Source organism: Paenibacillus sp. p3-SID1389, from assembly GCF_025151705.1.
GTDB lineage: Bacteria > Bacillota > Bacilli > Paenibacillales > Paenibacillaceae > Fontibacillus > Fontibacillus phoenicis.
In genome coordinates, this window is record NZ_JALXVO010000007.1 from 57,672 (window position 1) to 115,342 (window position 57,671).

Consider the following 57,671-nt stretch of genomic DNA (forward strand, 5'->3'; position numbering starts at 1 on the left):
GAGCGGACGAAATCCAAGGCGGTTCAGCCAGGAGGAAAAGCAACGCGAGATACCAAAGCTTTACTGGCTAATTTGCTGGACAAGCTGCCGAAACAATTCAACCCCGCGAAAGCAGTGGGGGTACGGTTGTTCCTGATCTTCTTTGTCGCAATCATGTTTTTCGTCCTGACGATCGGGATTATGTCCTCCCAAATGGCGAAGGGAACCATTCAGGACAATGCGGAACAAGCCAACCTGCAGACCATCGTTCAAACCTCGCAGAAGCTAGATATTGTCATGCAGAAGTATGAGGAGAACCTTCAGCAAATGTTCTTGGACGATGAGATGCAAAATGCAATCATGGATGCTTCGTTGGCGAACATTTCGGATTATGACAAGTTTACGGCAACCAACAAAATGAGAACACGTCTGAATACGTTGACCTTCTCCACGAAGGGGGTTTCCGCCGTTTACATGTTGTCGGCTGACAACATTGTGGACGACGTCACTTCGGGCAGTGCCGATGTCACGTTCTTGGATACCGTGCGCGAAGAAGCCTGGTTTAAAGATCTGACCAGCGCCACTAAAACTTTATGGATGCAAGTGCCATCGAAAGGTAAGGGCACGGAAGTCTTCCGTTTAGCTCGCTCGGTACAGAGCGTTAACAGCATGAAACGCTTTATTCTGATTGCTGATATCAACCTGGAAATCCTAGACGGCTATTTGAAAGAGGTTAAGCTGGGGAATAACTCCAAGCTGCAAATGGTGACTCAAGATAACATCGTTGTAGGTTCTTCCGTTGAAAGAGATCAAGGAAATCCGTCCGAATTTGATATGGGACAAGCCACCGAGGCTTCGGGTACTTTCCGGACGAAGGATGCCAACGGCAACGCTGTCCTTGCTTCCTATAGCACCCAGTCGTCCGGCTGGAAGTTAATCGGTACCGTCGATACGGCTGAACTGACGAAGAGCGCAAATCGCATTCTGATGTTTACGATCTTCTCGCTGATCGTGGTTGCGATCATTGCCATTCTGATCGGGGTATGGATGGTTCGGATGATCGCTTATCCGCTTGGCAAGCTGAGAAACCTGATGGAGGAAGGCTCCAAAGGGAATCTGAACGTTCGGATGAACACGAAATCGAAAGATGAAATTGGTCAATTGGCAGTAAGCTTTAATGTGATGATGGAAAATATCACAGCCCTCGTTAAGCAAACCAATAACTCCGCACAGGATGTATTGGATACGGCTGCTGAATTGACACAAGCGTCGAACAAAACGGCGTTGTCTGCGAAAGAAATCGCCGTGGCGACTGAAGAAATCGCTAACGGGGCAACCAGCCTGGCTAACGAAGCGGAACGCGGTAATGAGCTGACCGAGAATATTTCCCGGCAAATGGAACGCGTTGTCCAATCGAACAAAGAGATGGAGATTTCGGCTCGTCAGGTGGAGAAGTCCAGTCAGCAAGGGACTCAGTATTTGAACGGATTGATGGAGAAAACCAATATGACGGTCGAAATGATCAACGCTTTGACCGCCAAGGTCGACTCGCTCAAAGCAAGCACTGGCTCCGTCTTGAAAGTGCTTGATGTCATGCAGAACATTACGCAGCAAACGAATATCCTGTCGCTTAATGCTACGATTGAAGCAGCCCGCGCAGGTGCTGCAGGCCGCGGATTTATGGTCGTTGCCGATGAAATTCGCCAACTGGCCGATCAGTCGCGTCAGTCGATCACCATGGTCGGCGAAATCACAGATACGATTCAGAAAGAGATGAATGAAACGGTGAAGACCTTGTCCGAGGCGAGCCCAATCTTCCAAGAGCAAATCGCATCGGTGCAGGAAACCAACCAAATTTTCGTATCTGTGCAGCAACAAATGGAAGGCTTCGTGCGTCACCTGGATTCCGTAACGGCTTCCATCGACCAGCTAAACGAATCGCAAGCGGTCTTGTCGGAAGCGATGAGCAACGTCAGTGCCGTCGCACAGCAATCGTCCGCCACGTCCGAAGAGGTTGCATCGCTCTCCAGCGAACAGCAAACGGTCGGCGATCAACTGGTACAGCTGTCAAACAAACTGGAGAATGTGTCGGCTGGCTTGAAAGAGTCGTTGTCGAAATTCACCGTATAGATAGCAGGCTTAAGCGACGGAAATCAAAGCTTGGCCCATCCCCGAGGGTTCCGGGGGCGGGGAGAAGCCCGGCTCATCTGCGATGCAGGTGCAGCCGGGCTTTTACTTTGCAGGGGATCAAGATAGCTTGGTGTTTGTTTAGCCCGACTTTTCCCAGGAAATAATGGGAACAGAATGGAGGGCGAACGATGTCGTTATTGCGCAAAAAACGGATATTTTATCTGTTACTTTCCTTTGCGGCGGTGCTGGGACTATTTGCGCTGCGGATCGCTTGGATTCAGATGGCTTCAGCGTTTAAGGCGGTGACCGTAAGCGGCAAGACAATCAATGAACTCGCCGTCCGGCAACGGGAAGAGAGTATTGAGTTGGATCCGGGGCGAGGTCAACTTGTTGATCGCAACGGAAAGGCGCTGACGGGCGAAGTCGGATGGACACCAATTCTGTTCCCTGTCCGCAAGTTGCCCGCAGCAGATCAGCTTACCGGATTGGCGGCCGTATTGGGGACAACGATTCCCGAACTCCAAAGGAAGTGGGAACAGTTGGAGCGCCCTTACGTCTGGCCCAAGCCTGGCGGGGAGCCGGGGGAACCGCTTCGGCTCAGCGAAGAGATAGCCCGTTCTTTGCCTCATTTGGAAGGGCTGGAGGTGCTGCCGTATATGACGCGTTACGGGCCGGGCGAACGGGGGAATCAATGGCTTGGCTTCGTGACGCAACGGCCGGACATCATCCGTAAGTTGCGAGAAGATAAGCACCAACCGGACTTCGCGTTAACGCTGCAGGTTGGAGCTTCGGGGTTGGAGAAAACGCTGGATAACTTGCTCCGTGGAATCGGCAGCGTCAGAGCGGCCTACACGGTTGATGGCCGCAAGGATCCGCTAGTTGGGATGGGGACGCGGGTGAATGCGGAGGCTAGCCGATACTATCCGTTGCAAATCCAAACGACAGTTGATGACACCCTCCAACAAAAAATCGAGCGGTTAGCGGATGAGATGAAAGTGACGGATGGAGCAGTGGTCGTGCTGGACGCCAAAACCGCCGATATCGTCTCGATGGTATCGCTGCCTTTCTACGATCCGCATCACGTTGATCCGGCAGCAGAGAACTGGAGTAATAAGGCGGTTAAGGCCAGTGTGCCGGGTTCGATTTTTAAGACGGTGATTGCGGCGGCTGCACTGGAGGAGCAGGTGACATTTCCCGGGGAGATGTTCCACTGCAGCGGGCATTACGGAAAATACGGCTTGTCATGCTGGAAGGAAGGCGGACATGGAAACCTTACGCTGGAGGAAGGCTTTGCGAGGTCGTGTAACGTGGTATTCGCCACACTGGGAGAACGGCTGAGTGCGGAGGCGATTGCCCGGACAGCCGCCAAGCTGGGGCTGGGGCGCACCGTGGGCTGGCACGATCCGTCCTTCCTTGGAGGGGATTCCTTGCGGCCGCTGGATCAGGAAGAAGCCGGGGCGGTCTTTAGCAATCTGGCGGCGGCGGACGGCGGGGTGCGGGCACAGACAGCGATTGGTCAGCGGGACGTGCTTGTCTCTCCACTGCAAGCGGCCAATCTGGTTGTTACTTTGCTCCACGGCGGACAGGTTATGGCGCCCCGCTTAGTCAGCGAGATCCGTTATAAGGAAGGTTCGCTGCTCTCCGCATTGCCGGTTCAAGCTTCGCCCTCCTCCGCTGGACAAATTACTCCGCAAACAGCACAACGGCTGTTGTCCATGATGAGGCTGGTTGTCACAGACGGCACCGGGCGAACTTTGCAGAAAGCCAAATGGCCGTTGGCTGGAAAATCGGGAACAGCTGAGGTTGTAAAGAATCATAAGCAGCTGAATCATCAATGGTTTATCGGTTACGGACCGACCCATCACCCCAAGTATGCTGTCGCCGTCCTCGTTCAAAACCAGCCGGAAGGATCCAAGCATCTGGCCGCCGAATTGTTCCGGCGAACAATGGATTTACTGGCTGCGGAAAGTTGACCGATTTCCTATGCCTTCCCCAAAAAAATGCGCCTAAACTGAAGATGTCTGTGATAAAATAGTGTAGATGCTATGCTTTTCACGGAGCATGCCAAAGTCATTGATCATAGAAAAGTGGGGAAAGCATATGGAGACTTTGCTGCTATGGTTATTTTATATCTCTACGCTGTACGCTTTTATACCCGGATTGATCACTCGGATTTTCGGTTTTCGCGTATTTAAGCGCGGGATCAGCGAGAAGGCGTTTGCGCTAACGTTCGACGATGGTCCCGATCCGAAATATACTCCACAATTGCTTGATCTGCTCAAGCGCCACGGAGCGAAAGCAACGTTTTTCCTCGTTGGTTCCAATGCGGAGAGACACCCCGAATTGATTAAACGGATTCATGAGGAAGGCCATTTGATAGGGTCGCACAACTATGTGCACAAAACCAATTGGCTCATGGGGCCGGCGGCCGTCAAGAAGCAGATTCAGAAGACGAATCAGATCATCCATGACGTGACGGGCTTCAATTCTCATTACTATCGTCCGCCGTGGGGGATTGTCAACTTGTTTGATTTTGCGAACCGCGGAAATACACAGATCGTGCTGTGGTCGGCTATGTTCGGCGATTGGCGGGTCAAGGTCGGCGCTGACCGGTTAACGGAGCGTATGCTGAAGAAGCTGCGGGGCGGTGAGGTCTTTCTCCTGCACGACTGTGGTGCCACACTAGGTGCGAACACCGGAGCGCCGGCGGAAATGTTGATAGCGCTCGAGCGCGTGCTGACGGAAGCGGATCGCCGCGGATTGCGAAGCATCCGCATTGATGAATTGATTCAGGCGACGGAAGAGGCCAAGCTTCAAGGCATACATGTTGAAACTGCAACGCCGAAGGGGAGAACGCCAGTGAAGATTACCTGGTTTAAGCGATGTATCGTAGCCTTATGGCTCGTTTGGGAGAAGATCTTCCACATCCTTTTTCAATTGAAAGCTCCCGAACCGGAGGATCCTTTCCTTCATTTCCGAGTCCGATCCTATCATGGAGAGCCGGTGGCGATGAACAATGGGAAGACATTGGAATCTGGAGATCAAGTGATGGAGCTTCATTTTGACAACAAAAAATTGTTTGAGTATGGGGCTCGCTCCAGAACAAGCGTGCATTTGGCGATTCAAATGATCCGCAAAATGGAGAAGACGCTACCCCTTTTTGCCAAATATGTGATCGAGCATCCTGAGTTAAAAGACGTTAAGGCGCTGTATGGCGTCAGCATGATTAACCGGGGTCCGGAGCAATTTGGGTTTATAATTAAGGATTTACCGAAGGGCTGGTTTGCCAGCTCGACGAAAATCTATTTGAAATTATTAATGAGTGTTATTCACCCTGCCGGTACCTCAAGATTAAAAGAGCAACCTCAGGAGCTGGTACCGAAGATGATCGTGATGCCGATGGATGTGCTGTTGGAGCGGTTCGCCGAGAACGGCTCGCATCGCAGCAGCCATACGGTGGATGAGAAGCCGGAGGCCGTGGAAGAGGAGTCTTTGCTTAGCGTATCCTTGCCTACGCGTTAATCGCTCTTATCCATTATTTTTGTTAACTCTAAAAGAAAAGGCCGTACCCGAATCTAAAATGATCCGGGTACGGCCTTTTGAGTTAAGCTAAATTAAATTTTCATCACGCCGCCGGAGCTGGCGTTGGTGACCAGTTTGGAATAACGGGCCAGATAACCGGTTTTGACCTTCGGCTCAAAGCCTTTCCAATTGGCTTTGCGGCGCGCGAGCTCTTCATCGCTGACATGCAGCTCGATTTTGCGGTTATTCAAGTCCAGCTCGATGATGTCGCCGTCTTCAACGAAAGCGATTGGGCCGCCTTCAGCAGCCTCAGGAGAGATATGACCGATGCTGATTCCGCGGGAAGCGCCGGAGAAGCGTCCGTCGGTGATCAGACCGACCTTCGCGCCCAGACCCATGCCGACGATCTGCGACGTTGGAGCCAGCATTTCAGGCATGCCTGGACCGCCCTTTGGTCCTTCATAGCGGATGACAACAACGCAACCCTCTTTGACTTTACCGTTCGCGATCCCTTCGAGCGCTTCTTCCTGCGAGTCGAAGCAGATCGCCGGGCCTTTATGATATCCGCCAACCGAAGGGTCAACAGCTCCCACCTTGATGACGGAGCCTTCCGGCGCCAGGTTACCATACAGGATAGCAAGTCCGCCTTTCTCGGAATGCGGATTGTCGATCGGACGGATGACGTTGTGGTCGAGGATTTCGCATCCGGCAACGTTCTCGGCGAGCGTTTTGCCGGTAACGGTGATTTGATCGCCGTAGATGGCTCCCGGCTTCTTCAGCAGCTCGTTGAGCACGGCGCTGACGCCGCCAGCCCGATGCACGTCTTCGATAAAGATATCGGACGCCGGAGCCAGCTTTGCAATATGCGGCACGCGGTTGGCCACTTCATTGATCCGTTCCAGCGGGTAATCGATTCCTGCTTCTTGGGCCAAAGCCAGCGTATGCAGGACGGTGTTCGTGGAGCCGCCCATAGCCATATCCAGCGCAAAAGCGTTGTCGATCGATTCCTTCGTCACGATGTCGCGCGGTTTCAGATCAAGCTCGATCAGCTTCATCAGCTGCTGCGCAGACTTCCGGACGAATTCGCGGCGCTCTTCGGCGACAGCGAGGATGGTGCCGTTCCCCGGCAGCGCCAAGCCCAGCGCTTCAGCGAGGCAGTTCATCGAGTTGGCCGTGAACATACCGGAACACGAACCGCAGGTCGGACAGCCGTATTGTTCCAGTTCGAGCAAGTCCTTGTCGCTGATTTGTCCGGCTTGGTGGGCGCCAACGCCTTCAAAGACGGAGGTCAAGGACAATCTGCGTCCTTTGCTGTCGACGCCGGCTTTCATTGGACCGCCGCTGACAAAGACGGTTGGGATATTGACGCGCAAGGCGCCCATCATCATCCCTGGCGTGATTTTGTCGCAGTTCGGAATGCAAACCATCCCGTCGAACCAGTGCGCGGAAACTACAGTCTCGAGCGAGTCGGCGATGATTTCCCGGCTTGGCAGGGAATAACGCATCCCAATGTGTCCCATCGCGATCCCGTCGTCTACACCAATGGTATTGAATTCAAACGGAACGCCGCCCGCTTCGCGGATCGCTTCCTTAACGATTTTACCGAACTCTTGTAAGTGCACATGTCCAGGCACGATATCGATATAAGAGTTGCAGACCGCGATAAACGGTTTGCCGAAATCTTCTTCCTTCACGCCTGCAGCACGCAGCAAGCTGCGGTGCGGCGCGCGGTCGAAGCCTTTTTTGATCATATCAGAACGCATTTTCTTGGCTGGCATGATCTCCGATCCTCCCATGATTCATTATAGTTTTGGAGCTTTACACCGCTAAAGGTTTTCTCTAAAGTCTATCATAAGTGGTTATGATTTTCTACCTATCGATCACAGGAAAAAGCATGGGGAATGGTGTGGATCGGGTCTATAAAAACAAAGAAAATCTCCGGGGGTTCCGGAGATTTCTTAAGACTTACGCTTCGATTCCGGGTTTACTGCGGGCGATCCCGCCTTTACGGCCGATTTCCCGGTAAAAGCCTTTATCATGCTTCTGGGATGTCGCCTCGCCGCCCTTCTGGCCGATTTCCTGATAAAATTCGCGGTTGTGGGTTTTCGAGGTCGCTTCGCCGCCTTTTTGCCCGATTTGCTTATAAAAGGATTTGCCGTGGTTTTTGGCCGTGGCCAGTCCTCCCAGACGTCCTGCTTCTTCCCGGGTCATCTTGCTTTGGCTTCGTGCCATCGAATCCCTCCTTGGATTTTATTTTGGAGTACGTATGTTTTATTTACCACGGATTTCCATGTTGAAACGGATTTATCTAAAATTTTAAGGATTCGCCAAAAGATATCTATTAAATAATTAGGAAGTAATGAGATGACTTAGGAGCCGCCGCAGCCCACACCTGTGAAAATGGTATAATAAGGACAATGTAGGGAAGGGGGAGCGAGGATGGCCACGATCGAAGTGCGCGGGCAGAAAGCAGCTTGCAAGGCCATTTTGTTTGATAAAGATGGAACGCTGTTGAATTTTATGGGGCTATGGGGCAGCTGGGCCGCGGTCTTAACCGATCTGATGGAGCGGAAGCTGGCTGAGTTGGGCTCGCCTGGCGGGTTCAACAAATCCGCGCTGCTAGGCCTTCAAACGGATGAGCGAAACCGGGTGATCGGTTACGACAAAACCGGTCCGATTGCGATGGGGACGGAAGAAGAGATCATTGCGCTACTGGCATCGACGTTATATGCCGCAGGGCTGCCTTGGAACGAAGCGACAACCGTTGTTCGCGAATTAAATGCAACGGCGATGGCGGAGCTCAAGCGGCGGCGGGAAGCGGTGCCTTTGCCCGGGCTGCGCGATTTTGTCCAGAGTTGCCGTGAGGCGGGTGTGAAGCTGGCGGTCGTCACCTCCGACTCAACCTCGGAGGCGCTGGAGCATCTGGAATGGCTTGGCATCCGGGATGCGTTCGCCAGCGTGGTTGGCCGGGATCGCGTTGCCCGGGGCAAGCCGGGGCCGGACATGGCGCTGCTCGCCTGCCGTGAACTGGGGCTATCGCCAAGCGAAGCGGTGGTCATTGGCGACAGCAACGCCGATATGCAAATGGGAAAGCGTGCAGGCGTCGTGATGACCATTGGCGTGTCGGAGGAGTACGGTGAAGAGGCCCAGGAAGCAGTTTATTTGCGGGCCGCGGACGTTATTATATCTAATTATCGCGAGTTGACGATACATCCATAGGAGGTTCGAGCGGATGAGCAAAGAGATCGACACGTTGGCAGCATGGATTGAGGAGAGTTCAAACATTGTATTTTTTGGAGGGGCCGGGGTATCTACCGAAAGCGGAATCCCTGACTTCCGTTCGGCGGCGGGCATCTATCAGATGGAGAACGCGTCGCCTTATGCGCCGGAGGAGATTTTGAGCCGGAGGTTCTTCGATCGGCATCCGGACGTATTTTTCGATTTCTATAAGACGAAAATGCTCCATCCGGAGGCGCAGCCCAACGCCGCGCACCGCTGTTTGGCTGAGTTGGAGCGAGCAGGGAAGCTAAGCGTTGTGGTGACGCAAAATATCGACGGGCTCCATCAACAGGCGGGCAGCCGCCGCGTGCTGGAGCTGCACGGATCGGTGCACCGCAACACCTGCATGGAATGCGGCCGTACCTATACGTTAAAGGACGTCATGGACAGCGAAGACGTCGTGCCGCGCTGCAGCTGCGGCGGCATCATCAAGCCGGATGTGGTGCTGTATGGGGAGAACCTGAATGAGCAGGTGATGCAGGACACGGTAACGGCGATCGCCGGCGCTGACCTGCTGGTGATTGGCGGAACCTCGCTGACGGTGCAGCCCGCAGCTCATCTGGTCACCTATTTCCGCGGCGAACGGACGGTGCTGATCAACGCCTCGTCCACCGCGTATGATAACCGGGCTGACCTCTTGATCACCGAGCCGATTGGCGAGGTGCTGGGGGCCGTTTCCCGGAAGCTGGACTTGGCGGAGTGAGACGAGGCTCGCGAATTTTGCGTAGACTCACTCCTTCGCGGGATTCCGGGTGACCGCCCGGCGATATTCGCTTGGTGATTCGTTGTGAAACCGGCGGAACTGCCGTGAGAAGTAGAGCGGATCGGTAAGGCCGACAGAAGCGGCGATTTGCTCGATCGACAGCTCGGGACGTTCGCGCAGCAGTTGGCGGGACTTATCGATTCTCAACTTCAGCAGGTAGGTGACGGGGGTGAAGCCCGTTTCTTTTTTGAAAATCCGCGAAAGATAAGCTCGATTATAGCCCAAGGATGCGCACATCTGCTCGATGGAGACCGGATGCGCGTATTGGCTGGCCATATAATGAATCATTTGCTTCACGATCCGCTGAACGCCCGATTCGCCCGACGGCAGCGCGGAGGCCATGCCAAGCGTCTCTTGAGCTTCGGCCATAATTTGATGAAGCAGCCCCAGCGACAGCAGATGGGAGCTGTTTTTTTTCGTTTGGAATGCTTGTAACACGCTGCTGAGCATGGCAGGGATCGGGCTGTTCCCGCCTTGCCGGAACACCGGCTGCTGCGGGGTGAAGCCGGCTCGCTTCACGAGCTCCGCCGCCTTAACTCCGGTGAAGGCGATCCAACGATAACGCCAAGGCTCGGCCACATCGGAAGCATAACTGACGAGCTGATCGGGGAGAATCAGGAAGCCATCCCCTTCGCTCAGCTCATAGGAGGCGGATTCGGTCCGGAACGTGCCCTTGCCTTGCTCTACGAAATGCAGAAGGAAATAATCATAAATTTTCGGGCCCAGCCGGTGATCGGGAAGGGTCTGACTTTCGCCGGCGAACAGAACATGCAGCTCATCTGTCTCGATCAAATCCGGGTTGGCGGCCGCGCTATAGGTTTCTTTGAACATGGGATAGTCTCCTTTGACCAGGGGGACGGATAATGCCCCATAAGTCTTCGCTCCCATTTTACTCCGAAAAGTCACATTTATCTATATTGTTCTCGCAAAGTTGCATTATCAAAGCAAAGCGATTTCATTATACTGGGTACAAGAATCAAAGATTTCATGACGATGGGGTGTACGTTGATGAAAAAGCAGGAAATGGAACAATTGTTTATATTCAAATATGGGGAAAGCGCTGAGCCGATTCGCGTATTTAACGCCCCAGGACGGGTGAACTTGATCGGTGAGCATATCGACTACAACGGGGGGTATGTGTTCCCGGCGGCGTTGGAATTTGGGACGACGCTGGCGATCCGCAAGCGCGCTGACGGCAAAGTCGCCTTTGCTTCCAGCAACCTGCCTTACACGGCAGAGCTGGCACTGGAAGAGCTCGGCACAAGCAAAACCGGTGAATGGATCGACTATCCGATCGGCGTTTACGTGGAGCTGAAGAAGCTGGGCATCTCGCTTACGAGCGGGTATGACCTGCTGTTCCATGGCGAAATTCCGAACGGTGCGGGCTTGTCCTCCTCCGCATCGATTGAAGTGGTAACGGCCTTGGCGTTCGTGAGCATGGAAGGGAAGGAGCTCGACAAGGTGGAAATCGCCCGGTTGTCTCAGCGGGCTGAGAATCAATATGTCGGCGTAAACAGCGGCATTATGGACCAGTTCGCGGTGGCGAACGGGGCCAAGGACCATGCGATCCTGCTGATGTGCGACACCTTGGAATACAAGCTGGTCCCGTTCCGGACAGGCGCGTATAAGCTGGTCATTGGCAATACGAAGAAACGCCGCGGGCTGGTCGATTCCAAATACAACGAACGGCGTTCGGAATGTGATGCTGCGCTGGAGATTTTGCAAAAACGCGAGCCGGGCTTGGAGTTCTTGGCCCACCTGAAGCCGGAGCAGTTGGAGCAGTGGCGGGGAGATTTTACGAACGAAGTGCTGTATAAACGGGCCAAACACGTGGTGGAAGAGAACGCGCGCGTGCTGAAATCGGTGGATGCGCTGAGCGCCAACGATTTGAAGGCTTTTGGCGAGCTGATGAACGCCTCCCATGATTCGCTGCGTGACTTGTACGAGGTGAGCTGCCTGGAGCTGGACGTGATGGTTGAGGAAGCACGGAAGATCGAAGGCACATTGGGCGCCCGGATGACCGGGGCCGGATTTGGCGGCTGTACAGTATCGCTGGTGCATGAGGATTCGGTAGAGCGGTTCGTGTCCGAGGTTGGTCGGTCTTATAAGGAACGGACAGGGCTGGAAGGCGAATTTTACGTGTGCGGCGTAGGCGACGGCGTACATGAGATGAAAGGGGAGTAATCATCATGGCGATACTGGTTACGGGGGGAGCCGGTTATATCGGCTCGCATACAGTAGCGGCGCTGCTGGAGCAAGGAAGAGAGGTCGTCGTGATCGACAACCTGCAGACCGGACATCGCGAGGCGTTGCTCGGCGGTAAGCTGTATGAAGGAGATCTGCGCGATAAGGCGCTGTTGGCCAAGTTGTTTGCCGAGAACGAGATCGAAGCGGTCATCCATTTTGCCGCGAACTCTCTGGTTGGGGAGAGCATGAAGGATCCGGTCAAATATTTTGACAATAACGTGTACGGGACGCTTTGCTTGTTGGATGCGATGGATCAGGCGAATGTGCGCAAGATCGTGTTCTCCTCCACGGCGGCAACCTACGGCGAACCGGAAAAAGTGCCGATTGAAGAGAGTGATCCGACCCGGCCAACGAACGTGTATGGCGAAACGAAGCTGACGATGGAACGGATGATGGCTTGGTTCGATCAGGTGTTGGGGATCAAATACGTGTCTCTGCGTTACTTCAACGCGGCTGGTGCCCATGAGAGCGGCAAAATCGGCGAGGACCATCGCCCGGAAAGCCATTTGATCCCGTTGATCATTCAAGCGGCCTTGGGACAACGTCCGTCCATCCAGGTGTTCGGCGATGACTACAACACGGCGGACGGTACTTGTGTCCGCGACTATATCCACGTGAGTGATTTGGCCGATGCCCATCTGCGCGCGGTGGATCATTTGCTGGGCGGCGGAGAGAGCGACGTATTTAACCTTGGCAACGGGCAAGGTTTCTCGGTCAAGGAAGTGATCGAAACCGTGAAGCAGGTCACCGGCCGCGACTTCCCGGTCGCGATCAGCCCGCGCCGCGCCGGCGATCCGGCGGTGCTCATCGCTTCCTCGGACAAAGCCCGCCGCGTGCTGGGCTGGAATCCGACTCGCAACAAGCTGCCCGGCATCATTGAAAGCGCATGGCAATGGCATAACAGCCATCCGAACGGTTATAACGACTAAGGGAGTGTTATGGGATGGGAGTAGAAGAGAGAAGTCGTCAAGACGCGCTTCATGCGATTGAACGGCTAGTGAATTATGCGCTCGAGCAGGGCCTGATCGATTGGTGGGACGTGGACTATTCGCGCAATCGTCTCCTGGAGCTGTTCTCCTTTGATGAGCCGTACACCGGCGAAGTGGCGAAGGAGGCGCTGACCGGACCGCAGGAGCCGCTTGAGATCTTGATCGATTACGGGCTTACGATCGGCTTGATTCCGGAAGATACCGCTACGTACCGCGATTTGCTGGATGCGAAAATCATGGGCTTGCTCATGCCGCGCCCGTCGGAAACAATCGCCGCCTTCCGCAAAACGGAAAGCGAGCAGGGAATTGCCGCCGCGACCGACGCCTTCTATAAGTTGTCGGTAGCCAGCAATTACATCCGGATGGACCGGGTGCGTCAGAACATCTATTGGGAGCAGCCGACGCCGTTTGGAGACATGGAAATCACGATTAACCTGTCCAAACCGGAGAAGAATCCGAAGGAAATCGCGATGGCGAAGCTGCTGCCGCCTCCGGTGTACCCTAAATGTCAGTTGTGCCGCGAGAACGTTGGTTATGCCGGACGACTGAATCATCCAGCCCGCCAGAATTTGCGAGTTATTCCACTGACGCTGAACGGGGAGCCGTGGTTTTTCCAATACTCGCCTTACGTCTATTACAACGAGCATTGTATCGTGTTCCACCACGATCACATTCCGATGAAGCTGACCCGCGATACGTTTAAGCGGCTGTTGGAATTCACGACGTTGTTCCCGCATTACTTCATCGGCTCCAACGCGGATCTGCCGATCGTCGGCGGGTCGATTCTGACGCACGACCATTTCCAGGGGGGACGCCACACGTTTCCATTGGAAAAAGCACCAGTCGAAGCTGTCTACGTCCATCCGGACTTCGCCGGCGTCACCGTCGGCAGGGTGAAGTGGCCGATGTCTGTGCTGCGGGCGAACGGCCAAGAGCGGGAAGCCGTGTTGGAAGCGGTAGATCATCTGTACGAAAAATGGAAGCAATACAGCGACCCATCTGTTGGCGTCCTGGCCTTCTCCGAGCAGGAGGGGGAATCCGTGCCGCATAACACGGTAACGCCGATCGTTCGCCGCAGCGCGGACGGCGGGTATGAAGCGGACATCGTCCTGCGCAATAACCGGACGGACGAACAGCATCCCGAAGGGATTTTCCATCCGCACCGCGAGATGCATCACATCAAGAAGGAGAACATCGGCCTGATTGAAGTCATGGGCGTAGCCATCCTTCCGGGCCGGCTGAAGGAAGAACTGGCGGGGGTTGCTGACATTCTGAGCGGCGATAAGGCGCTCTATGAGCAAACTGTATCCGATCCGAATGCCCGCTTGGCCGTGCATGCGGACTGGGTGAAGGAACTGGTTGCACGCGTTGGCATGTCGTTGGGTCGTGAAGAGGCCGAAGCGCTGCTGCGTGATGAGGTTGGCCGCAAGTTCGCGGAGATCCTTGGACATGCCGGCGTATTTAAAGCGACGCCCGAAGGCTGTGAGGCTTTCGAACGCTTTGTTGAATCGATTGGTTACCGCAGACGGTAAGGCATAACCGAATTAGAAGTAAAGGGGCGTTCCAAATCGATAAAGGTTTGGGATGATCCCTTTTTCTGTTTGTTATTTTGTTACAGTTAGAAGTATAATAGTTTGGGAGTTCGAAGAGGCTAGAAATAGCACCAGCGCATTGTAGAAACGCTCCATTTACATAACCAAATTTTAGGAGGAGTTACGGCATGGACAATTTCGTATTTCATAATCCAACCAAGCTGATCTTCGGCAAAGGCCAGCTGGAGGCGCTTCGCAACGAGGTGCCGGCTTACGGCAAAAAAGTGCTGCTAGTCTACGGCGGCGGCAGCATTAAACGCAGCGGGCTGTACGATCAAGTGACTGCCATTCTGCGGGAAATCGGCGCCGAAGTGACGGAGCTTGCGGGCGTTGAGCCGAACCCGCGTCTTTCGACGGTGCACCGCGGGGTCGAGCTGTGCAAATCCAACGGCATCGAGCTGGTTCTTGCCGTCGGCGGCGGCAGCGTGCTGGACTGCTCGAAGGCGATTGCCGTCGGGGCTAAATACGACGGGGATATGTGGGATTTCGCAGAGCGCAAAGCCGTACCGAAAGCCGCCCTGCCGCTCGGAACGGTACTTACGATGGCCGCAACTGGCTCCGAAATGAACGGAAACTCCGTCATTTCCAACGAAGAAACTAAGGAGAAGCTGGGTTGGAGCAGCAAGCTGGCTTATCCTGCATTCTCCATCCTTGATCCGCAGTTCACGGTTTCCTTGCCGAAAGACCAAACGGTGTACGGCATGGTGGATATCATGTCTCATGTATTCGAGCATTATTTCCATCCAACGCCAAACACTCCGCTGCAGGATGAGTTCTGCGAAGGGCTGCTGCGGACGGTGATCGAAACGGCACCGAAGCTGGTACAGGATTTGGAAAACTACGACCTCCGGGAAACGATTCTGCTGTGCGGCACATTGGCGCTGAACGGCGTGCTGAACATGGGCTTGTCCGGGGACTGGGCTACTCACAACATCGAACATGCTGTGTCGGCGGTTTACGATATTCCGCATGGCGGCGGCCTGGCCATCCTGTTCCCGAACTGGATGAAATATAACCTGAAGCAGGATGTCGCCCGCTTTAAGCGTCTGGCGATCAACGTCTTCCATGTCGATCCTGCCGGCAAGAGCGATGAGGCAGTGGCGCTTGAGGGCATCGAAGCGTTGCGGTCATTCTGGAACTCGATTGGCGCACCAAGCCGCTTGGCGGATTACGGCATTGACGACAGTCAACTGGAAGTTATGGCCGATAAAGCGGTCCGCTTTGGTTCGTTTGGCAATTTTGCCGTGTTGGATAAACAGGACGTGCTCGAAATTTATCGGATGTCGCTGTAAATCCCCGCTTCATAGATCCCTACTTAAAATAACCGGTCTCACGACTTGGCGTCGTAGGCCGGTTTTTCTTTTTTTGAAACATATTTCACCAATTTACGTATTTAATTGTAGAGTCCAACAATATTTTGGGTAGAGGGAGGAACGGGATGGAAGCGCTGTTTTGGGGTTGTTTCGTCGGCGGTGCTTTGTTTGCCGTCATCAGCGCCGTGCTTGGTGACTTGATCGGAAGCTGGCTGGATGGCGTGTTTGATTTCCTGTCCGCGGATTTTCTCAAGCCGATCATCACGGCATCGGCGATCACGTCCTTTGGCGGAGCCGGTATTTTGCTGGACCGATACACCGGGCTTGGCACGGCTGTTGTAGTGGTTTTAGCGATAGTTGCAGCCGTCCTGCTGTCTGCTACCGTGTATTTCGCCTATGTGAAACCGATGGAGAACAGTGAAAATTCCACGGGATTCTCTGAATCGGAGCTGCCCGGTAAAATCGGCGAAGTCACCGTGCCCATTCCGGCGCAAGGGTATGGCGAAGTGATGGTGAAGCAGGTAGGCGGCAATTCGCTGCATATCGCCTCCAGCTGGGATCGGAAGGAGATTCCCGCCGGAACAGCCGTCGTTGTGATCGGGACGGCGAAGGACGGGACCGTCCAGGTTTCCGAGCTTTACCCCCACCCGATGTAATGCCAATTAAAGAAGAGGGAGCTGATGTCATTGTTCGAAAGTTTTCCGGATTTCCTACTGATCCCCGTGATCGTGATTGCAGTCATTGTCGTGCTTGGGCTGGCGTTTTGGGCAAGATACAAAACGGTGGGCCCCGATGAGGCGATGATTGTGACGGGGTCTTTTCTAGGCAGCAAAAACATTTCCGACGACCAATCCGGCCGCAAAATCAAAATCGTGCGCGGCGGCGGGGCATTTATCTGGCCGATCTTTCAGAAAGCCGAGTTTATGTCGCTGCTATCCCATAAGCTTGACGTGATGACGCCCGAGGTCTACACCGAGCAAGGGGTGCCGGTATCTGCAGACGGCGTGGCCATCATTAAAGTGGGCAGCTCGATCGAAGACGTCGCAACAGCCGCCGAACAATTTATGGGCAAACCCATCGAATCGCTGAAGGGCGAGGCACAGGAAGTGCTGGAAGGCCATCTGCGTTCCATCCTGGGCTCGATGACCGTTGAGGAAGTCTATCGCAACCGCGACAAGTTTGCTCAGGAAGTGCAAAGCGTCGCAGCCCGGGATCTGAAGAAAATGGGACTGCAGATCGTTTCGTTCACGATCAAGGACGTTCGGGATAAGCACGGTTATTTGGAGGCGCTTGGGAAGCCGCGGATCGCTGCGGTTAAGCGGGACGCCGACATCGCTGAGGCCGAAGCCCAGCGGGATGCACGGATCCAGAAAGCGCTGGCCGAGGAAGCTGGGCAGAAGGCCGAGCTGGTGCGCGATACGAACATCGCCGAGGCTGAGAAAGAGAAGGAACTGAAGGTAGCGTCCTTCAAGAAGGAGCAGGACACTGCCAGAGCCGAAGCCGACCAAGCTTATCACATTCAGGAAGCTCGGGCTAAGCAAGTGATGGTCGAAGAGCAGATGAAGGTCGAGCTGGTGCGGAAGGAACGGGAAATCGATCTGCAGGACAAAGAAATTATCGTCCGTCAGAAGCAATATGATGCTGAAGTGAAGAAAAAGGCCGATGCGGACCGTTATGCCGTCGAGCAGGCCGCCGAAGCGGAAAAAGCCCGGAAGATGCGGGAAGCCGATGCGCTGCAATACTCGATCGAAACGCAGGCCAAAGCTTCCGCTGAACAGAAGCGGCTAGAAGGCCTGGCGATTGCGGATGCCGAACGGGCCAAAGGGACGGCGGATGCTGAAATCATCCGTCTGCGCGGCTTGGCCGAGGCCGAAGCGAAGGAGAAGCTGGCCGAAGCGTTCCAGAAATTCGGCGAGGCGGCGATCCTCGATATCGTAATGAAGATGCTGCCGGAGCTGGCAAGCAAGATCGCTGCACCGCTGTCCTCCATCGACAAGCTGACCGTCGTCGATACCGGCAAAGGCGAGGGAGCCGCTCGCGTCAGCAACTACGTGACCGAGCTGATGGCCACAGCGCCTGACATGCTCAAGAGCGTCTCCGGGATCGAACTCGATCGGTTGATCCAAAGCCTGACCAAAGGCAAAGTTGTCGCCGCAACACCGGAGCTTGAGACGGCTTCCGTCAAGTCTGCAGCAGGCGGAAAGGTGCCAGATCCGGTTGTGCTGGAAACCGCGGCTTCGAAGGCAGCCGACCCAGACCAAAAGTAGGGCCTAAGGTGGCTTGACAACCGCCCTCCATCCGTGTATCTTGTCCTAGGATAAAAAGAAACCGGCGTCCCGCTCATCATCAGAGTGAGGACGCCTTTGAAATGCCTGGGAATCGGCTGACGGCGCCCAAAAAATCCATTATAATGGGCTTAACCGTTTTCGGAATATAGGAAAAGAGGTGCTACTGTGTTGTGAACAGCCTGCGCGTGGCCAAAGTGTTGAATAACAATGTCATCATCGCAAATCATCCGGAGCATGGCGAGGTCGTTGTCATCGGCAAAGGCATCGGATTTAACCGAAAAACGGGAGATTCCATTTCGCTGGAAGCCGTCGAGAAGATGTTTATCCTTACGAACCAGCAGGAGCAGGAGCAATACAAGCAACTCGTGCACCAGGTGGATGAACAGCTGATCGAGATCATCGGCGAAATTATTATGTATATTTCCGGGAAAACTCAAACCGAGCTTAATGAGCATATTCACATCGCGTTAACTGATCACTTGGCGTTTGCGATAAAACGGGCGGAGCAGGACATCGCGTTTCATAATCCATTTTTGTTCGAGACGAAGGAAATTTATCCGCTGGAATATGAATTGGCGGAATATGCCATTCGTTTGATCAAGGAGAGGCTGGGTATTGATCTTGGTGAAGACGAAATTGGCTTCGTTGCGCTTCACATCAACAGCGCCATCACCAACCGTCACATCAGCGAGGTCCGCGGACATGCCCAGTTGATCGCCGATTTGGTAGGCATCATCGAGAAGGAGCTTCGCTTCTCGATCCTCCGCAATTCGCTGGACTATTCGCGTCTGCTCACCCATTTGCGGTTCGCGATCGAGCGGATTCGGCGGGGAGAGCAAGTCGGCGAAGTCGACAAGCTGGAACAGCTGCTCAAGCAGGAGTATCCTGTGTTGTATTCGCTTGCCTATAAATTGACAAAAGTTATGGAGCAACGGCTCAAGCTGCCGGTTTATAAGGCAGAGGTTAGTTATTTAACCATGCATTTACACCGTGTGGCTCCGGCAAATCTTCAATAGCTTGCTTGCGCGAAAAAAGAAGGTCTGCTATAATTCCTAATGCATTAACAACAACTTCATAATCACAATGTGTGACTGATTCGATCAGGCATGAGTTGATAAAGGTTTTTTTGGATTGTATTGGACGGTTACGGGGTATTATATCCGTAAGCGATCACGGTACAGCACAAATGACCTATATTGGCTCATGCCTGTTTTTGTTAGTCCACTATGTAATTACAGGAGGGTATTTATGTTTAAGCGTTTGTTTGGGGTTTTACAGCGGGTAGGTAAAGCGCTGATGCTTCCGGTAGCTCTTCTTCCGGCGGCAGGCCTGCTGCTCGGGATCGGTAATATGCTGGTCAGCCCTGAGTTCCTAAATTTGGTTCCCGCATTGGATAACCACGCTGTTCATGCTGTAGCTACAGTCATGATGAACGCCGGCCAAATCGTCTTTACGAACCTGGCCTTGCTGTTTGCAGTTGGCGTCGCCGTTGGTTTGGCAGGCGGTGAAGGGGTTGCCGGTCTGGCTGCCATTATCGGGTACCTCGTCATGAACGTGACGATGGGGACGGTCATTGGCGTCGTGCCGTCGATGATCGGAACCGATCCGGCATATGCCAACGTACTTGGTATTCCAACGCTGGCCACAGGGGTATTCGGCGGTATTATCGTGGGTATCCTGGCTGCGGCCATGTATAACCGGTTCTTCCGGATCGAGCTTCCGTCTTACCTCGGCTTCTTCGCCGGGAAACGGTTCGTTCCGATTATGACCGCCGCTACCTCGGTTCTGCTTGGTTTGCTGATGGTTGTCATTTGGCCGCCGATCCAAACCGGACTGAACTCCGCTTCCCACTTTATGCTGGAGCAAAATCGGACGTTGTCCGCGTTTATTTTCGGGGTGGTCGAACGGGCGTTAATTCCGTTTGGTTTGCACCATATCTTCTACTCGCCGTTCTGGTTCGAATTCGGCGAATACATCAATAGCGCAGGTCAGCTGGTGCGCGGGGACCAATCGATCTTCATGGCTCAGCTGCGCGATGGCGTGCCGTTTACTGCCGGTACGTTTATGACCGGTAAGTTCCCGTTCATGATGTTTGGTTTGCCTGCCGCTGCGCTGGCCATTTATCACGAAGCTCGTCCAGAGCATAAGAAATATGTGGCCGGGATTATGGGCTCGGCAGCATTAACTTCCTTCTTGACGGGGATTACGGAACCGCTGGAGTTCTCGTTCCTGTTCGTTGCACCGGCGCTGTTTGCCGTTCATACGATCTTCGCAGGCTTGTCTTTTATGACGATGCATCTGCTTGGTACGAAGATCGGGATGACTTTCTCCGGCGGTTTGATCGACTTCCTGATTTTCGGTGTGATTCCAAACCGGACACCTTGGTGGAACGTTATCATCGTAGGTCTGATCCTGGCGGTCATCTACTATTTCGGGTTCCGTTACGTCATTCGCAAGTTTAACTTGAAAACACCGGGCCGCGAAGATGAAGTTGCCGATGAGGATGGGGCAGGAGCTGGAGGAGCAACGTCTCAGGACGATTTGCCGCATAACATCCTGTCTGCGCTGGGCGGCCAAGAGAATATCGTTCACCTGGATGCCTGCATCACCCGGCTGCGTGTTGAAGTGAAGGATAAAGCAAACGTCAGCAAGGATCAGCTCAAGAAGCTGGGCGCTTCCGGCGTGCTTGAAGTAGGGAACAACATCCAAGCGATCTTCGGAACACGCTCGGACACGATTAAATCGCAAATTGCCGATATTATTAGCGGCAAGACGCCGCGGGCTGCGGTGAAGACGGAAGCAGCAGTGAAGACCGAAGAGGTTAAACCGGCTGAAGTCGAACAACAAGCGGCTCAAGACGGCGATGCGATTATCAATGAAGATATCGTCATGCCGGTAAACGGTGAGTTGATGGATATTTCCAATGTACCTGACCCTGTGTTCTCGGAAAGAATGACCGGCGACGGATTTGCAGTGCTTCCGCATGACGGTGTGATTGGTTCCCCGGTTTACGGGAAAGTATTTAACGTCTTCCCAAGCAAGCATGCCATCGGCATTATGTCGGACGGCGGGAAAGAAGTGCTAGTACACATCGGTGTAAATACCGTTAAGCTGAAAGGCCAAGGCTTTAATGTGCTGGTGAAGGAAGGGGATCTGGTGGCCGCCGGACAACCGATCCTGGAAGTGGATCTGGATTATGTGAAAGAGCATGCACCATCCATCATTTCGCCAATCGTCTTCTCGAACTTGCCTGAAGGCGCGTCCGTGAAGCTGAACAAAACCGGCAAGCTGTCCAAAGGCGAAGCCGACATCGTCACCATCAAGTAAAGCTCCAAGGCGCCGTCGTTCGATCACGGTGATGCATTTGGCATTGCTTCTCACGTTCCCTTACAATAGGGTAAGGAGCGTATCACATATCATTTTCTAAAATTATAGTTCAGAAAGCGAGAGGAATACTCATGGAAAGAATGTTCAAAATTACGGATGAAGACGGAATTCATGCACGCCCGGCTACGGCTCTGGTGAACACTGCCAACAAATTTAAGGGGGCCGAATCCTTCGCAGAAGCCGGCGGCAAGAAAGTAACGCTGAAATCGATTCTCGGCGTACTGTCCTTGGGACTGGAACAAGGCGATTCGCTGAAGCTGATCGTTGAAGGCGAAGAGGCCGAGGCAGCACTTCAAGCGCTCACCGAAGTGATGGTTAACGAAGGGCTTGGAGAAGTGAATGCTTAAGATCGAAGGCATTGCCGCTTCGGCCGGCGTGGCTATCGCCAAAGCTTTCAAACTGGAGCATCCCGACTATACGATTCATCATCGGGATGCTTCCGATTCCGCTGCGGAATTGGCACGCCTGGATGAAGCTTTGGCCAAATCTCAGCAGGAGCTCGAAGCGATCAAAGAGCGCACGCTTCAAGAGCTTGGTGAGAAGAAAGCGGAGATTTTCGAATCCCATTTGTTGATTTTGAACGATCCGGAGCTGTTGACGCCGGTTCGCGATAAAATTACCGCTGAGAGCGTGACAGCGGAATACGCTCTGAATGAAACCGCCAATGAATTCATCTCGATGTTTGAAAATATGAAAAGCGCCTACCTCAAGGAACGCGCAGCAGATATGCGGGATGTCACCAAGCGTGTGCTTACGCATTTGCTCGGACTGAATTACGTCAATCCGGCTGACATCGATGAGGAAGTCGTCGTGATTGCGGAAGACTTGACGCCGTCGGATACGGCACAGTTGAATCGCAAGTACGTCAAGGGCTTTACAACGAATATCGGCGGCCGCACGTCGCACTCGGCGATTATGGCCCGCTCGCTGGAAATCCCGGCGGTTGTCGGCACCAAAGAGGTGCTGGACAAGGTAAACAGCGGCGATCTTGTGATCGTGGATGGATTGGACGGCAGCGTCATCATCAATCCGACCGAGGATGTCCTGAGCGAATACAAAGCGAAACGTGATAAGTACCTGGTGCAGATCGAAGAATGGAAGAAGCTGCGCGAGGTGCAGACGATGTCCAAAGACGGCGTTCACGTGGAATTGGCCGCGAACATCGGCACGCCAAACGACGTGGCTGGCGTACTGGAGAACGGCGGTGAAGGGGTAGGCCTGTACCGGACGGAATTCCTGTACATGGGCCGCACAGAGCTGCCTTCAGAGGATGTTCAATTTAATGCTTACAAGACCGTGCTGGAAAAAATGGAAGGCAAGCCGGTTGTTGTCCGCACGTTGGATATCGGCGGCGACAAAGAGCTGCCGTATTTGAATCTGCCGAAGGAACTGAACCCGTTCCTGGGCTTCCGAGCGATTCGCCTGTGCCTGGAGCAGAAGGACTTGTTCCGCACGCAGCTGCGCGCCTTGCTTCGCGCCAGCGTATACGGCACATTGCGTATCATGTTCCCAATGATCGCAACATTGGATGAATTCCGTGCGGCGAAGGCGCTGCTCCTGGAAGAGAAGGAGAAGCTGCAAGCCGAAGGCGTTCAAGTCTCCGACGAGATCCAACTCGGCATTATGGTGGAGATTCCTTCGACTGCGGTCCTGGCCGATCAGTTCGCCAAAGAAGTGGACTTCTTCAGTATTGGTACCAACGACCTTATTCAATATACAATGGCAGCCGATCGCATGAACGAACGCGTATCTTATTTGTACCAGCCATATAACCCATCGATTTTACGCTTGGTGAAAATGGTCATCGATGCAGCGCACAAAGAAGGCAAGTGGGCCGGCATGTGCGGCGAAATGGCTGGCGATGCAACGGCGATTCCGTTGCTGCTCGGACTTGGGCTGGACGAATTCAGCATGAGCGCGACTTCGATCCTGCCGGCTCGTTCGCAAATCTCCAAGCTGTCCAAAGCGGAAATGGAGCAGCTGGCGGCGAAGGCGCTGCAAATGCAGACGGCTGAACAAGTCGTCGAGCTGGTTCGCTCTATCGAAGCATAAGAATTGTTAGATTCGTAAGAATTTAAGATCTTTTCCAACTGGAAATACGGGTTTCCTCTTGAACCGGTGCCGTTAGGGCGCCGGTTTTTTTCTTGGTTGCGGCTTTATAGAGGTGTCTGGCTCTCTTTTTAACGATTATCCCGTTGCATCAGGGGGTGGGGAACACAGAATGGCTTGGATAAATAGGATCTATCTTGATCCCCTATTTCTGAAGGAAAGGGATAATGGTGTAAAAGAGGCCTGAAGAGGCATAAATCGTTGATGAGTACGAACCATCACACTTTTTCGTTGGGAAGGTCCTGCGAGGTTCTCGGTTCAACTTGACGAATCTTGCTTTTGTAACTAGAATGGTTGCAGGATAAAACGTATTTTGAAATTGAACTATTAAATAGAAAGAAGGGATCGCATGCCGCCGAAAACAACAAAGAACGCTTTGGCCAAGCGCAAAGCCGAACAACAAAAGCTGCAGCAGCAATTAAAGAGGAGACGACTGATCTGGTTTTCGACCGTGGGGTTGCTTCTGATTCTGATCATCGTCGTGTTGACGATTCAGCCGAAACCGAAGCCTGTCGAATTTGATTATGCTGCGCTGCCTGTGTTAGGACAAGCTGATGCCCCGGTAAAGATTGTAGAGTTCGGGGATTATCAATGTCCGTCGTGTAAACATGTAAATGAACTGATTAAGCCGGAATTGGTGAAGGATTATATAGATCAAGGTAAAGTCGCTTTTTATTTCATGAATCTGCCGTTTATCGGCTCCGATTCCTTTACGGCCGCGCTGGCCGCTCAATCGGTGTATCATCAAAGCAATGATGCGTTCTGGAAGTATTTCGATGCGATTTTTGAACGCCAGGGGGAGGAGAACAACGGTTGGGCTTCGCCTGAATTTTTGGTCAATCTGGCCAAAGAACTGGAGCTGCCCATCGATTACGACCTGCTGCAGAAAGATATCGCCGAAGCAACGTACCAGGACGAGGTGCAAGCGCAGTTGGCTCGAGGAGACAAGCTGGGCGTAGACAGCACGCCGACGTTCTTCATCAACGGTATTGAATATGCCGGCAACCTAGGCGATTATGAGACGCTGAAGAAGACCATCGATAACGAATTGGCCGGAGAATAAGAATATGAGGGAGGAATGGGGATGATGCGGGGGTTTTTGAAGGACTATGGCATCTACCTCGCCTGGCTGGTTGCGATGGTCGCGACGGCGGGCAGCTTATATCTAAGCGAAGTGCTGCATTATGAGCCGTGCCGGCTGTGCTGGTTCCAGCGGATCTTCATGTACCCGCAGGTCATCTTGCTGGGGATTGCCGCGTATAAGAACGACCGTCAGATCATTCCATACGTGCTTCCGCTCAGCATCATCGGCGGCATGATCTCCATCTATCATTACAGCGAGCAAAAAATCCCGGCGTTAGCCAAGCTGCTTCCCTGCAAAATTGGCGTACCTTGCAACGTCGATTACTTAGGCCAAGGCTGGCTCGGATTTATTACGATTCCGTTTATGGCGCTGGTCGCTTTCGTGCTGATCGTCCTGTTCTTGTTGGCCGCTCGCGAGGGCAAAGAAACTGCTGAGGAACAATAATACCTGCAATATTTCCCTCCCTCGTGATGGCAACTTTTTTGAGGTTCGGCCCGTCTGTATATGCGGGGGTGTTCGAAGTGAACAACAAGAATGTACTAAAAACGAAATGGAAGAAGACCACCGGCTGGCTGGGGATGATTCTGCTGGTGCTCTCGCTGACCGCGTGCTTCGGGAACAGTTCCGAGCCTGGGATGAATGCAAGCGGTGAAACGAACGGGAACCAGACGGATACAGACAACAACGTGCCGGATGACGCCGCAGCCGAAACGAAGCAGGGGACGGCTCCTGCCACAGAGTCGACGGACTCCGGTGCAACATCGGAGCTGCCGGCTGAGAAATCGATCGAGGTTGAGCTGGAAGGCATGAAAGAGACGCGAACCGCCACTTTGCAGAGGGGCGAGGGCTACGCTTTTTATATGTTCGACATCTTCTCCTTTGATGCCAAAACCAACAAGTTAATGATGAATTACGACTCAGACTATCATGTGGTCATTACCAAGCTGCCTGCCGACTACAACATCGAGGAGCTGGCGAAGTCGGCCAAAAGCGAGATGTCTAAAATCGGTAAAGTCGAGCAGCGTACCGGCGACCAGCTCTACGAAACGATGCGAGATGCCGAGCTGTTCTTGATCGCCCAAGGCAAGGGGCTGACCCAGCAGTATATCGTCAAGAACATAGGCGGGCAAGGATTTGCCTTTCTGCTGAATTCGCCGCATGGCGAAGCATCTGAAGGCTTTGGCCCGCTGGCGTTCGCGTCCATCAACACCGTTGTGGCAACGAATTAACACGAACTAAAGCTAAACCGTCCGCGCAGGGCTTCTGCAGCGGGCGTTTTTTTTACCTCCTCATGACATATATCGCTTGCGGAACTCGCGGGGAGAGCAGCCATTTTTGAAGGCAAACCGGTTCGAGAAATAGGGAGTGCTGTTGAAGCCAACGTAAGAAGCAATATCCGCAATCGGCCACTCCGTGGTGAGCAGCAGCAGCTTGGCTTGCTCTAACCGGTAATGCAGCAAGTAATCGTTGGGCGTCATGCCATACACCTGCTTCATGCAGCGCGTGATGTAGTTATAGTGGTAATGCAGCGCATCGGCCATCTGCCCGCTGTTGAGCTCCGAACGGAAATTGCTTTTGATGTAGGCTTCAGCCTTTTCCGCAACGGTAACTACCGGGGAGGCATGTGATTCTAACTGCCGGAGATCCATCGCACGAAGCAGCTCCTCGAACCGCTGCTGCCGGTTCCAAAACGCCCGGGATTGACGTTCCCCTAGGCTCTCCAGCAGCTGCCGGAACAAGCGGAACGTCTGGTCGGGAGAGGGGAGGTCCCACGCTTTCGGCAGATGCAGGGAATATGGCGAAGCCAGGAAACGGCTGTAATGCTCGTCCGCGTCCGGATAGAGGTGATCGGCTTCCTCTGCCGGAAGCTGCTGCCAGGCACAGACCGTATGAAAATGCAGCCAGTAAAACGACGTAGGCTCTTCGCACGGCTTCACCGCGTAATGGTGCCGATCGGGCAACAGCAGCAGCGATTGGCCGGCCCCCAGACTCCAGGATTGCCCCGCCTCCCCGAGGTATAACGTGCCAGATTCCACGACGATCCAATCAAAAATACCGATATTCCGCCGGTTGGGATGTTCGTCTCCGGGCTGATATACGGTATGTCCGCATTCCAAAAAATAGGGCAAGGGCGGCGCCGTCAGCTGCACCAGGTCGGTTGGTTTCGGCAAGGCACTCTCCTCCGTTTCGAATGTGAAATATTATAACTTTGAGGTTGATAGAATTCGTATTTCGTTCTAAATATATGAGATAAAATGAGATTTGTCAGTATGATTTTTTGAAAAAAGGAGGAGGCTTTGCGATGAAGCTAGCCGGGCAAATGCCGCGTTCCGAGCGGGTTGCGCTGAATCGAGTGAACATCCGCGACGAATTTTGGAGTTACTATATCCGTTTAGTGAAGGATGTGGTTGTCCCTTATCAATGGGAGGCATTAAACGATCGGGTGGAAGGAGCCGAACCTAGCGGCGCTGTACGCAATTTTCAAATTGCCGCAGGGCAAGTTCAGGGTGAATATTACGGGCTGGTGTTCCAGGACAGCGATTTGGCGAAATGGCTGGAAGCGGCAGCTTATATTTTGGAAGCGGATCCAAATCCGGAGCTGGCGGCGATCGCCGACGGATTAATTGACACAATGGCCTTGGCGCAGCGGGAAGACGGGTATTTGAACACGTATTATATCCTGAAGGAGCCGGGCAAGCGCTGGACGAATTTGACGGAATGCCATGAGCTGTATTGCGCGGGACATTTAATCGAAGCGGGAGTCGCCTATTATCGGGCCACAGGCAAAAGAAAGCTGCTCGACGTGGTCATCAAGTTCGCGGATTACATCGACAGCGTGTTTGGCAGGGAGCCCGGCAAGTTGCCGGGGTACGACGGCCATCAGGAAATCGAGCTGGCGCTCGTCAAGCTGTACGAGGTGACCGGACAGGAGCGATATTTGCGTCTAAGCCAATATTTCCTTGAGCAACGGGGGCAGAAGCCTTCCTTCTTCGAGGAAGAACTCAAGCGGCGGGGAGGTCAAACGCACTGGGCGGGGCATGCAGATCACGTTGACCTCACTTACCATCAGGCGCATCTGCCGGTACGGGAGCAGGAGACAGCGGTGGGCCATGCTGTGCGGCTGCTGTATATGTTGACCGGGATGGCCGATGTTGCGGCGTTAACCGGTGACGAGTCGATGCTGGCCGCCTGCCGCAAGCTATGGGACAACATTGTCGGCAAGCAGATGTATATTACCGGCGGGGTGGGCTCCATGCCGCAGGGCGAGGCGTTTTCGTTTGATTACGACCTGCCAAATGACACGGTGTATTCGGAGACTTGCGCTTCCATCGGGTTGATCTTCTTCGCCCAGCGGATGCTGCGGATTTCGCCGGACTCGAGATACGCCAATGTGATGGAGCGGGCTTTATACAACACGGTTGTCGGTGGAATGGCCCGGGACGGCAAGCATTTCTTCTATGTGAATCCGCTGGAAGTCGACCCGAAGGCTTGCGGGGGCGCCAATCATAAGTTTGACCATATAAAAACGGTTCGTCAGGAATGGTTCGGCTGCGCCTGCTGTCCGCCGAACATCGCCCGGCTGCTGGCATCGCTTGGCGAATACATCTATACAGTGCAAGGCGATACGGTATATGCTCATCTCTATATCGGCGGGGAAGCCGAATTGCAAACGAGCGGCGGCAAGGTGAAGCTGACGCAAACGACCAATTACCCTTGGGGTGGAAACGTGCGGTTTGAGGTGCAGCCGGAGGGAGAAGGTCGCTTTACACTGGCGTTGCGGCTGCCGGATTGGTGCCCGGAAGCGAGTCTCCAGGTGAACGGAGAAGTGGTGGAACTGGAGGGAGCTTTGCTTCAGGACGGCTACATCCGGCTGGCGCGGCAATGGTGTGCAGGGGATGTTGTGGAGCTGAAGCTGGCGATGCCGGTGACACGTATGTACAGCCATCCTCTCGTACGTGGAAACGCCGGCAAGGTGGCGCTGCAGCGCGGCCCGCTCGTCTATTGCCTGGAGCAGGCCGACAACGGCGCGAACCTGCATGAGCTGGTGTTGCCGCGGGAGGCCGAGCTTCACGCGGAATACGAAGCCGAACTTCTTGGCGGCATCGTTACCGTGCGGACCGAGGCGGTCCGCATCACCGGGCCGGACTGGGACGGCGGGTTGTACAGCGCGTCCCCGCGTCTGACGGAGCAACCAGCAGCGCTTAAGTTCATCCCGTATTACGCCTGGGCCAATCGCGGCGAAGGGGAAATGATGGTTTGGGTGCGCGAGCGCTAAATGTTTGCTTGCGATGGACCGGCATGGGTTGTAGAAGGGTATCAGCTCACTGAACGTTCCACAGCCGGGTTCGCACGTAAACGGCCAGGACGATCAGATTCCATATCGCGCAGGTGATAAAGATCACGCTTGTGCCCCACCAGGCGATGACCCAACCGGAAGCGTAGACGGCGATAGGCATGCCGATCCGGAAGCAGGTCCCGGTAATTCCGGCGATTCGTCCCATCAGCGGCGCCGGCGTCTGCTCTTGGCGGAAGGCGTACACCGACACGCTGTACAAGGTCGCGGCAAATCCGGATAGGAAAAGGGCGACTGCAAACATCACGAGGCCATCGATAAGAAACAGAAGGAGATAAGCGATGACGTTCAGCAAGATGGATGCGCCAAACACCTTGCCCAGGCCCCAGGATTGTCTTAACCGACTGAGCAGCAAGCTTCCGGCAAGACCTCCGGCACCTGAAGCCGAGAGTACAATGGCTAGCAGGGAGGAGGACAATCCCAGATCGTCCTTGGCGTAGTAGATCGATGTCGTACTGATCACCGTGTACGTACAGTTTAGAAACACGACGAACACGGTCATCAACACGAGCGGCTTGTTCACGCAAAAGGCGCGCCAGCCCTCCAGAAACTCCGCGGCGAATCGGGATTGCCGCGGGGTTTCTTTTTTCTCCGCCAATTTTAGTCTAGTAAATAACCCCATGCATATCAGGTAACAGAACGACGTGATGAGCAATCCATCGGAGATGTCGGATAACATCAGGATCAGACCGGACAACGCTGGCCCCATAATGCCAACAAACGTTTCGGCAAAGCTCAGCTTGGCATTGGCGCTTGTCAGTTCCCGGACCGGAACACTCAGCTTGATAAGACTGACTTCGGCATTAAAATATCCATAATTCAGCGTCATCAGCAGGAAGCCGATGGCGTAATAGACCGGCAGCAGATGAATCCCGCTTCGGAACAAGACGGCAAAGGCAAGGAGCAGCATCGCCTGCAGCCCGATCATCCAGAGGATCCAGCGTTTTTTGTTGACGCGGTCAACTAAGACGCCGATGAAGATGGCGAAGAAGAAGTTGGGCAGCAGCTCCGCGGTTTTCATACTGCTCATGGCCACAGAGGAATGGGTAATGTCGTACATCATCAGCGGAAGGATGATTTCATAGAGCTTCCCCCCGAAGCTTAACAGCACGACGCTTGTCAAAATGATCGCAAACGAGCGGCGATAGCCGAGGTTTGGTGCAGTAGTGGGGCTTTTTTCAGCAGATAGGAGTATGGCCGTGTTAGGTTCCTCTGACGCCTCTGGGACGGCCGGGCTAACGTTAACGGATGCTTTCTGAGCGGTGTTTATGGCGAGATCGGTTTTCATGTCTAGTTGCCTCCAAGACTTGAGCTTAAAGGATGTTCCGCGAACTTCGGTGAACTTTGGCGTGCTTCGACGTACCTTCCGAATTCTTACGCGTAAGGTTATTGTAACGTGCGGCCGTTCTGCTAAAAACGGTAGAAATCGGGGAAACCATTTCATCTTTTTTCAGGAGGCAGCGTGCTGCGGCAATCAGGCCCAAAAGCTGTGACAAGAGCCTAACCCCCCGCATATGATACCAAAGATTATTATATTGGCAAAGGAGAGGGCGGCTCTTGAAGAGACATAAATCAACAAAATCAAGTAGACCAAAGAAATCGCTCTATTACGTAGATAACCCGAATATCAACGAGCTTAAGCTGCTTGAGGAACGAAAGGCATCGTTGCGATCCCGAGACAAGAAGGTTGAGCTTCATGAAAGCCCAGCTCCCGTACTGCCCGCGCTGCCGGAACAAGAGAAAGAGGCCGCGACGGCATCACCCGGAGCAGATCCGGAGCATGGAAACGTTGACGGAAACCAGGCGCTGCAGGAACTGCTGAGTGAAAAAACCGCGCCGCACCAAGAACGGGGCATTATTTATACCGACGATCTCATCGATGAGGCCGTCACCGGGGAGAAAATTGCGCCGTATACGATCGATGCTTCGCGGATCATGCGGGGGACGATCGACACCGCTTGGATCGCCGATTACGCCGTGGAGAACATCAAGCTGGCCGATCGGGCGGTGACCTCCTCCAAAATCGCTCCTTCCTCCGTGAACGGCAGCCACTTGGTTGACGGTTCGATCGAAGGCTGGGCGATCCGGGATCATTCCATCGGCGGAGAGAAGCTGGTTGACGGCAGCATCACCCCGGAGAAGCTGGCGGATCGGGTGATCACCGGGGAGAAGCTGGCAGAAGGGGCGGTGGAGAGCCGGCATCTGTCGGAATGGATCGTAACGTCCGAGCTCTTGCAGGACCAAGCTGTAACGGGGGATAAAATCCGCAGCGGTGCCGTAAATGCGCAGCATTTGGCCAACGGAGCGGTCGACACCTCTAAGCTGGGAGAGGCCTCTGTGACAACATCGAAGCTGCGCGATCACTCCGTAACGGGAGAGAAGCTGGCGGAAGGGGCGGTGGAAAGCCGCCATCTGGCGGATCACAGCATTACTTCGCGGCATTTGGCACCCGGTATGATCGACCGGGAACTGCTGGCTTGGTCCAGTGTCGGCGCGGAGCAGCTGCAGGAAGGGAGCGTTACTTCCGCTCATTTAGGTGAAATGGTGATTGAATCCCACCATCTTGCGTCAGGAGCCGTGGGCAGCGAACATGTTCAGCCTGGCAGTATTGGTCAGGAGCATATCGCTGACAAGGTCATCCAGGCGCGGCATCTTGCCGATAAATCGATCCCCTCCACGAAGCTGGCCGACCAGTCTGTGGGCACCTCGCATATCATCGAGCAGGCGGTAACCTCGTCCAAGATCGCCGATCAAAGCGTGCTGCCGGGGAAAATCGCGGACGAAGCTGTATTGACCCGGCACTTGGCCAAAGGGGCCGTGCAATCGCCGCAGCTTGCGCGGGGAGCGGTTACCGGCAAGCACCTGTCCGAAGGGGCGGTGCAAAGCAGTCACCTTGCTTCGGAAGCGGTGCAGGAATGGCATCTGGCCGATGCGGCGGTCACCCGGCAGAAGCTGGCGTCCGCCGAGGTGACCACGGAGCACCTGGCGGATGGAGCGGTTGCGACGAATCATCTGCAGCCAGGAAGCGTCACGGCCGACAAACTGGCTAAAGACAGTGTGACGAGCCGCGCGATCGCTCCGGCCGCGGTGACGGAGTCCGCCATCGGTGCACAGCAAATCACGGCCGACCATTTGGGATCGGGTATCGTGCAGACCCGGCATTTGGCGACGGGCTCCGTCACCCGCGGCCAGATCGCACCCGGTGCGATTCGGGAGGAGCACCTGGGGGTTGGCGTCATCTTCTCGCCGCATCTCCAGGATCATGCGGTCACCAGCTTGAAGCTGTCGCCGGAAAGCGTGACAACGGATAAGCTGGGGGATCTGGCGGTGACGGTTGCGAAGCTGGCGAACAGCAGCGTGACCGGTCCGAAACTGGCGGCGCAAGCCGTGGACGCCGGGCATTTGGCCCCCGGTGCCGTCGGGTCGGAAGCTCTGTCCGCTGGCGCGGTTGGAGCCGATCATCTGGCCGCTGGGGCTGTACAGAGCAAGCATTTGGCCGAAGGCAGTGTAACGGGACGCCACCTGGACGACGCAGCCGTGGGCTCCCGCCATATTGCCGCCGAAGCCATCGAAGCCGGACATCTGTCTGCCGAGTTGCGGCAGAGCGGGTTACTTCCCGAGGCGGGGATCCGCGGTAAGGATCTGCAGGCGGGCGCCATCACCAGCCTGCACCTGCAAGCCGGTGCGGTTGATACGGACGCGTTAGGTGAGCAGGCGGTTGGCAGCTCCCATCTTCAGGAGGGGGCGGTGCAAAGCGGTCACCTGGCGGAGGCGTCTGTCCAAAGCCGGCATTTGGCTGAAGGGGCGGTACAAAGCGAGCATTTGGCCAAAGGCAGCGTGACTGACCGCCACCTCGGAGTCTCGGTGATCGGATCTTACCACATCGCTCCGGAATCGATCAGCGCTGCCCACATGATCCCTGCCTTGCGCCAAAGCGGGCTGCTGCCTGTCGCCGGGATCGACGGGGAGGCTCTGCAGCCGGGAGCTATCGCCAGCCAGCACCTGCAGGCAGGCGCAGTTGGCTCCAAAGCGCTGGGTGAGCAGGCGGTTGGCAGCTCCCATCTTCAGGCAGGTGCGGTGCAAAGCGGCCATCTGGCGAAGGCGTCCGTCCAAAGCCAGCACCTGGCCGAAGGCGCGGTGCAAAGCGAGCATTTAGCCGAGGGGAGCGTGGAGTCACGGCACCTTGGAAAGGCGGTGGTGGAAGGCACCTATATCGCTCCCGAAGCCGTAAATTACGAGCACTTGTCCGCAGAGCTCCAGCAGCAGGGTCTGTTGCCGGCCGAAGGGATCAGTGGGGATGAATTGCAGGCCGGGTCGATTACCAGCCGGCATCTGCAAGCTGGTGCGGTGAACGCTACAGCGCTGGGTGAGCAGGCGGTTGGCAGCGGCCACTTACAGAGCGGTTCCGTGTTGAATCGCCATCTGGCAGATGGGTCCATTCAAAGCCGGAACTTGATCGCAGGCGCGGTGCAAAGCGAGCATTTAGCCGAGGGGAGCGTGGAGTCCCGGCACCTTGGGGAGGCCGTGGTGGAAGGCACCCATATCGCTCCCGAAGCCGTGAATCACGGACACTTGTCTGCCGAACTGCAGCAACAGGGTCTGTTGCCGGCCGATGGGATCAGCGGGGATGATTTGCAGGCCGGGTCGATTACCAGCCGGCATTTGCAAGCCGGTGCGGTAAATGCCATAGCTCTAGGCGAGCAGGCGGTGGGCAGCGGTCATCTGCAAGCCGGTTCCGTGCAAGGCGTGCACTTGGCAGAGGGGACGGTCCAAGGCTTCCACTTGGATCATGGAGCAGTTCAAGGTGAGCATTTGGCGGAAGGCGTTGTGTCGGAACGCCATCTGGGCGAAGCGGTTGTAGGCACTCGCCATCTGCAGGAAGGCGTGGTGCACAGCGAGCAATTGGCAAATGCCGCCGTTCAAAGCCATCACCTGGCCGAGGACGCCGTGCAAAGTGCGAACTTGGCAGCAGAAAGCGTGGAGTCCCGGCATTTAAGCGATGCTGCGGTGAATGCCCACCATATCGCTCTCGAAGCCGTCAATATTTGGCATCTGTCCACCGAGATTCAGCAACACGGTTTGCTGCCTGAGGAAGGGATCGGCGGCGAAGACATCCAGCCTTCTTCCATCGGCCGGGGGCATCTGCAACCCGGTGCAGTGGATGCAGGGGCTTTGGCTGTAGGCGCGGTTGGGGCGGAACATTTGCAGCCAGCGTCGGTAGAGAACGCCCATTTGGCGCCAAATGCGGTCGACAGCGCTATACTAGCGGATGAGGCCGTTGGGACTCGCCACTTGCAGCCGGGCTCCGTTGGAGTGGAGCAGCTCAACTTTGCTCCGGTAACCACGCTGGCAGGCCAGCCGGCGGAGATGCAATTTGGCATGGTTCCGTTCCTGCTGAAGCCTCATGAGGAGGAGGCGACGGTTAAGATCAAATTTGAATCGCCGTTTGCTTCGTCCAACTACGTTGTCGTTGCGATGACCAATCACCCTGCGTATTATACTTCGCTGAAGGAGCAATCGCCTGGCTCGGCTGTCATCACGATATCCAAGCTGAAGGACACTAGCGTCAACTACGGAATCGTAACGTGGATGGCGATTGGCAACACGCAGTAACGTCTTCTAAAACACAATAGAGTCAGCTAGAATACTCGCTTGTATAACAGCCGTCGGGAACCATCCCGGCGGCTGTTTTCTTCAGCTAAGCCATAACAAAGTGACATATCTTTCAGGCTATGTGATTTTGCGTACAGCGTTTTTGCGTCAAATTACCTAGTATTTAATGGGAACCGATCCAACTAATTTTTTTCACAGGTTATGTGAAATTCTTCACATTAATTCAGAGTCGGGTCGGTTCAAGGGATAGACATCGTGCAAGAGGGAGGGGCGCGATTGCTTGGAGAGCGTTATATCGGAATCGTGATCTGAGCACAGTCGAAAATTCAACAAGAACATGCCATGAACGGCGAGCAGGTGATGTAGCTTTACGTAACTCGGTGAAAATCACAAGGGAGAGGATTGCATTTGAAAAAGCTGATTAGCCTTACAGTAAGCGCGACGTTGGTGTTATCGTCCTTGTCGCTTACGGTTGGGACGTCCGGTTTCAAGCTGACCAGCATTGACGTGGTGTCTGCCGCATCGGAATCGGAAACGCCAACCAAAGAAACAACACCTAGCAAAACCACAACACCAAGTAAGACAACGACACCAAGCAAGACGACAACTCCAAGCAAGTCGACAACACCTAGCAAGACAACTACGCCAAGCAAGTCGACGACGAACAAAACTACTACAAAAACAACCACAAAAACTACGACCAAAACAACTACAAAAACGACAACAGCTCCTGTAAAGACAACAACGAAAACAACTCCGGCAAAAACTTCGGCGGTCAAACCTGCGGAAAGTCCGTATGTTGACGGCGTATACGTGGCCTACGGCAACGCTTATTCCAAAGGGACTGAAGGGGCCAAAGTCACGATCAAGGACGGAAAAATCGCCGCGATTGAGCTGCTCAGAACAAGCCCTAAGCTGATCGACAGAGACGTTCGCAACAACTATAGCGGCCTCTGGAACGCTTACGAAACGATGAAAGCGGACCTGCTTGGCAAAACGCAGGAGCAGGCCGCCAAAGTGGACGTTGTGTCCGGAGCGACCCGTTCCAGCGAGGGCTGGAAGCTGTCCGTTGACCGTGCCTTCCAAAGAGCTTTGAAAGAGAAGCCAAAGGGTGTCACTTATTTTGCCGGCGAGCATATGGGTGTCGATCCGGAAGGCAAATACATGGTGTTTGCGACCTTCGATGCAACGAAGCGTACAGCTGTCAAAGTATATCCGCTTGACGCCAGCGGCAATGCCATCGAAGAAGCAAATATGACCAGCGAGCAAGCGGCATTGGTGAAAGCGATCGCAGCCGAGCTGTTGGCGAAAGGTACCGGCGCCGTTGGTTCTAAAGGCCAGGAGGCTGAGTACAAAGCCGCTGTGAACGCATATTGGGACGCGGAGCAAAATGCCAAGGTAAACAACGATTCGAAATATATTGATGGATTCTACTCCGCCTACGGTTCTGCCCGCGATAAAGGGGTTGAGAGAGCCGACGTCTACATCCGCAACGGCAAGCTGGTTGATGTGAAGCTGTACAGATTGGGTTCTAACCTGATTGACCGCGGCGACACGGCCTATGCCGAAGTGGTCAAAGCAAATGCGCCGATGACGGCCAAACTGCTCGCGAACGGCTCGTACATCGAGAACTTTAAGGATGACGTTGATGCGATTGCCGGCGCCACCGAGAGCAGCCATAGCTGGAACCTCGCTGTAGAACGCGCTTTCGAGAAGGCGCTGAAGGTTCCGGGGAAAGCGAAGTATTTTGAAGGAACGTTTGCCGGTGTCGACAACCTGTCCAGATTGCTGGTTTTGGCTGACATTAAAGCAGACCACGTTTCGAACGTAAAAGTCTTCCTGTTTGATGATGCCGGTAAGCTGATCGCTTCCGACAAGCTGACGGATGAGCAACAAACCGTTGTCGCTCAGTTAACCGAAGGCTTGACTCAAAAAGGCGCGAACATGACGCCGATCGTAGGTCAAGAAAACCTGTCCCTCGCCGCCAGAGCGGCGTTCGCTGACCTGCTGAACAACGCGTCGAAAACGCAAGGCAATTATAAAGACGGCACGTACACGACCTACGGCGACGCTTACGACAAAGGGACGAACCGCGCCGATGTCACGCTGCGCAACGGCGTTATCGTTGGCCTGAAGCTGTATCGCGTCGGTGTGAATATGGTGGACCGCGGCGCTTCGGCTTACGCTGAAGTCGTTAGAGCGATCCCGATCCTGACCCGCGATCTGCTGTTTGCCGGAACGAGAGAGCAAGCGGCTCAAGTGGATGTTGTAACTGGGGCGACCAGCAGCAGCACCGCATTGAAAACGGCCGTCGAAAATGCTTATAAGAAAGCGGAAATCAGCGAGACTTACAAAACGGCTTATATCAACGGGATTTTCGCCGGTATTAACAAGGACAAATCCGTTTACGTGATGGTGACGGTGCAAAACAACATTCCGTTCAAAATGGAAGTCTTCTATTTGGATGAAAACGGCAAAATCAAGACTGAAGACCAATTAACCGCCGACGAGAAAGCCGTCAAGGCGGAAATCGAAACGCCAACTGCCGAAGGTTCCCTGCATAAATACGGGTATCGTCCGGCAGCGTTTGGCGAAACCGAAGGCGTAAAAGCGGTTTCCGCACAAGTCATTGAGGCCGTCAAGGACGCGCTTGAGAACGCCGGAAGATAAGCATTGATTTGAAATGAAAAGGACGCTGGCCCTGTGAGATTCACGGGGAGGCGTTCTTTTCTTGTTCTTAGAAGGCGGGCAGGCGGGGATGAAAAGACGCTGAGGTTTTGGCTGTCCCATAGTATAATGGGTCTATCATGGGTTTGGAGGAATATGGGTGACGCAAATTAATCAATTACGAAACCAGGATGAATTTATTGGCTTTTATTTGCTGAAGGAGCTGGAGATCAAGCAGACGAACGCGAATCCGCCCAAAGACTATTTAGATATCGTATTGTGCGATTCCACCGGGGAAATCCCGGCCAAATTTTGGGATGCCTCGCCAACGGACAAGGAAACGTTTTTCCCGATGAGGCTCGTGAAGGTGCGGGGAATCGTGCAAACCTACCGTGAGAAGCTGCAGGTGAAAATCTTGCAGATGCGGTTGGCCAAGCCGGAAGACGGCGTGAGGCTCACGGATTTTATCCGCTCTGCGCCCATTTCGTCGGAAGCGCTGATCCATACGATCCAGGCCGTCATCAACGATATTGCCGATCCGGATATTCAGGCGATCGTTCGCTTTTGCGTCGGTAAGGTGGAGGAGAAGCTGGCCCATTATCCCGCGGCCAAAACGCATCATCACGCTTATTTCGGCGGCTTGGCCTACCATATGGTACGGATGCTGGAAATCGGCGATTTTCTATGTGCGCAGCGCGCGTTCTTGAACCCGGACCTGCTGAAGGCGGGCATCATTTTGCACGATATTGCCAAGCCGGAAGAAATGGTGGCTGAACTCGGCATCGTGTCCGAGTATAGTACGCCCGGCAAGCTGCTTGGGCATATTTCGATGGCGTCGCAGTGGGTGACCGAAGCGGCCATTCGCCTGGGCATCGCGCTGGATTCGCCGAAGGTGCTCGCCCTGCAGCATTTGGTGTTGTCCCACCACAACTTGGGGGAATGGGGCAGCCCGGTGCAGCCGCAGACGCCGGAGGCCGTCGCCCTCCACCATATCGATGCGCTGGACGCCAAGCTGCAGATGGTAGAGGACGCGCTGGCTACGACGCCGGAATCCGAAGCGTGGACGCCGTTGATCCGGGGCTTGGAGAACAAGGGGATCTACCGGTTGAAATGGTAGGGTAGGCAGGACGCATTGAGAGTTTATGGTTCACTGCCTTCTGCGGTCGATAGGCATCGATGATTTTCAGGCGGTAGCCTTGGCTTTCTAAGTCGTCGTTGACTTTTTTCAAAGCGCGGGCTGCGCGCAGGGTTAGGATGGCAAATGGGCCGTTGTATCCGTCGATGCGCTCCCCGATGAAATTATCGCCGGTATAATAGCGGAGATCGTATACGGCGTTTGGGATCACTTCGTCGAGGTAAATCCTATCATGACAAAGGAGGAGATTTGATGCGTATCGGAGCAATTGAGGCCGGCGGGACAAAGTTCGTGTGCGGCGTCGGAAATGAGCACGGAGTCATCGAGGACCAGATCAGCTTCCCCACAGAGCTGCCGGAGCCAACGTTGGAAAGGGTGATTGCTTATTTTCGCGATAAAAATGTAGAAGCGATTGGCGTTGGCTCGTTTGGCCCGCTGGACTTGAATCCAAGCAGCGCCACTTACGGGCATGTCACGACAACACCGAAGCCGGGCTGGAACGGATATGATGTGCTTGGCAAATTAAAATCGGCTTTTGATGTTCCCTATGGCTGGGATACAGACGTGAACGCCGCCGCCTTGGGCGAGGCAAAGTGGGGTGCCGCTCAGGGGCTGGACAGCTGCGTGTATTATACGGTGGGGACCGGGATCGGTGTCGGGGTCTTGGCCGAAGGTAAGCTTGTCCATGGATTGATTCATCCGGAAGGCGGACATGTTCTGCCGCGGCGGCATCCGGAGGACGACTTCCCCGGTCTATGCCCATATCACGGAGACTGTCTAGAGGGCATGGCTGCGGGGCCAAGTCTTGAAGCGCGTTGGAAGGTAAAAGGGCAAGAGCTGGCACCGGACCATCCTGCCTGGGCCATCGAAGCCTACTATTTAGCACAGGCGGTGACCGGGTCCATCCTCATGCTCTCACCGCAAAAAGTGATCATGGGCGGCGGCGTGATGCAGCAACCGCAGCTGTTCCCGATGATTCGCAAGGAAGTTCAGCGGAACCTGGCCGGATATGTGAACGCGCCAGCCATTTTAAGCGGGATTGATGATTATATTGTCCCGCCGGGATTAGGGAATCAGGCTGGGCTTTGCGGCGCCCTCGCCCTGGGGTTGGAGGCCTTGGCTCGCTCCAACTGAAGCTTGGGGTTCTGCGAACCTTTTCAAACATGGTTCGACATTAGGGATATATCATGATATATTATAATATATATCATGTCCTTGTGTGAGGGAACGTGGGAGGAACGTCATGAGTGAAACCACCTCGTCAAAACCGATGTACGAGAAGATTTTCGATGATGTAAAGCAGAAAATCCTAGATCATAGTTATAAACCGGGAGACCGGATTCCATCGGAGAAGGAGCTGGCCGAGGAATATCAGGTTAGCCGGATTACGAGCAAGCGAGCTTTAGAAATGCTGGCTGCCGAGGGGATTATCGTTCGGAAGCCGGGACGCGGCTCGTTTGTGACGGACCCCGAAGCCGAGGGCACAGGCGCGGAGGAACAGGCGAATGGCCGATGGGACGGAATCTATAGTGGGAACAGAACGGCCAAGGAGGCTGCCGGAAAGCTGATCGGCGTTGTGCTGACGGATTTTGCCGGCAGCTACGGAACGCGGCTGATCTACGGGATGGAGGATGCTGCGCGGGAGCAGGATTGTTTTCTTGTCCTGAAGCGGACGTTTGGGGTTCAGGAGAACGAGGAAGCGACGATTCGCAAGCTGCTGCAGCTTGGCGTCGACGGATTGATCGTATTTCCGGCACAGGGGGAGTATTTCAACGCGGAAATCCTCAAGCTGGTGATCGAACGCTTCCCGCTGGTGCTGATCGACCGGGAGCTGAAGGGCGTGGCGGCGGCATCCATCATTACCGACAATGTGAAGGCGGCGCAGGAGGCGGCGGAGCATTTGTTTGACCTCGGACACGCCCGCATTTCGCTGTTATCTCCGCCGCCCATCGATACGTCGGCCGTCGAGGAACGGATCGAAGGGTTTGTGCAGGCGCATGCCGGCCGCGGTATCGCTGTAGAGCGGGAGCTGTGGATCAGCGATTTGACGTCGACGCTGCCGAACTCTTTTTACGATGACAATATTGAACGGGACATTCAAAAAATCATGCGCCATCTCGAGGCCCATCCTACGATTTCGGCCTTCTTCGCCATCGAGTACAACATCGCGCTGCTGGCTAAAGCGGCGGTGACCCGGCTTGGCCTGCGCATTCCTGAGGACGTGTCGATCATCTGCTTCGACAGCCCGCAGTTCCGCATCGGCGAGGGCTACGCCTTCACCCATATGCGTCAAAGTGAAGAAGATATGGGCAAGCTGGCCGTGGAAAACGTGCTGGCCCTGATGGAGAACCGGCTGGTAGCGAACAAAATCAAGCTGCCCGCGGTGCTCGTCCCCGGGGAGTCCACCGGACCCGCAAGGGAGGAGCGGGAGCGTAAGTAGCGCAGGGCTTGCTCCCTGGGTGAGTAGCGTAAGGCTTACCTCCTAGGGGGGCCTAGTAGCTTAAGGCGCACTTCCAAGGTGGAGCGCGAGTAGTGTTAGGCTCACCCTCTGGGTGGGGACGCAAGCAGTAGTGTTAGTGTCACCCCCTCTGGGGGAACTACAGTAGCATAAGGACACCCCCCTAGGCGAAGTGCTAGAAGGCTTACCCGCTGGGTGGATCGCAAATACCCTACGGTGGATTCAAGTTGCCCCGCCTCAACTCATACATGCCGAAGCTCAACTGCAAAAGTGCAGTTCAACTTCGGCATTTTTTCGTTTTTACCGGCCTTGGAATATAAAAGTGCAGTTAGTTTAAGGTGATTTAGTGGAAAAGGGAGAATTAGGCGGATTTTAACTGTACTTTTACAGTTGAAGGGTCCCAAAGCGACGCTTTCTCTAAAATCAACTGTACTTTTACATTTAGGCGCCACTTTTGGTGGTGCGGTCATTTACGGCAGGATGTTGTCTTCCGTTTACGGACCTTTCTAATTACGGACTTTCTCGATCAAGGCCCTTCCCCATTAATGACATTTCTACAGGAAAGCCATTTTTGTACTCTCCAAATGTTGAAGGGGGTCATTTGGCATACCTTTATATACCAACCAACATCGATATTTTTGCTTATTGACATAATGATATAATACCAATATACTATCCTTATTGAAATCGCTTTAATTACTATGTTATTCGAAATGAAAAGGGGAGGTTTACAAATGAAAAAGTGGGTGTTCGTGATGCTGGTGACCGTCCTGTTTGGTGCGATGCTGGCTGCTTGTGGAGGGGGCGGTAACGGCGGCAGTGCTGGAAACGGCGGCGGCAGCGGGGGTAGTGGTGACACCGGAGGTGGCGGCAATACCGAGAAAGTGAAGCTGACGTTCTGGGGCGACTGGGGCGGCGAAGGGCAGAAGCAATTTGAGACGATGGTTGACGCCTTCAACAAGTCGCAGGACAAGATCGAAGTCAAATACGTGCTTCAGCAGGATATGGTCACGAAATTCCTGACGGCTGCGACGAGCGGCGGTGCGCCGGATATTTTGTTCTGGGACCGCTGGAGAACCTCGCTGTACGCTCCGAAAAACGTGCTTCGCCCCATTGACGACTATATGGAGCGCGACGGGGTGAATAAAGAAGATTTTTACGAGGAGTCCTTAAAGGAACTGACCAATAACGATAAATTGTACGGTCTGCCGTTAACAGTGGATGCCCGCGCGTTGTTCTACAACAAGAAGATGTTTGCCGATGCAGGGCTAGAGGCGCCAACGACGTGGGACGAATTGGAGCAGGCGGCCAAGACGCTGACGAAATGGAACGGCAGCAAGCTTGAAACCGCAGGCTTCTCCATGGCCGATCCGGGGCTGTTTAACATGTATCTGCAGCAAGCCGGCGGGCAAATGCTCAGCGAGGATGGCAAGACCAACTTCAACAATGAAAAAGGCAAACAGGTTCTGGAGTTTTGGCAGCGCTTGCTGAACGAGGACAAAGTTTATAAGGTCGGCTTCGAACAAGGGCTTGGCGAAGGTACCGACGCGTTTGTTACAGGGAAAGTGGCTATGCTGTACACCGGACCTTGGATGATGAGCACCTACAACAAATATGGCAAGGATCTGGAATACGGCATCGTACCGCCGCCGGCAGGTCCGAATGGCGATAAAGGCAGTGTGATGGGCGGCTTCGGGCTTGTCATCCCGCAAGGCTCCAAGCACCCGGATGAGGCGTGGGAGTTCATCAAATGGTGGACGGCGAACAAGGACAACGCTTTGCTGTGGGCAAAAACGAGCTTGAACCTGCCAGGCTTTAAACCGGCGCTTGAGGATCCGTTCTTTAGTGAAGATCCATTGTGGAAGCCGTTTACGGAAACGTTGGAATTTGCAAAGACGCGTCCGACACATCCGGGATACTCCGTCATGGAGGAGAACGCGCTGATTCCGAATCTGCAACTGCTGCTTCAGAACAAGCAATCGATCGACGAGACGCTGAAAAAAGCCCAAGAGCAAGGCGACAAACTGCTTGCGGAAAATGCGGTCGTGAAGTAAAAACCGGCCTCTGAAAGGGGAACAAAGAATGGCATCCGTCAATAAGCTCGAACGGCATCAGGCCCGAATGGCCTATCTGTTCATTACACCAACTATGTTGCTATTTGCCGTATTCATGGTCATCCCCGTCGTGATGGCCCTGTACCTCAGCTTCACCAACTATGACGTGCTGAGCAGCAACGATTGGGTTGGGCTGGACAATTACCGCCGCCTGATCGACGATGCGCTGCTTTGGCAGACCTTTTTAAACGTGTTCTATTACGCGATCGTTTTTGTACCGCTGAATTTGTTGATCTCCTTGCTGTTTGCGATGCTGCTTAACAAAAAGATACGCGGGGTCAAGCTGTTCCGCACGTTTTATTACCTGCCGACCTTGACCTCGGCCGTCGCGGCGGCCACCGTATGGATCTGGATGCTGCATCCCGAATACGGGATGATTAACGGACTGCTCGCATACCTTGGCATCACCGGCCCGGCTTGGGTGTCGCAAACGGAGACGGCCATGCTGTCGATCATCGTCATGACGCTTTGGCAGTCGGTTGGCTCCAACATGATCATCTATTTGGCCGGCCTTCAAGGCGTGCCGGACTATCTGTACGAATCGGCCCGGCTGGACGGGGCGTCGCGGTTTGCCTGCTTCCGCTACATCACTTGGCCGCAGCTTCGCCCAACGACGTTCCTGGTCAGTGTCATGTCCATCATCGGCGCCTTGCAGCTGTTTGACCAGGCGTTTGTCTTAACGCAGGGCGGACCGGCGAACGTCACCAAAACTCCGGTCTACCTGATCTATCAGCAGGGCTTTAACCAATTGCAGATGGGGTATGCCTCGGCGCAGGCGTTTGTGCTGGCGATGGTGATCCTAGTATTTTCAATCATTAGCATGAAAATCACCAAAGCGGAGGAGCCGATCGTATGACAAATCCAGAGACGATAAAAACGGGCGTCGGTACCCGGCGTCCACAAATCGGTGTACCCATGCAGAAGCGATTAGCGAATGTACTGTTTTATACGGTTGGCAGCATCATCGCGGTCATTATGTTTTTGCCCTTTTATTGGAGCGTGCTGACCTCGTTTAAACAAGACGAAGACATGTTCACCCTGCCGATTAAATGGTTTACGGCGAACCTGACGTTCGAGCATTATTACAACGCGTTTACGACCGTGCCTTTTGGCCTTTATTTCTGGAATTCCTTTATTCTTGCGGCAGCTGGGGTGTTATGTAACCTGTTCTTCGGTTCGCTGAGCGGCTTTGCGTTTGCCAAGCTGAAATTCCGGATGAACCAGCCGTTCTTCCGCATCCTGCTTGTCTCCATGATGGTGCCGGGGATCGTGACGATGATCCCCAGCGTTTACGTGCTGCGCCATATCCCGCTGGCAGGCGGCAACGACTTGTTCGGCAGCGGGGGGTACGGGCTGATGAACTCGTTTTGGGGTATTATTTTGCCGGGGGCATCCGGGACGTTTGCGGTATTTTTCATGCGACAGTTCTTTCTGACCCTGCCCAATGACATGATGGAGATGGCGCGGATCGAAGGCTGCGGTGAATTCAAAATCTTCTGGCGCATTTACTTGCCGCTGACCAAGCCGGCGCTGGCTACACTCGGGATCTTTACGTTCCAGGCCGGCTGGAACGGCTTCCTCTGGCCGATGATCGTCCTGAACGATCCGTCGAAGGCGACGATTCAGATGGGGCTGCAGGCTTTTTCATACAATTATCAGACGGACTATGGGCCGATGATGGCGGGGGCGCTGGTGGCGATCCTGCCGATCCTGGTGCTGTTCCTGCTGCTGCAGCGGTATTTTATCCAGGGGATCGCGTTTAGTGGAATCAAGGGCTAGGACAGAGGGGAGAGATCATATGAAGACCACCACGAAGGAAACTGAAATCACGCAGCAACGGGCCGACTTGGCTCAGACGGCGCTGGACGAATTATTCTGGAACGAAAAGATCCAAATGTACAATATTCAAACGCCCTGCGAAAACGGGGCATGCAACGAGATTTTTCATTACTGGTGGATGGCGCATGCGGTGGATGTGCTGGTCGACGGACTGCGGCGCACGGGGGACCGGCGATATGCCCAGCGGCTGGAGCAGCTGTACGACGGACTGCTTCAGCGCAACGGCGGCGCATGGCCCAATGAGCTGTACGACGATATGGAGTGGATGGCGCTCGCTTGGCTGCGCGCCTATCAAGCCACGGGCGAACCGCGCTACAAGGAGGTCTCCCAGCTGCTGTGGCAGGACATCCAAACCGGATGGAACGAGCAAATGGGCGGCGGGATCGCCTGGCAGAAATCGCAGCTCGACTATAAAAACACCCCGGCCAACGCCCCTGCCATCATCCTGGCGGCCCGGTTGTACCAAGCGTTTGGCGATCCGGACGATTGGGCTTGGGCGCAGCGGATCTATGAGTGGCAGGCGGCGAACCTTATCGACCCGGCCACCGGGTTGGTGTGGGACGGTATGAACCGTACCGGGGATGGGACGATCGACAAGGATTGGCGGTTCACTTATTGCCAGGGCGTCTTTATTGGAGCTTCGGTGGAGATGTACCGGGTAAGCGGCGATACGGCTTATCTGGAGGCGGCGCTTCGCACGTTCCGCGTCGTCCTCCAGGAGTTTACCTCCAGCGAGACCGGCCTGCTGCCGGAGGAAGGGGACGGCGATGCCGGACTGTTCAAAGGCATCCTGATCCGCTACTTGGTGCAGTTGGCTCAGGCGGCCCCGGACCATCCCGAGATTGCCGAGTACGTCGCCCTTCAGGCGGAACGCGCCTGGAGCCGGCTGGCCGCTCCGCAGCAACCGCGGTTCGGCACGGATTGGAGCTGTGGTCCAGCACCGGAGGAGGCCGTGTCCCTCAGCTCGCAGCTAAGCGGCGTGATGCTGATGGAGGCGGCGGCAGCGCTTGAAACGGGTGCGGATCAGGCGGCCTCGGAGCTAACGTCGGATGCTGCGCCCCAAGGGGAGATGCCGTGATGGATCGCCGCGAGCTAGGCTGGGCCCAACTGGCGGACCGCATGCACCGCGACCTGTTCGACTGCTACGGGAATGAGCAGACCGGCATCCTGGACCAGTGGTATCCGCGTACGGCGGGCCGGGCCGGCGAAAATTTCTACTACTGGTGGCAAGCCCATGTCCTCGACGTGCTGGTGGATGCTTACGAGCGGACCGGCAACCCAGCGCTGCCCGATCGGATGAGGCAGTTCTGCCGCAGTCTGGAGCGTTATAACGGCGGGACGTTCACGCATAATTATTACGACGACATGGAGTGGACGGCGCTGGCGCTGCTGCGGGCTTACCGGGCGACCGGTGAGGCGTGGTATGAGGAGAAGGTCCAAGAGCTGTGGGCGGACATCCAAACGGCTTGGAATGAGCATTGCGGCGGGGGGATGGCGTGGAAGAAGGATCAACTGGATTACAAAAATACCCCAGCCAATGCGCCTGCTGCGATTCTTGCCGCCCAGCTTTACGGCTTGTTCGGTCGGCCTGACGATCTCGCTTGGGCCAAACGGATATACGATTGGAACAAAGCGCATCTGGTTGACCCTGCGACCGGCTTTGTTTGGGATGGCATGAACCGCACTGGGGACGGAACAATCGACAAGGACTGGCGGTTCACCTATTGCCAGGGCGTCTTTATTGGCGCGGGAGCGGAATTATACTTCTACACCGGCGAATCAGCCTACTTGGAGGATGCAAGGCGCACCGCAGCCGCCTGCTTCGAGGAGCTGTGCGAGCCTGATATTTGCCTGCTTCCCGCGGAAGGTATCGACGATACCGGGTTATTCAAAGGCATCCTCATTCGCTACCTCGACCGTCTCTTGGAGATCGACCCAGAGTGTCCACGCGTGCGGGAGGTTATTTTCGCCAATGCGGAGACTCTTCGATCCAGCGGGCTGCTTGAGAACCTGGCGCTGTGCGGCCCTTCTTGGAAGGAGCCGCCGACCTTGCCGGTTCAGCTCAGCGTCCAGTTGAGCGGCTTGATGCTGCTGGAAGCGGCGGCAAGGCTGGAGGCGCGAAAGTGAGGAACATGTCATACAGAACCGCCGGAAGCGAACGTACGGCATAACGAGCATAACGAGCATAACGAGCACAATAAGCACAACGACTACGAGACAACACGGAGGAGATTAACCATGACTGAGCAACTGACTCAATCCGATATTATTGTCTTGGTGGAGACGAAAATGAAGCATCGCCCGAAAATCGTGGAGATGTTCAAACGGTGTTACGAAAATACGCTGGAAACCACCATCCATCGCCACGACGACGGGACGGTGTTTATGCTGACCGGCGATATCCCGGCCATGTGGCTGCGCGATTCCGTGAACCAGCTTCGGCCGTATCTGATCCCGGCGGCGCAGGATGCCGGCTTGCGCGAGATTATCGAGGGCGTGTTGAGAACGCAATACCAATCGATCCTGCGGGACCCGTATGCCAACGCGTTTAACGAACTTGAGAATTTCCGCGGCCATCAGACGGATTTGACTGAGATGTCCGGCTGGATTTGGGAACGTAAATACGAGGTGGATTCGTTATGTTATCCTCTGCAGTTAGCCTATCTTTATTGGAAAAATACCGGGGAAACCCGCCACTTCACGCCGGAATTTAAGCAAGCGGCCGAGTTGATTTTGCAAACCTGGCGGACTGAGCAGCGGCATGAGAAACTGTCAAAATACACGTTCGTCCGGGAAAACAGCGGGGAAACAGATCGGCTTCCGGGACCGGTCGGCTATACGGGGATGACCTGGTCGGGCTTCCGCCCCAGCGACGATGCCTGCAAATACGGCTATCTCGTTCCGTCGAACCTTTTTGCCATCGTGGTGTTGGGTTATTTGTTGGAGATCAATGAGCGGTTTTTCGGAGATGACGCTTTCGCCGATGAGGTACGTGCGCTGCGAGAGGACATTCGGCAGGGGATTGAAAAATACGCCATCATCGAGGATGCGGAGTTCGGGAAGGTGTACGCGTACGAGGTTGACGGGCTTGGCGGCGTGAATCTGATGGACGATGCCAACGTGCCCAGCCTGTTGTCGCTGCCTTATCTCGATTACTGCAGCAAAGACGATCCGATCTATCTCAACACGCGCCGGATGATTCTGAGCCGCCGCAACCCCTATTACTATGAAGGAACGTATGCCAAAGGCATCGGCAGCCCGCACACGCCGCCGGACTACATTTGGCACATCGCCTTATCCATTCAAGGGATCACTGCGCTGGAGGAAGCGGAAAAGCTGGAGATTCTGGATATGTTCGAGCGGACCGATGCGGGAACGAATTTGGTACATGAAGGGTTCCATAAGGATAATCCATCGGAGTATACGCGGGAATGGTTCTCTTGGTCTAATGCCATGTTTGTTGAATTCGTGCTCAGTTTATGTGGTCTGGAAATTGCCATGCGCTAGCTTTCGGGTAAGGAAACATTTCCGAAAATGGAGGTTTTGCCGTGAAACGGAATCCGGGGAATGGAACGTTATCGAAATTACTTGCACTCACGTTAACGATGGCACTCTCGATTTCGCTGCTTACCGGAGCAAACGCTTCGGAGGCCCACGCGGCCAGTTGGACTTCCAAGGATGCGGACGCGGCGATCCGGGCATTTAACGCCAAGTTCTGGGATCCGCAGGCTAAATTGTTCTGGGCCGATTCCAATCGCGGCTCCAACTACCAGGGCTTCTGGGTGGAAGCCGAGCTGTGGGAAATGGTCATGGACGCTTATCTTCGTACATCGGATCGGGAGTTAAAGGCGCAGCTTCGCGCCCAGATCGACGATATTTTCGATGGAGCGGTCCTGAAGTATGGCGAGGATTGGACGAACAATCCGTTTAACGATGACATTATGTGGTGGGCAATGGCCAGTGCCAGAGCGTATCAAATCACCGGGGAAGCCCGGTATCTGAATAAAGCGAAGTATTACTTCGATTTCGTCTACGACACCCAATGGGATGATGAGTTTGCTGGCGGCGGCATCTGGTGGTTGAACAGCGAGCATGTCACGAAAAATGCTTGTATCAACTTCCCGGCGGCCGAAGCGGCAGTGTTCCTGTATGAAATCACGGATGACCCGCACTATTTGGAGGCGGCAACCCGGATATATCGATGGGGCAAAACGATGCTGACGGACGGAAACGGCAAGGTATTCGACCGGATCGAGATGGACCAAGGACCTGTGCCGGATGCAACGCATTATAATCAAGGAACGTTTATTGGCGCAGCTGTCGGACTGCATCGTGTAACAGGCGACAAGGTGTATCTGGAGGATGCGATCAAGGCTGCCCAATTTACGATGGCTCATCAGACAGAACCGAACGGACTGCTCGGTTACGAGGGACCGCATGGAGATCTGAAGGGCGGCAAAACGATTCTGCTGCGCAATTTGGCTTACCTGCAAAAAGCAGTGGACGGCAGTAAGTCCAAGGCGCATCGGGAGTTCGAGCGGAAGTTCGACGATTGGCTCGCTTTTAATGCGGCGATGGCCTGGAGCCATCGGAACGCAGAGGGGCTCGTCGACGGCAACTGGATCGGACAGTTGTTGTCCGGCACCTATGAGTCCTGGTCAGCCTCCAGCGCCGTTCAGGCCGTGACGGTCGTGCAGCCAAAGCCGGTGACAGTTCCGGTATATCCGGTGAAGCCGGCCAATCAACGGATCGAGGCGGAAAAATACAACATCGGCAAAGGCTTCGTGCTCGAGGGCAGTGCAGAAGGCACGTTGCAGCTGGGCGGGATCCAGCACGGACATACCGCTGTCTACAAAAATGTCGACTTCGGGTCGAAGGGAGCCGTTGGCTTCATTGCTAGGGCTGCCAGCGCCACGTCTGGCGGAAGCATCGAAATCCGGCTGGATAAGGAGAACGGACCTAAAATCGGTACCGTTCGGGTTGAGGGCACGGGCAACTGGAACCAGTTTATCGATGCGGTGGACGTGCTCAAGGATGAACAAGGTCAGCCGGTGACCGTGACTGGCAAGCATGATGTCTATCTCACTTTTGTCAAAGTGAACGATGATTATCTGTTTAACTTGAATTGGTTCCGGTTTACGGAGACCGATCCGACGAGAACCGATGCCTTTGCGAAGCGGAAGGCCGGCGATTTCGATGACGGAAACGGGGTGAGCCGAAACAGTGAATATGGCTTCCTGGAGGGGATCACGAACGGCGCGTACGTTCGGTATGAAGGCATCGATTTCGGCAGCGGTGCGGCCGGAATCACGGCACATGTGGCAAGCGGAAACCGCGGAGGAACGATCGAGGTGAAGCTGGACAGCTTGAATGGGCCAACCGTCGCCACCCTTGAGATTCCGGCTGTAGGCGATTGGTCAACGTGGATCGACGTAATGTCCACGCTGGATGATTCGGCTGCGAGGGGCATCCATGACGTCTATCTGGTGTTCCACGGTACGGACGGCAGCGATTTTCCGTGTAATCTCGACTGGTTCAGCTTCACGACCGTCAAAGGCCGGGCTCAAGACGCTTACGGCAAGATCGAAGCGGAGAGTTATACCCTTGGCTCAGGGTTTGGCACGGAGCAGGGCGGAGGACAGACGTATCTCGCTGGAATGTACGGCCCGAACCAGCCTTATGCCATGTACAACTACATTGATTTTGGCGAAGGCGGCGCAGCGGGGCAATTCCATGTCAATGCGGCGAGCGATACCGCCGGAGGGACGATTGAGGTGCGGCTGGACAGCCCAAGCGGCCCTGTAATTGCGGAGGTGCAGGTCACAGGGACCGGTGGCTGGCAGGAGTTTAAGGTGTTCTCGGCGGATCTCACGGCTTCGGTTCGCGGCAAGCATATCGTGTTCCTGCTCTTTAAGGGATCGGATTGGTTGTTTAACCTGGATAAATTTACGTTTGGTGACCCGGACGTATTTACGGCACCGCCTGTTACACCTGAGCCGCCTCGGGACCACACTCCTCCAGGAGAGGTTGAGCATGTGCGAGCGGTAAAGGAAAATGGACAGATTCGGTTAACTTGGGACGGTCCGTACGATGTGGATGCTGTGAAGGTGCAGATTCGTTTGCTCAAAAACAAGAAGCTAATTGGAAATACATTGGAGGTGGCGCGCGGTGTCCAGACCGTGTTGTTGCCGAACGTGAACAATCCCAAAAGCTATACGGTCCAATTCCAAGCCGTTGATGCTTCTGGCAATGTCTCCAAGGGAACTGCCGTTTCGCTGGGAGACCTGATCAAGAAGTAAATAAAAACAGACCGGGGCGGAGGGAATCCGGCCTTCGGTCTGTTTTTTTTGCGATTAGAATTCGTATCTTAAATGTTCTGTGCGTACTCTGGTGCAGGAACTTTGGTTAAGAAAACGTACAAGCTGGCAGGCTCGGTTCCGTCATTCCGGTAGGAGAAGGCTTCTGTTCCTTCCAAATGCAGGACTTCACCTTGATTGAGCGGGGAGGTTGCTCCATCCACCGTGATTGTCCCGTTACCTTGCAAGGCGAGAAGAAACACGTCTGTATTCGGATGGGTGTGGGTTGGCAGCTCTTGGCCCGGCATAAAGTTTAGCACGAACACGACGCTTTCCCCTTTTTTGTAGGCGATCCGTTTGGTGAATTTCTCCGCTTGGAAGTCCTGAAGCTGGGCTAATGCTAATTTTTCCATCTTGATGATTTCCTCCTTGTAACGGTCGCGTGGACCGGATCGTTTGGCTGGGGGTTTCTCCGGCTTGATCGCCGGAATCCCTGCTCCTTGTCTCCTATGTTAGCATCGAGTTGCTCCTTTCTTCTTGATTCAGATCAAGTTTGCGAAAAAATGCCCCTATTTCAAAACTCTGTGAAATGGCCACTACTGCAAATTGGAGTAAATTGGAGAAAGGGGATATGGATGTTTTTTGAAAATGTGGTGAAAGGAGTAACGCTCGTGAAACGTTTTCCGGGGATGGATCAAGAAGCGGTCATGATGGAGATTAAGCAGCTCAAGCAGAAAGCTGACCGGCTGCTTGCGATGTCAATTCGGCTGAATCAACCCAGCTTGGCGGACGAAGCGGAGCGGTTGTACCAGCAAATTGACAGGTTAGCTTTGCTCACCGGGTAATTTGACACATTTCATCCTAAGCCATACGTTTAAATATAGCTCTCATGTAAAATAACATCACATCCGAGTGGATGGATGTTATTTTTTTTGACGTAAATGTATTGACAATCCCTTTTGAACGCCTATAATTAATCACAAGAATAATAGTTTAATCAATCACACCCAAGAGTTATGATAGAATACCTGACATGAAGGAGGGTGTGAGTATGGCCATCTCAACCGCTGGCGAATGGAAGCAGGACATTTTGAGGATTTACAACGCGATAAATAAGCAAATCTTTAACGTGGGTGTAAAACAGCAAAAAGTAGATTTCGTCGGCAACAAAATTGTGATTATTTCTTTGAACGGGCGAGTGCCTGTCTTAAAGCTATTGGATGAGGCTTATCCTCAATCCACGAGGCAGCTGGATTACTTGTTGTTTCAGGTGTTCAAGCGGGAGATTAAGGCAGCCCTCGAACGGCAATTTCAACTGAATATCGTCGCCGTACTCAAAGATTACGATGCAGAGACCGAATTTTCCGGTACGATCGTTGTCTTGGATCGCGACGTGGAGGATTATCTGAAGGAGTCGTCGGAACTTCGCTAATCGAAAGAGCCGACCAATCGTCAGTTTGGACTCGCAGCGCTATTGTTAGGAGGCGCTATGGGTTTTGACTGGCGATTTTTTTATATCAAAAAATGAAAATTTCAAGGAGTGGAGGCGTGGAGCATGCAACCCAAAATCGAGATTAACGGAGTTAGTAAATGGTTTCGCCGGAACGGCCGAGATATCCCGGCCATGCAAGAAACGAGCCTGAAGATTGAAGCGGGAAGGTTTGTCAGCATCATTGGCCCAAGCGGTTGCGGCAAGTCTACCTTGTTCAACATCATTGCCGGACTCATTCCACCCTCTACCGGAGAGGTGCTTGCGGACGGGGAGAATATCGTGGGGAAGACGGGATATGTCGGTTACATGCTGCAAAAGGATATGTTGCTGCCGTGGCGGACGATTCTAGACAACATCATTCTGGGGATGGAAATTCGCGGCGTCCCTAGAAAGGAAGCGGTGGATCGAGCTTTGCCCCTGATGGAGAAGTATGGACTCAAAGGTTTTGATAAGCATTATCCCAAGGAATTGTCGGGAGGTATGCGGCAACGGGCTGCGCTGCTGAGAACGTTGCTTTACGACCGCGACATCATCTTACTGGACGAGCCGTTTGGCGCGCTTGATGCACAGACCCGGCTAACGATGCAAAATTGGCTGTTGCAAATTTGGACCGACTTTGGAAAAACGGTGTTGTTCGTCACCCACGACATCGATGAAGCAATTTACTTGTCAGACGATATTTATGTCTTCTCTTCGCGGCCGGGCCGGGTCAAAACGAAAATCACGGTCACGATGGAGCGCCCGCGCAAAACGGAGGATATGACGTCCCCGGATTTTATGGAACTGAAACATCTCTTGCTTGACCAGTTATCGGCGGGACATGCGGAGGAAGAACTCGCGCTTTGACCGTTTGGATAAAAAAATAACGATCTAGGAGGGATGAAGTGTGGAAGAAACTGTGCGTAAATCGACCTTTGTGATCCATTCTCTATCCACCGATGCGGCGGTAACGGTAGCCGAAAAAAAGCTGAAGCCCCCGTCTGCCTCAAATTCAGCACCGCTGATTTATGACGAGGAGGCAGCGGAGCGGAAGAAAGCCCGCAGAATCGGCTGGGGAAGGGTGGCCGTAGGGGTTCTGCTGTTCATCATCTGGGAGGTGTTTACCCGGATCGGTTGGCTGGATTCTTATTATTGGAGCAGCCCGAGCGCGATATGGCAAACGACCTGGCTGCAAGTGGCAGAGGGCGGGCTGCTGGGGGATATCGCCTATACAGCAGGCTCAACCGTGCTGGGCTTTGTGTTCGGCACATTATGCGGAGCTTTGTTGGGCTTGTCCTTCTGGTGGTCACGGAGCTATGCCGGCATTAGCGAACCTTACTTGATTATATTAAACGCGATGCCCAAGCTGGCTCTTGCGCCTGTCCTCGTCATTTTGCTGGGAATCGGCTTCTTCTCCAAAGTGGCGCTGGCTTTTTCCATGACGGTTGTGGTATCTGCCTTGTCCGCCTACAGCGGGGTGAAGAGCGTGGACCCGGACATGGAGAAGCTGATGTATTCGCTTGGGGCCAAACGCTGGCAGGTGTTTACCAAAGTCGTCATTCCATGGTCGATGCCTTGGATCATCAGCAGCTTGCGTATCAACATTGCTCTGGCGCTTGCCGGGGCCATCGTCGGTGAATTCATCGCCTCCAGCCAAGGCGTTGGACGCATGATCATGTATGCGGGGACGATTCTTGACATCAATCTCGTGTGGGTTGGCGTAGTGGTTTTGTCTGTGCTATCCATGGCTATGTATTGGGGAGTTGTACTCTTGGAAAGAGGGTTGTCCAAAGGTTTCGGCGTCAAGTAGCGGGAAACCTGTCAGTCAACCGGAAAGAAAATGTTCATGAGGGGGAAGTTGGATGAGAAAGAGCAGACTGTTACCGTTATTATTGGGATTGGCTTTGACGGGCAGCTTACTTGCAGGATGCGGAGGGAAAAGCGAGCCAACGGAGGAAGCGGCAGAGGGGAGCACAGAGCTCAAAAAGATCGTCATCGCCGAACCGGTTCATTCCACGGGATATCTTCCGCTCTATTTGGCTCAACGGGAAGGTTACTTTAAGAAACGGGGATTGGATGTAGAAGTGATTCAGGCTGCCGGCGGCGCTCACGTCACGGCGGTGGTTAGCGGGGACGCATGGGGCGTCATCGGTGGAACGGAGTCCAATGCGCTGGCAAACAAGAAAAATTCCGATCCCATCGTGTCGATCGTCAACGTCGTTAACCGAGCCAACGTATACTTGGTAGCCAAGAAGGGGCTGGCTCCGGCCGGCAGTTCAGAGGCGGATTTGAAGGAGTTCTTTAAGGGGAAGAAGATCAACGCCGGACGTCATGGCGGTACTCCTAATTTGCTGATCCGTTATTTGCTGATCTACTTGGGACTGGATCCGGAGAAAGATGTCACTCTGCTTGAGCCGGCGGATGCCTCGACGGTCGTGACGATGGTGCAGCAGGGAGCGGCAGATATCGGCAATGGGGCGGAGCCGCAAATTAGCGACGGGATCTCCAAGGACGTCTGGGGCGAACCCTTTTATAAATTCCATGACTTCGGCGATTTCTCCTATTCCGTGCTCAGCGTGAAACAATCGACGATCGATAAAGATCCGGAAACGGTGCAGTTGTTCACCGACGCTATTATTGAGGCGCTGAAGGTGGTTCAAGAGGATAAAGAACTAGCGATGAAAAACATGAAAGCCGAGTTCCCTACGTTATCCGATGATGCGATTCAGGCCTCCCTTGACCGCGCCTATGCGGACAGCCTATGGAGCAGGGATGGGTTCATTACGGAAGCCGCAGTGAAACAAGACATGGACGTGCTGATCAAAACCGGGATTTATACGGGCGATTACTCCTATGACCAATTGGTCGACATGCAGTTCGTTAATTCATCCAAGTAAGGAAAGGGAAGGTGAAGCGAAGTGAATTTAGAGCAGAAGCTAATGAACAGCCGGACAGCCATCGTGGTGGTAGATGTTCAAAATGATTACTGTCACCCGGAGGGAGCTTTAGCCCAAGCGGGTAATGACGTTGGTGCCGTGGCCGACATGATGCCGAATTTACATCGCTTGCTGGCGGCGGCCAGAGAATTTGGGGTACCGGTGATGTTTATCCAGACCTTTCATGAAGAAGCGACCGATTCCGAAGCTTGGAAAGAACGATCTAACGGAAAATCGATGGCGGTATGCCGGAAGGGCACCTGGGGGGCGGATTTCTACGAAGTTGCCCCCGAGCCGGGTGAGGTTGTCGTGAACAAACACCGATACAGCGCTTTTGTGAATACTCGGCTCGATTCGATCCTGCGGAGCCAGAAGATCGAAACGCTGATCATGACCGGTGTCAGCACCAATGTGTGCGTGGAATCGACGGCCCGGGACGGTTTTATGCTGGATTATCACATCGTGCTGCTTCGCGATGCTTGCGCCTCTTATTCCAATCAAGCTCATGAAATGACGATCAAAAATATCGAAGGATATTTCGGTGAGGTCACGGACACCCGGGAAGTGATTTCCTTGTGGGAACGGGCTTGGAAGACGACCGTGAACCCAATGACAATGACACAAGTGTAAAGCAGGTGCAGGCATGGGCATGAACGGCAAATACCGTACACTGGTTCAATATATCATTTGTACGGGAGCCTTTTTATCTAACTGTTCCGCCGGCATGTTCAACATCGCGCTGGTTGATATCGCTAGAGATTATCAGATCGGTCTTGCCTCCGCGCAATGGGTTGTTACGGCTTATCTGCTGGTCATTTCCGTACTCCTGCCGGTGATGGGGAAACTCGGGGATATCCGGGGACGGCGGTCCGTGCATAATCTGGGTTATCTCGGTTTCGCGTTAGGGGCGCTTGGCTGCGCGCTTGCCCCGTCACTGGGCTGGCTGATTGCCTTCCGTATCGTGCAAGGCCTTGGCGCTTCGATGTATCAGGCGACGAACATGGCGCTGATCGTTTCTCTGTTTCCTCCTGAAAAGAGAGGGAGAGCCTTAGGGATGATCAGCACCTTCGTGGCCGCCGGTTCGATGATCGGCCCCAGCCTGGGCGGTGTACTGATTCAATGGATATCTTGGGAGGCATGCTTCTGGCTGCTGGCCGGTACCGCGTTAGTGGCTTGGATGATGGCCCAGCGGTTTATTCCGAAGGATCAGCCGGAGGAGCAAGGGCACATCGATGTAACCGGAGCTCTGCTGTTTGGGACTTCGTTAACCGGCCTTGTCACAGCGATTCATCTAAGCTCGGAATGGGGATGGGGATCTCTGCCTGTGGTCGTGTTGCTGCTGTTGTTTGCGGGTTGTGCCGCCGGGTTTGTGATGTGGAGTCTCTCCACCAGCGACTCCCCCTTCATCGATCTCAAGCTGCTCGGCGATGCTGCGACGAGTACCGGGCTCTGGATCACCATCGTTACGTATATGGCCGCGTTTTCGGCGCAACTCGTATTGCCGGTGTTTCTTCGCCATGAGCTTAGCACTCCGCCGGCGATGGCCGGATTGATGATGATGGGTTATCCGCTGGCGTTGATCGTCGCCTCCCCGTTATTTGGCAGTTTGTCGGACAAGCACGGTTCCTTACCGTTGTTGACGGCCGGATTGTTGGCGATGTCCGGGACGTTAGTTGCTTTAGGTTTTCTTTCCTCCTCGTATCCGATGTTTCTATTAATTACATTGATTGTTTTGCTGGGTGCATCCATGGGGATGATCACTTCGCCCAATACGAGCCTGGTGATGGGCCGTGTGGATCCTGGTCACTTGGGGTTAATCAGCAGTTTACTCGCGTTGTCGCGTAATCTTGGCATGATATTCGGTACTGCGGCAGGCGGCGCGTTCATAGCCGGCGCAGACGGTTATCGGATGGTTTTCGTCCTTTGTCTCGCGTTGGTGTTAGGTTCCGTAGTTCTTCTGCTTGTTACCGTTCGTCAAGCACGGCACCGTCGTCGCCATGAGGAGACGGTATCGCCATCCTAAAAAAGCCATTGCCTGGACGTTAACGTCTGGGCAATGGCTTTTTGGCGTGATTCGCTTACAATGTGACCCCCGTTTTGAAAATA

46 protein-coding genes (2 of these 46 cut by a window edge) are annotated in these 57,671 nt (G+C 54.3%); 38 read left to right on the plus strand and 8 right to left on the minus strand.

Annotated elements, in window-relative coordinates:
• The 3 genes from M3G15_RS04760 to M3G15_RS04770 form a co-directional block, all read left to right on the plus strand.
• Nucleotides 1-2,109, plus strand: partial view of a methyl-accepting chemotaxis protein gene (locus M3G15_RS04760; RefSeq protein WP_036644710.1) — the 3' portion only. 69 nt of this gene lie to the left of the window's left edge; only the last 2,109 of its 2,178 coding nucleotides appear in the window; the start codon falls outside the window, past its left edge; it ends in the stop codon at nucleotides 2,107-2,109.
• Between the two features lie 188 nt (nucleotides 2,110-2,297).
• On the plus strand, nucleotides 2,298-4,082 hold the full coding sequence (locus M3G15_RS04765; RefSeq protein WP_260070227.1) for a peptidoglycan D,D-transpeptidase FtsI family protein: 1,785 nt from the start codon (nucleotides 2,298-2,300) through the stop codon (nucleotides 4,080-4,082).
• 127 nt (nucleotides 4,083-4,209) lie between these two features.
• Nucleotides 4,210-5,631: a polysaccharide deacetylase family protein gene (locus tag M3G15_RS04770; protein WP_260070228.1), complete on the plus strand. Its 1,422-nt coding sequence runs from the start codon at nucleotides 4,210-4,212 to the stop codon at nucleotides 5,629-5,631.
• 92 nt (nucleotides 5,632-5,723) lie between these two features.
• On the opposite strand, the gene ilvD is transcribed toward M3G15_RS04770, so the two are convergent.
• Both ilvD and M3G15_RS04780 read right to left on the minus strand, forming a co-directional pair.
• On the minus strand, nucleotides 5,724-7,409 hold the full coding sequence (ilvD, locus tag M3G15_RS04775) for a dihydroxy-acid dehydratase (protein ID WP_009224372.1): 1,686 nt from the start codon (nucleotides 7,407-7,409) through the stop codon (nucleotides 5,724-5,726).
• A gap of 187 nt (nucleotides 7,410-7,596) precedes the next feature.
• Entirely contained in the window at nucleotides 7,597-7,863 is a 267-nt protein-coding gene (locus M3G15_RS04780; protein ID WP_260070229.1) for a KGG domain-containing protein, read from the minus strand.
• A 207-nt stretch (nucleotides 7,864-8,070) separates the two neighbouring features.
• Between M3G15_RS04780 and M3G15_RS04785 the strand changes: the two genes are divergently transcribed.
• Together M3G15_RS04785 and M3G15_RS04790 are read left to right on the plus strand one after the other, a co-directional pair.
• Nucleotides 8,071-8,850: an HAD family hydrolase gene (locus M3G15_RS04785; RefSeq protein ID WP_009224370.1), complete on the plus strand. Its 780-nt coding sequence runs from the start codon at nucleotides 8,071-8,073 to the stop codon at nucleotides 8,848-8,850.
• A gap of 13 nt (nucleotides 8,851-8,863) precedes the next feature.
• Nucleotides 8,864-9,613, plus strand: coding sequence for an NAD-dependent protein deacylase (locus M3G15_RS04790; RefSeq protein ID WP_260070230.1), 750 nt, complete (start codon nucleotides 8,864-8,866; stop codon nucleotides 9,611-9,613).
• 27 nt (nucleotides 9,614-9,640) lie between these two features.
• Here M3G15_RS04790 and M3G15_RS04795 read toward each other — a convergent pair whose 3' ends face one another.
• Nucleotides 9,641-10,504: an AraC family transcriptional regulator gene (locus M3G15_RS04795; protein ID WP_260070231.1), complete on the minus strand. Its 864-nt coding sequence runs from the start codon at nucleotides 10,502-10,504 to the stop codon at nucleotides 9,641-9,643.
• A gap of 177 nt (nucleotides 10,505-10,681) precedes the next feature.
• Between M3G15_RS04795 and M3G15_RS04800 the strand changes: the two genes are divergently transcribed.
• The 13 genes from M3G15_RS04800 (at nucleotide 10,682) to M3G15_RS04860 (ending at nucleotide 25,911) form a co-directional block, all read left to right on the plus strand.
• The gene (locus tag M3G15_RS04800; protein WP_036644705.1) at nucleotides 10,682-11,857 is read left to right on the plus strand and encodes a galactokinase; all 1,176 of its coding nucleotides are present in this window, start codon (nucleotides 10,682-10,684) and stop codon (nucleotides 11,855-11,857) included.
• Nucleotides 11,858-11,862: 5 nt separating this feature from the next.
• The gene (gene galE, locus M3G15_RS04805; RefSeq protein WP_009224366.1) at nucleotides 11,863-12,849 is read left to right on the plus strand and encodes a UDP-glucose 4-epimerase GalE; all 987 of its coding nucleotides are present in this window, start codon (nucleotides 11,863-11,865) and stop codon (nucleotides 12,847-12,849) included.
• 14 nt (nucleotides 12,850-12,863) lie between these two features.
• A complete protein-coding gene (locus tag M3G15_RS04810) occupies nucleotides 12,864-14,441 on the plus strand; it encodes a UDP-glucose--hexose-1-phosphate uridylyltransferase (protein WP_260070232.1) in 1,578 nt (525 codons plus the stop codon).
• A 188-nt stretch (nucleotides 14,442-14,629) separates the two neighbouring features.
• Nucleotides 14,630-15,793 carry an iron-containing alcohol dehydrogenase gene (locus M3G15_RS04815; RefSeq protein WP_009224364.1) on the plus strand — a complete coding sequence of 388 codons (1,164 nt, stop codon included), beginning with the start codon at nucleotides 14,630-14,632 and terminating at the stop codon, nucleotides 15,791-15,793.
• A 146-nt stretch (nucleotides 15,794-15,939) separates the two neighbouring features.
• Nucleotides 15,940-16,470 (plus strand): NfeD family membrane protein, encoded by a 531-nt coding sequence (locus M3G15_RS04820; protein WP_009224363.1) that lies wholly within the window; start codon nucleotides 15,940-15,942, stop codon nucleotides 16,468-16,470.
• A gap of 24 nt (nucleotides 16,471-16,494) precedes the next feature.
• Nucleotides 16,495-18,081 carry a flotillin lipid rafts scaffold protein FloT gene (locus M3G15_RS04825; RefSeq protein ID WP_036644703.1) on the plus strand — a complete coding sequence of 529 codons (1,587 nt, stop codon included), beginning with the start codon at nucleotides 16,495-16,497 and terminating at the stop codon, nucleotides 18,079-18,081.
• Between the two features lie 191 nt (nucleotides 18,082-18,272).
• Nucleotides 18,273-19,118 carry a glucose PTS transporter transcription antiterminator GlcT gene (gene glcT / locus M3G15_RS04830; protein WP_260070233.1) on the plus strand — a complete coding sequence of 282 codons (846 nt, stop codon included), beginning with the start codon at nucleotides 18,273-18,275 and terminating at the stop codon, nucleotides 19,116-19,118.
• Nucleotides 19,119-19,350: 232 nt separating this feature from the next.
• Nucleotides 19,351-21,429: a glucose-specific PTS transporter subunit IIBC gene (ptsG, locus tag M3G15_RS04835; protein ID WP_260070234.1), complete on the plus strand. Its 2,079-nt coding sequence runs from the start codon at nucleotides 19,351-19,353 to the stop codon at nucleotides 21,427-21,429.
• Between the two features lie 131 nt (nucleotides 21,430-21,560).
• Entirely contained in the window at nucleotides 21,561-21,836 is a 276-nt protein-coding gene (locus M3G15_RS04840; protein WP_009224359.1) for an HPr family phosphocarrier protein, read from the plus strand.
• On the plus strand, nucleotides 21,829-23,541 hold the full coding sequence (gene ptsP, locus M3G15_RS04845) for a phosphoenolpyruvate--protein phosphotransferase (RefSeq protein WP_260070235.1): 1,713 nt from the start codon (nucleotides 21,829-21,831) through the stop codon (nucleotides 23,539-23,541). Before M3G15_RS04840 ends, ptsP begins: the two co-directional genes overlap by 8 nt.
• Nucleotides 23,542-23,947: 406 nt before the next feature.
• Nucleotides 23,948-24,661 carry a DsbA family protein gene (locus M3G15_RS04850; protein ID WP_009224357.1) on the plus strand — a complete coding sequence of 238 codons (714 nt, stop codon included), beginning with the start codon at nucleotides 23,948-23,950 and terminating at the stop codon, nucleotides 24,659-24,661.
• A gap of 15 nt (nucleotides 24,662-24,676) precedes the next feature.
• Nucleotides 24,677-25,126: a disulfide oxidoreductase gene (locus tag M3G15_RS04855; protein ID WP_397376586.1), complete on the plus strand. Its 450-nt coding sequence runs from the start codon at nucleotides 24,677-24,679 to the stop codon at nucleotides 25,124-25,126.
• A gap of 77 nt (nucleotides 25,127-25,203) precedes the next feature.
• The gene (locus M3G15_RS04860; protein WP_260070236.1) at nucleotides 25,204-25,911 is read left to right on the plus strand and encodes a hypothetical protein; all 708 of its coding nucleotides are present in this window, start codon (nucleotides 25,204-25,206) and stop codon (nucleotides 25,909-25,911) included.
• Between the two features lie 60 nt (nucleotides 25,912-25,971).
• Here M3G15_RS04860 and M3G15_RS04865 read toward each other — a convergent pair whose 3' ends face one another.
• A complete protein-coding gene (locus tag M3G15_RS04865) occupies nucleotides 25,972-26,853 on the minus strand; it encodes an AraC family transcriptional regulator (RefSeq protein WP_009224354.1) in 882 nt (293 codons plus the stop codon).
• Between the two features lie 131 nt (nucleotides 26,854-26,984).
• Between M3G15_RS04865 and M3G15_RS04870 the strand changes: the two genes are divergently transcribed.
• Nucleotides 26,985-28,958 (plus strand): glycoside hydrolase family 127 protein, encoded by a 1,974-nt coding sequence (locus M3G15_RS04870; RefSeq protein ID WP_036644700.1) that lies wholly within the window; start codon nucleotides 26,985-26,987, stop codon nucleotides 28,956-28,958.
• 46 nt (nucleotides 28,959-29,004) lie between these two features.
• Here M3G15_RS04870 and M3G15_RS04875 read toward each other — a convergent pair whose 3' ends face one another.
• The gene (locus M3G15_RS04875) at nucleotides 29,005-30,324 is read right to left on the minus strand and encodes an MFS transporter (RefSeq protein ID WP_260070237.1); all 1,320 of its coding nucleotides are present in this window, start codon (nucleotides 30,322-30,324) and stop codon (nucleotides 29,005-29,007) included.
• Between the two features lie 269 nt (nucleotides 30,325-30,593).
• Here M3G15_RS04875 and M3G15_RS04880 point away from each other — a divergent pair, with 269 nt between their 5' ends.
• The 3 genes from M3G15_RS04880 (at nucleotide 30,594) to M3G15_RS04890 (ending at nucleotide 38,433) form a co-directional block, all read left to right on the plus strand.
• A complete protein-coding gene (locus tag M3G15_RS04880; protein WP_260070238.1) occupies nucleotides 30,594-34,649 on the plus strand; it encodes a WIAG-tail domain in 4,056 nt (1,351 codons plus the stop codon).
• A 408-nt stretch (nucleotides 34,650-35,057) separates the two neighbouring features.
• On the plus strand, nucleotides 35,058-37,319 hold the full coding sequence (locus tag M3G15_RS04885) for an FMN-binding protein (protein ID WP_260070239.1): 2,262 nt from the start codon (nucleotides 35,058-35,060) through the stop codon (nucleotides 37,317-37,319).
• A gap of 157 nt (nucleotides 37,320-37,476) precedes the next feature.
• Nucleotides 37,477-38,433 carry a 3'-5' exoribonuclease YhaM family protein gene (locus tag M3G15_RS04890; RefSeq protein ID WP_009224349.1) on the plus strand — a complete coding sequence of 319 codons (957 nt, stop codon included), beginning with the start codon at nucleotides 37,477-37,479 and terminating at the stop codon, nucleotides 38,431-38,433.
• On the opposite strand, the gene M3G15_RS21610 is transcribed toward M3G15_RS04890, so the two are convergent.
• On the minus strand, nucleotides 38,354-38,662 hold the full coding sequence (locus M3G15_RS21610) for a M15 family metallopeptidase (protein WP_198136175.1): 309 nt from the start codon (nucleotides 38,660-38,662) through the stop codon (nucleotides 38,354-38,356). The genes M3G15_RS04890 and M3G15_RS21610 overlap by 80 nt on opposite strands.
• Before the next feature lie 41 nt (nucleotides 38,663-38,703).
• Here M3G15_RS21610 and M3G15_RS04895 point away from each other — a divergent pair, with 41 nt between their 5' ends.
• The 9 genes from M3G15_RS04895 (at nucleotide 38,704) to M3G15_RS04935 (ending at nucleotide 51,161) form a co-directional block, all read left to right on the plus strand.
• Entirely contained in the window at nucleotides 38,704-39,585 is an 882-nt protein-coding gene (locus M3G15_RS04895; protein WP_260070240.1) for an ROK family protein, read from the plus strand.
• Nucleotides 39,586-39,694: 109 nt separating this feature from the next.
• The gene (locus M3G15_RS04900; protein WP_260070241.1) at nucleotides 39,695-40,891 is read left to right on the plus strand and encodes a GntR family transcriptional regulator; all 1,197 of its coding nucleotides are present in this window, start codon (nucleotides 39,695-39,697) and stop codon (nucleotides 40,889-40,891) included.
• A 752-nt stretch (nucleotides 40,892-41,643) separates the two neighbouring features.
• The gene (locus tag M3G15_RS04905) at nucleotides 41,644-42,963 is read left to right on the plus strand and encodes an ABC transporter substrate-binding protein (protein ID WP_009224346.1); all 1,320 of its coding nucleotides are present in this window, start codon (nucleotides 41,644-41,646) and stop codon (nucleotides 42,961-42,963) included.
• Nucleotides 42,964-42,991: 28 nt separating this feature from the next.
• Nucleotides 42,992-43,879 (plus strand): carbohydrate ABC transporter permease, encoded by an 888-nt coding sequence (locus tag M3G15_RS04910; RefSeq protein WP_036644696.1) that lies wholly within the window; start codon nucleotides 42,992-42,994, stop codon nucleotides 43,877-43,879.
• Nucleotides 43,876-44,802 carry a carbohydrate ABC transporter permease gene (locus tag M3G15_RS04915; protein WP_397376587.1) on the plus strand — a complete coding sequence of 309 codons (927 nt, stop codon included), beginning with the start codon at nucleotides 43,876-43,878 and terminating at the stop codon, nucleotides 44,800-44,802. The genes M3G15_RS04910 and M3G15_RS04915 overlap by 4 nt, the downstream gene beginning before the upstream one ends.
• Before the next feature lie 19 nt (nucleotides 44,803-44,821).
• Nucleotides 44,822-45,940, plus strand: a complete 1,119-nt coding sequence (locus tag M3G15_RS04920) for a glycoside hydrolase family 76 protein (RefSeq protein ID WP_260070242.1) — start codon at nucleotides 44,822-44,824, stop codon at nucleotides 45,938-45,940.
• Nucleotides 45,940-46,989 (plus strand): glycoside hydrolase family 76 protein, encoded by a 1,050-nt coding sequence (locus M3G15_RS04925; protein ID WP_198136174.1) that lies wholly within the window; start codon nucleotides 45,940-45,942, stop codon nucleotides 46,987-46,989. The genes M3G15_RS04920 and M3G15_RS04925 overlap by 1 nt, the downstream gene beginning before the upstream one ends.
• A 111-nt stretch (nucleotides 46,990-47,100) precedes the next feature.
• Nucleotides 47,101-48,369 carry a glycoside hydrolase family 125 protein gene (locus M3G15_RS04930; protein ID WP_260070243.1) on the plus strand — a complete coding sequence of 423 codons (1,269 nt, stop codon included), beginning with the start codon at nucleotides 47,101-47,103 and terminating at the stop codon, nucleotides 48,367-48,369.
• A 41-nt stretch (nucleotides 48,370-48,410) separates the two neighbouring features.
• A complete protein-coding gene (locus tag M3G15_RS04935; protein ID WP_260070244.1) occupies nucleotides 48,411-51,161 on the plus strand; it encodes a carbohydrate-binding protein in 2,751 nt (916 codons plus the stop codon).
• A 68-nt stretch (nucleotides 51,162-51,229) separates the two neighbouring features.
• Here the strand turns inward: M3G15_RS04935 and M3G15_RS04940 are convergent, their stop codons facing one another.
• Nucleotides 51,230-51,571 carry a cupin domain-containing protein gene (locus tag M3G15_RS04940; protein ID WP_260070245.1) on the minus strand — a complete coding sequence of 114 codons (342 nt, stop codon included), beginning with the start codon at nucleotides 51,569-51,571 and terminating at the stop codon, nucleotides 51,230-51,232.
• Between the two features lie 258 nt (nucleotides 51,572-51,829).
• Here M3G15_RS04940 and M3G15_RS04945 point away from each other — a divergent pair, with 258 nt between their 5' ends.
• From M3G15_RS04945 to M3G15_RS04975, 7 genes are all read left to right on the plus strand, one after another.
• Complete coding sequence (locus tag M3G15_RS04945) at nucleotides 51,830-52,003, plus strand: hypothetical protein (protein ID WP_157268794.1); 174 nt, start codon at nucleotides 51,830-51,832, stop codon at nucleotides 52,001-52,003.
• Nucleotides 52,004-52,209: 206 nt separating this feature from the next.
• Entirely contained in the window at nucleotides 52,210-52,590 is a 381-nt protein-coding gene (locus M3G15_RS04950) for a DUF2294 domain-containing protein (protein ID WP_260070246.1), read from the plus strand.
• A 123-nt stretch (nucleotides 52,591-52,713) separates the two neighbouring features.
• The gene (locus M3G15_RS04955; RefSeq protein WP_016311240.1) at nucleotides 52,714-53,496 is read left to right on the plus strand and encodes an ABC transporter ATP-binding protein; all 783 of its coding nucleotides are present in this window, start codon (nucleotides 52,714-52,716) and stop codon (nucleotides 53,494-53,496) included.
• Between the two features lie 40 nt (nucleotides 53,497-53,536).
• Nucleotides 53,537-54,439: an ABC transporter permease gene (locus tag M3G15_RS04960; RefSeq protein WP_397376588.1), complete on the plus strand. Its 903-nt coding sequence runs from the start codon at nucleotides 53,537-53,539 to the stop codon at nucleotides 54,437-54,439.
• 52 nt (nucleotides 54,440-54,491) lie between these two features.
• Nucleotides 54,492-55,526, plus strand: a complete 1,035-nt coding sequence (locus tag M3G15_RS04965; RefSeq protein ID WP_260070247.1) for an ABC transporter substrate-binding protein — start codon at nucleotides 54,492-54,494, stop codon at nucleotides 55,524-55,526.
• A 42-nt stretch (nucleotides 55,527-55,568) separates the two neighbouring features.
• On the plus strand, nucleotides 55,569-56,195 hold the full coding sequence (locus tag M3G15_RS04970; RefSeq protein ID WP_036644808.1) for a cysteine hydrolase family protein: 627 nt from the start codon (nucleotides 55,569-55,571) through the stop codon (nucleotides 56,193-56,195).
• Between the two features lie 13 nt (nucleotides 56,196-56,208).
• A complete protein-coding gene (locus tag M3G15_RS04975; RefSeq protein ID WP_260070248.1) occupies nucleotides 56,209-57,588 on the plus strand; it encodes an MFS transporter in 1,380 nt (459 codons plus the stop codon).
• Nucleotides 57,589-57,643: 55 nt separating this feature from the next.
• On the opposite strand, the gene M3G15_RS04980 is transcribed toward M3G15_RS04975, so the two are convergent.
• Nucleotides 57,644-57,671: the 3' end of a UxaA family hydrolase gene (locus tag M3G15_RS04980; RefSeq protein ID WP_260070249.1), read on the minus strand. The gene runs 1,460 nt beyond the window's last position; 28 of the gene's 1,488 nt are visible here — the last part of the coding sequence; its start codon lies beyond the right edge, outside the window — the gene reads right to left on this strand; the stop codon is at nucleotides 57,644-57,646.

Coding starts and splice junctions, on each gene's coding strand:
- M3G15_RS04765 (WP_260070227.1), top strand. CDS start 2,298: ATGTCGTTATTGCGCAAAAAACGGATATTTTATCTGTTACTTTCCTTT.
- M3G15_RS04770 (WP_260070228.1), top strand. CDS start 4,210: ATGGAGACTTTGCTGCTATGGTTATTTTATATCTCTACGCTGTACGCT.
- ilvD (WP_009224372.1), bottom strand. CDS start 7,409: ATGCCAGCCAAGAAAATGCGTTCTGATATGATCAAAAAAGGCTTCGAC.
- M3G15_RS04780 (WP_260070229.1), bottom strand. CDS start 7,863: ATGGCACGAAGCCAAAGCAAGATGACCCGGGAAGAAGCAGGACGTCTG.
- M3G15_RS04785 (WP_009224370.1), top strand. CDS start 8,071: ATGGCCACGATCGAAGTGCGCGGGCAGAAAGCAGCTTGCAAGGCCATT.
- M3G15_RS04790 (WP_260070230.1), top strand. CDS start 8,864: ATGAGCAAAGAGATCGACACGTTGGCAGCATGGATTGAGGAGAGTTCA.
- M3G15_RS04795 (WP_260070231.1), bottom strand. CDS start 10,504: ATGTTCAAAGAAACCTATAGCGCGGCCGCCAACCCGGATTTGATCGAG.
- M3G15_RS04800 (WP_036644705.1), top strand. CDS start 10,682: ATGAAAAAGCAGGAAATGGAACAATTGTTTATATTCAAATATGGGGAA.
- galE (WP_009224366.1), top strand. CDS start 11,863: ATGGCGATACTGGTTACGGGGGGAGCCGGTTATATCGGCTCGCATACA.
- M3G15_RS04810 (WP_260070232.1), top strand. CDS start 12,864: ATGGGAGTAGAAGAGAGAAGTCGTCAAGACGCGCTTCATGCGATTGAA.
- M3G15_RS04815 (WP_009224364.1), top strand. CDS start 14,630: ATGGACAATTTCGTATTTCATAATCCAACCAAGCTGATCTTCGGCAAA.
- M3G15_RS04820 (WP_009224363.1), top strand. CDS start 15,940: ATGGAAGCGCTGTTTTGGGGTTGTTTCGTCGGCGGTGCTTTGTTTGCC.
- M3G15_RS04825 (WP_036644703.1), top strand. CDS start 16,495: ATGTCATTGTTCGAAAGTTTTCCGGATTTCCTACTGATCCCCGTGATC.
- ptsG (WP_260070234.1), top strand. CDS start 19,351: ATGTTTAAGCGTTTGTTTGGGGTTTTACAGCGGGTAGGTAAAGCGCTG.
- M3G15_RS04840 (WP_009224359.1), top strand. CDS start 21,561: ATGGAAAGAATGTTCAAAATTACGGATGAAGACGGAATTCATGCACGC.
- ptsP (WP_260070235.1), top strand. CDS start 21,829: ATGCTTAAGATCGAAGGCATTGCCGCTTCGGCCGGCGTGGCTATCGCC.
- M3G15_RS04850 (WP_009224357.1), top strand. CDS start 23,948: ATGCCGCCGAAAACAACAAAGAACGCTTTGGCCAAGCGCAAAGCCGAA.
- M3G15_RS04855 (WP_397376586.1), top strand. CDS start 24,677: ATGGGGATGATGCGGGGGTTTTTGAAGGACTATGGCATCTACCTCGCC.
- M3G15_RS04870 (WP_036644700.1), top strand. CDS start 26,985: ATGAAGCTAGCCGGGCAAATGCCGCGTTCCGAGCGGGTTGCGCTGAAT.
- M3G15_RS04875 (WP_260070237.1), bottom strand. CDS start 30,324: ATGAAAACCGATCTCGCCATAAACACCGCTCAGAAAGCATCCGTTAAC.
- M3G15_RS04895 (WP_260070240.1), top strand. CDS start 38,704: ATGCGTATCGGAGCAATTGAGGCCGGCGGGACAAAGTTCGTGTGCGGC.
- M3G15_RS04900 (WP_260070241.1), top strand. CDS start 39,695: ATGAGTGAAACCACCTCGTCAAAACCGATGTACGAGAAGATTTTCGAT.
- M3G15_RS04905 (WP_009224346.1), top strand. CDS start 41,644: ATGAAAAAGTGGGTGTTCGTGATGCTGGTGACCGTCCTGTTTGGTGCG.
- M3G15_RS04910 (WP_036644696.1), top strand. CDS start 42,992: ATGGCATCCGTCAATAAGCTCGAACGGCATCAGGCCCGAATGGCCTAT.
- M3G15_RS04915 (WP_397376587.1), top strand. CDS start 43,876: ATGACAAATCCAGAGACGATAAAAACGGGCGTCGGTACCCGGCGTCCA.
- M3G15_RS04920 (WP_260070242.1), top strand. CDS start 44,822: ATGAAGACCACCACGAAGGAAACTGAAATCACGCAGCAACGGGCCGAC.
- M3G15_RS04925 (WP_198136174.1), top strand. CDS start 45,940: ATGGATCGCCGCGAGCTAGGCTGGGCCCAACTGGCGGACCGCATGCAC.
- M3G15_RS04930 (WP_260070243.1), top strand. CDS start 47,101: ATGACTGAGCAACTGACTCAATCCGATATTATTGTCTTGGTGGAGACG.
- M3G15_RS04940 (WP_260070245.1), bottom strand. CDS start 51,571: ATGGAAAAATTAGCATTAGCCCAGCTTCAGGACTTCCAAGCGGAGAAA.
- M3G15_RS04950 (WP_260070246.1), top strand. CDS start 52,210: ATGGCCATCTCAACCGCTGGCGAATGGAAGCAGGACATTTTGAGGATT.
- M3G15_RS04955 (WP_016311240.1), top strand. CDS start 52,714: ATGCAACCCAAAATCGAGATTAACGGAGTTAGTAAATGGTTTCGCCGG.
- M3G15_RS04965 (WP_260070247.1), top strand. CDS start 54,492: ATGAGAAAGAGCAGACTGTTACCGTTATTATTGGGATTGGCTTTGACG.
- M3G15_RS04970 (WP_036644808.1), top strand. CDS start 55,569: ATGAACAGCCGGACAGCCATCGTGGTGGTAGATGTTCAAAATGATTAC.
- M3G15_RS04975 (WP_260070248.1), top strand. CDS start 56,209: ATGGGCATGAACGGCAAATACCGTACACTGGTTCAATATATCATTTGT.